Origin of the sequence: Actinophytocola xinjiangensis, from assembly GCF_001921215.1 — a bacterium.
GTDB lineage: Bacteria > Actinomycetota > Actinomycetes > Mycobacteriales > Pseudonocardiaceae > Actinophytocola > Actinophytocola xinjiangensis.
This window is the reverse complement of the sequence record NZ_MSIF01000022.1, coordinates 57,672-113,777: the sequence shown is the minus strand read 5'-3', so window position 1 is coordinate 113,777 and position 56,106 is coordinate 57,672. Positions and strand designations below refer to the sequence as shown.

54 protein-coding genes, 2 tRNA genes and 1 pseudogene (2 of these 57 running past the window's edge) are annotated in these 56,106 nt (G+C 71.5%); 36 read left to right on the top strand and 21 right to left on the bottom strand.

Annotated elements, in window-relative coordinates; translation table 11 throughout:
• A protein-coding gene (locus tag BLA60_RS32485; RefSeq protein WP_154814766.1) for a hypothetical protein crosses the window boundary here: on the top strand, positions 1-46 show its final stretch. The gene continues 242 nt to the left of window position 1, outside the view; 46 of the gene's 288 nt are visible here — the last part of the coding sequence; its start codon lies beyond the left edge, outside the window; its stop codon occupies positions 44-46.
• A 14-nt stretch (positions 47-60) separates the two neighbouring features.
• Here BLA60_RS32485 and BLA60_RS32480 read toward each other — a convergent pair whose 3' ends face one another.
• The 5 genes from BLA60_RS32480 to BLA60_RS32460 form a co-directional block, all read right to left on the bottom strand.
• The gene (locus BLA60_RS32480) at positions 61-2,070 is read right to left on the bottom strand and encodes a DUF7507 domain-containing protein (protein ID WP_154814765.1); all 2,010 of its coding nucleotides are present in this window, start codon (positions 2,068-2,070) and stop codon (positions 61-63) included.
• Positions 2,071-2,120: 50 nt separating this feature from the next.
• Complete coding sequence (locus tag BLA60_RS32475) at positions 2,121-3,341, bottom strand: GAF domain-containing sensor histidine kinase (RefSeq protein WP_075136901.1); 1,221 nt, start codon at positions 3,339-3,341, stop codon at positions 2,121-2,123.
• Between the two features lie 89 nt (positions 3,342-3,430).
• Positions 3,431-4,297, bottom strand: a complete 867-nt coding sequence (locus tag BLA60_RS32470; RefSeq protein ID WP_075136851.1) for an Fpg/Nei family DNA glycosylase — start codon at positions 4,295-4,297, stop codon at positions 3,431-3,433.
• A 27-nt stretch (positions 4,298-4,324) separates the two neighbouring features.
• Positions 4,325-4,759: a DUF983 domain-containing protein gene (locus BLA60_RS32465; RefSeq protein WP_075136850.1), complete on the bottom strand. Its 435-nt coding sequence runs from the start codon at positions 4,757-4,759 to the stop codon at positions 4,325-4,327.
• A gap of 75 nt (positions 4,760-4,834) precedes the next feature.
• Positions 4,835-6,340, bottom strand: a complete 1,506-nt coding sequence (locus BLA60_RS32460) for a sigma-70 family RNA polymerase sigma factor (protein ID WP_075136849.1) — start codon at positions 6,338-6,340, stop codon at positions 4,835-4,837.
• Between the two features lie 193 nt (positions 6,341-6,533).
• On the opposite strand from BLA60_RS32460, the gene BLA60_RS32455 reads away from it, so the two are divergent.
• Positions 6,534-6,609, top strand: a tRNA-Gly gene (locus BLA60_RS32455).
• 51 nt (positions 6,610-6,660) lie between these two features.
• On the opposite strand, the gene BLA60_RS32450 is transcribed toward BLA60_RS32455, so the two are convergent.
• The 6 genes and pseudogenes from BLA60_RS32450 to msrA form a co-directional block, all read right to left on the bottom strand.
• Positions 6,661-6,927: a type II toxin-antitoxin system RelE family toxin gene (locus BLA60_RS32450; RefSeq protein WP_075136848.1), complete on the bottom strand. Its 267-nt coding sequence runs from the start codon at positions 6,925-6,927 to the stop codon at positions 6,661-6,663.
• A 3-nt stretch (positions 6,928-6,930) separates the two neighbouring features.
• Positions 6,931-7,182 (bottom strand): type II toxin-antitoxin system Phd/YefM family antitoxin, encoded by a 252-nt coding sequence (locus BLA60_RS32445; protein ID WP_075136847.1) that lies wholly within the window; start codon positions 7,180-7,182, stop codon positions 6,931-6,933.
• Between the two features lie 51 nt (positions 7,183-7,233).
• Positions 7,234-7,335: pseudogene (locus BLA60_RS45840) on the bottom strand (peptide-methionine (S)-S-oxide reductase MsrA); the annotation flags it as partial.
• Between the two features lie 47 nt (positions 7,336-7,382).
• Positions 7,383-7,901 (bottom strand): type II toxin-antitoxin system RelE family toxin, encoded by a 519-nt coding sequence (locus tag BLA60_RS32440; RefSeq protein ID WP_075136846.1) that lies wholly within the window; start codon positions 7,899-7,901, stop codon positions 7,383-7,385.
• A gap of 4 nt (positions 7,902-7,905) precedes the next feature.
• Entirely contained in the window at positions 7,906-8,214 is a 309-nt protein-coding gene (locus BLA60_RS32435; RefSeq protein WP_075136845.1) for a prevent-host-death family protein, read from the bottom strand.
• 32 nt (positions 8,215-8,246) lie between these two features.
• The gene (gene msrA / locus BLA60_RS32430) at positions 8,247-8,921 is read right to left on the bottom strand and encodes a peptide-methionine (S)-S-oxide reductase MsrA (RefSeq protein WP_075136844.1); all 675 of its coding nucleotides are present in this window, start codon (positions 8,919-8,921) and stop codon (positions 8,247-8,249) included.
• Positions 8,922-8,994: 73 nt separating this feature from the next.
• On the opposite strand from msrA, the gene BLA60_RS32425 reads away from it, so the two are divergent.
• The 16 genes from BLA60_RS32425 to BLA60_RS44360 all read left to right on the top strand — a co-directional run bounded on the left by BLA60_RS32425 (position 8,995) and on the right by BLA60_RS44360 (position 28,034).
• Positions 8,995-9,297: a hypothetical protein gene (locus BLA60_RS32425; protein WP_075136843.1), complete on the top strand. Its 303-nt coding sequence runs from the start codon at positions 8,995-8,997 to the stop codon at positions 9,295-9,297.
• A gap of 90 nt (positions 9,298-9,387) precedes the next feature.
• A complete protein-coding gene (locus BLA60_RS32420; protein WP_075136842.1) occupies positions 9,388-11,127 on the top strand; it encodes a hypothetical protein in 1,740 nt (579 codons plus the stop codon).
• Positions 11,124-12,140, top strand: a complete 1,017-nt coding sequence (locus tag BLA60_RS32415) for a glycosyltransferase family 2 protein (RefSeq protein ID WP_075136841.1) — start codon at positions 11,124-11,126, stop codon at positions 12,138-12,140. The genes BLA60_RS32420 and BLA60_RS32415 overlap by 4 nt, the downstream gene beginning before the upstream one ends.
• The gene (locus BLA60_RS32410; RefSeq protein WP_075136840.1) at positions 12,137-12,841 is read left to right on the top strand and encodes a class I SAM-dependent methyltransferase; all 705 of its coding nucleotides are present in this window, start codon (positions 12,137-12,139) and stop codon (positions 12,839-12,841) included. The genes BLA60_RS32415 and BLA60_RS32410 overlap by 4 nt, the downstream gene beginning before the upstream one ends.
• Positions 12,834-13,796 (top strand): lysylphosphatidylglycerol synthase domain-containing protein, encoded by a 963-nt coding sequence (locus BLA60_RS32405; protein ID WP_075136839.1) that lies wholly within the window; start codon positions 12,834-12,836, stop codon positions 13,794-13,796. The genes BLA60_RS32410 and BLA60_RS32405 overlap by 8 nt, the downstream gene beginning before the upstream one ends.
• Before the next feature lie 97 nt (positions 13,797-13,893).
• Positions 13,894-14,238 (top strand): hypothetical protein, encoded by a 345-nt coding sequence (locus BLA60_RS32400; protein ID WP_075136838.1) that lies wholly within the window; start codon positions 13,894-13,896, stop codon positions 14,236-14,238.
• Complete coding sequence (locus BLA60_RS32395; RefSeq protein ID WP_075136837.1) at positions 14,238-14,843, top strand: DUF3558 domain-containing protein; 606 nt, start codon at positions 14,238-14,240, stop codon at positions 14,841-14,843. Before BLA60_RS32400 ends, BLA60_RS32395 begins: the two co-directional genes overlap by 1 nt.
• Positions 14,840-16,015, top strand: a complete 1,176-nt coding sequence (locus tag BLA60_RS44660; protein WP_170108426.1) for a PPE domain-containing protein — start codon at positions 14,840-14,842, stop codon at positions 16,013-16,015. Before BLA60_RS32395 ends, BLA60_RS44660 begins: the two co-directional genes overlap by 4 nt.
• Before the next feature lie 33 nt (positions 16,016-16,048).
• Entirely contained in the window at positions 16,049-16,786 is a 738-nt protein-coding gene (locus tag BLA60_RS32380; protein WP_075136835.1) for an ESX secretion-associated protein EspG, read from the top strand.
• A 10-nt stretch (positions 16,787-16,796) separates the two neighbouring features.
• Positions 16,797-18,116, top strand: a complete 1,320-nt coding sequence (locus tag BLA60_RS32375; RefSeq protein WP_245812288.1) for an alginate O-acetyltransferase AlgX-related protein — start codon at positions 16,797-16,799, stop codon at positions 18,114-18,116.
• Between the two features lie 17 nt (positions 18,117-18,133).
• Positions 18,134-19,264: an SHOCT domain-containing protein gene (locus BLA60_RS32370; protein WP_075136834.1), complete on the top strand. Its 1,131-nt coding sequence runs from the start codon at positions 18,134-18,136 to the stop codon at positions 19,262-19,264.
• Between the two features lie 94 nt (positions 19,265-19,358).
• A complete protein-coding gene (locus BLA60_RS32365) occupies positions 19,359-20,543 on the top strand; it encodes a hypothetical protein (protein ID WP_075136833.1) in 1,185 nt (394 codons plus the stop codon).
• The gene (locus BLA60_RS32360) at positions 20,536-24,285 is read left to right on the top strand and encodes an FkbM family methyltransferase (protein ID WP_075136832.1); all 3,750 of its coding nucleotides are present in this window, start codon (positions 20,536-20,538) and stop codon (positions 24,283-24,285) included. Before BLA60_RS32365 ends, BLA60_RS32360 begins: the two co-directional genes overlap by 8 nt.
• 60 nt (positions 24,286-24,345) lie before the next feature.
• Complete coding sequence (locus BLA60_RS32355; protein WP_075136831.1) at positions 24,346-25,575, top strand: acyltransferase family protein; 1,230 nt, start codon at positions 24,346-24,348, stop codon at positions 25,573-25,575.
• Between the two features lie 40 nt (positions 25,576-25,615).
• The gene (locus tag BLA60_RS46325; RefSeq protein ID WP_084735553.1) at positions 25,616-27,760 is read left to right on the top strand and encodes an acyltransferase family protein; all 2,145 of its coding nucleotides are present in this window, start codon (positions 25,616-25,618) and stop codon (positions 27,758-27,760) included.
• Positions 27,747-28,034, top strand: coding sequence for a hypothetical protein (locus BLA60_RS44360; protein WP_075136830.1), 288 nt, complete (start codon positions 27,747-27,749; stop codon positions 28,032-28,034). Before BLA60_RS46325 ends, BLA60_RS44360 begins: the two co-directional genes overlap by 14 nt.
• A 286-nt stretch (positions 28,035-28,320) precedes the next feature.
• On the opposite strand, the gene BLA60_RS32335 is transcribed toward BLA60_RS44360, so the two are convergent.
• Positions 28,321-29,265, bottom strand: coding sequence for an oxidoreductase (locus BLA60_RS32335; RefSeq protein ID WP_075136829.1), 945 nt, complete (start codon positions 29,263-29,265; stop codon positions 28,321-28,323).
• A 128-nt stretch (positions 29,266-29,393) separates the two neighbouring features.
• Here BLA60_RS32335 and BLA60_RS32330 point away from each other — a divergent pair, with 128 nt between their 5' ends.
• Genes BLA60_RS32330 through BLA60_RS32320 form a run of 3 tightly spaced genes read left to right on the top strand, consistent with a single transcriptional unit; the run spans position 29,394 to position 31,668 of the window.
• Positions 29,394-30,350, top strand: coding sequence for an aldo/keto reductase (locus tag BLA60_RS32330; protein ID WP_342744795.1), 957 nt, complete (start codon positions 29,394-29,396; stop codon positions 30,348-30,350).
• A gap of 13 nt (positions 30,351-30,363) precedes the next feature.
• Entirely contained in the window at positions 30,364-30,861 is a 498-nt protein-coding gene (locus tag BLA60_RS32325; RefSeq protein WP_075136827.1) for a GNAT family N-acetyltransferase, read from the top strand.
• Positions 30,862-30,909: 48 nt separating this feature from the next.
• On the top strand, positions 30,910-31,668 hold the full coding sequence (locus tag BLA60_RS32320) for an SDR family NAD(P)-dependent oxidoreductase (protein WP_075136826.1): 759 nt from the start codon (positions 30,910-30,912) through the stop codon (positions 31,666-31,668).
• Positions 31,669-31,675: 7 nt separating this feature from the next.
• Here BLA60_RS32320 and BLA60_RS32315 read toward each other — a convergent pair whose 3' ends face one another.
• Positions 31,676-33,313 carry a TM0106 family RecB-like putative nuclease gene (locus tag BLA60_RS32315; protein WP_075136825.1) on the bottom strand — a complete coding sequence of 546 codons (1,638 nt, stop codon included), beginning with the start codon at positions 33,311-33,313 and terminating at the stop codon, positions 31,676-31,678.
• 69 nt (positions 33,314-33,382) lie between these two features.
• Here BLA60_RS32315 and BLA60_RS32310 point away from each other — a divergent pair, with 69 nt between their 5' ends.
• Positions 33,383-33,859 carry a DUF6474 family protein gene (locus BLA60_RS32310; protein ID WP_075136824.1) on the top strand — a complete coding sequence of 159 codons (477 nt, stop codon included), beginning with the start codon at positions 33,383-33,385 and terminating at the stop codon, positions 33,857-33,859.
• Here the strand turns inward: BLA60_RS32310 and BLA60_RS32305 are convergent.
• A complete protein-coding gene (locus BLA60_RS32305; protein WP_211288919.1) occupies positions 33,836-36,625 on the bottom strand; it encodes an FAD-binding and (Fe-S)-binding domain-containing protein in 2,790 nt (929 codons plus the stop codon). The genes BLA60_RS32310 and BLA60_RS32305 overlap by 24 nt on opposite strands.
• 65 nt (positions 36,626-36,690) lie before the next feature.
• On the opposite strand from BLA60_RS32305, the gene BLA60_RS32300 reads away from it, so the two are divergent.
• The 4 genes from BLA60_RS32300 to BLA60_RS32285 all read left to right on the top strand — a co-directional run bounded on the left by BLA60_RS32300 (position 36,691) and on the right by BLA60_RS32285 (position 39,645).
• On the top strand, positions 36,691-37,257 hold the full coding sequence (locus BLA60_RS32300) for a hypothetical protein (RefSeq protein WP_084735550.1): 567 nt from the start codon (positions 36,691-36,693) through the stop codon (positions 37,255-37,257).
• 72 nt (positions 37,258-37,329) lie between these two features.
• Positions 37,330-38,091 carry a YcnI family copper-binding membrane protein gene (locus tag BLA60_RS32295; RefSeq protein ID WP_075136822.1) on the top strand — a complete coding sequence of 254 codons (762 nt, stop codon included), beginning with the start codon at positions 37,330-37,332 and terminating at the stop codon, positions 38,089-38,091.
• Complete coding sequence (locus BLA60_RS32290; protein WP_075136821.1) at positions 38,088-38,624, top strand: copper resistance CopC family protein; 537 nt, start codon at positions 38,088-38,090, stop codon at positions 38,622-38,624. Before BLA60_RS32295 ends, BLA60_RS32290 begins: the two co-directional genes overlap by 4 nt.
• Positions 38,625-38,637: 13 nt before the next feature.
• Positions 38,638-39,645, top strand: coding sequence for a copper resistance D family protein (locus tag BLA60_RS32285; RefSeq protein ID WP_075136820.1), 1,008 nt, complete (start codon positions 38,638-38,640; stop codon positions 39,643-39,645).
• Positions 39,646-39,794: 149 nt separating this feature from the next.
• Here BLA60_RS32285 and BLA60_RS32280 read toward each other — a convergent pair whose 3' ends face one another.
• The 3 genes from BLA60_RS32280 to BLA60_RS32270 form a co-directional block, all read right to left on the bottom strand.
• Positions 39,795-40,037: a hypothetical protein gene (locus BLA60_RS32280; protein WP_245812286.1), complete on the bottom strand. Its 243-nt coding sequence runs from the start codon at positions 40,035-40,037 to the stop codon at positions 39,795-39,797.
• Between the two features lie 276 nt (positions 40,038-40,313).
• Positions 40,314-41,234, bottom strand: coding sequence for a phosphotransferase family protein (locus BLA60_RS32275; protein ID WP_245812284.1), 921 nt, complete (start codon positions 41,232-41,234; stop codon positions 40,314-40,316).
• Between the two features lie 17 nt (positions 41,235-41,251).
• On the bottom strand, positions 41,252-42,631 hold the full coding sequence (locus BLA60_RS32270) for a helix-turn-helix domain-containing protein (RefSeq protein WP_075136818.1): 1,380 nt from the start codon (positions 42,629-42,631) through the stop codon (positions 41,252-41,254).
• Positions 42,632-42,847: 216 nt separating this feature from the next.
• On the opposite strand from BLA60_RS32270, the gene BLA60_RS32265 reads away from it, so the two are divergent.
• The 3 genes from BLA60_RS32265 (at position 42,848) to BLA60_RS32255 (ending at position 44,350) form a co-directional block, all read left to right on the top strand.
• Positions 42,848-43,117 (top strand): hypothetical protein, encoded by a 270-nt coding sequence (locus BLA60_RS32265; protein WP_075136817.1) that lies wholly within the window; start codon positions 42,848-42,850, stop codon positions 43,115-43,117.
• A gap of 14 nt (positions 43,118-43,131) precedes the next feature.
• Positions 43,132-43,497 (top strand): hypothetical protein, encoded by a 366-nt coding sequence (locus BLA60_RS32260; RefSeq protein WP_075136816.1) that lies wholly within the window; start codon positions 43,132-43,134, stop codon positions 43,495-43,497.
• A 310-nt stretch (positions 43,498-43,807) separates the two neighbouring features.
• A complete protein-coding gene (locus BLA60_RS32255) occupies positions 43,808-44,350 on the top strand; it encodes a TetR/AcrR family transcriptional regulator (protein WP_084735571.1) in 543 nt (180 codons plus the stop codon).
• Here the strand turns inward: BLA60_RS32255 and BLA60_RS32250 are convergent.
• Positions 44,347-45,573 (bottom strand): amino acid deaminase/aldolase, encoded by a 1,227-nt coding sequence (locus tag BLA60_RS32250; RefSeq protein ID WP_211288918.1) that lies wholly within the window; start codon positions 45,571-45,573, stop codon positions 44,347-44,349. The two genes, BLA60_RS32255 and BLA60_RS32250, sit on opposite strands and share 4 nt — an antisense overlap.
• Positions 45,574-45,601: 28 nt before the next feature.
• Here BLA60_RS32250 and BLA60_RS32245 point away from each other — a divergent pair, with 28 nt between their 5' ends.
• Positions 45,602-46,918, top strand: a complete 1,317-nt coding sequence (locus BLA60_RS32245) for a D-arabinono-1,4-lactone oxidase (RefSeq protein ID WP_075136814.1) — start codon at positions 45,602-45,604, stop codon at positions 46,916-46,918.
• On the opposite strand, the gene BLA60_RS32240 is transcribed toward BLA60_RS32245, so the two are convergent.
• The 3 genes from BLA60_RS32240 to BLA60_RS32230 all read right to left on the bottom strand — a co-directional run bounded on the left by BLA60_RS32240 (position 46,904) and on the right by BLA60_RS32230 (position 49,466).
• A complete protein-coding gene (locus BLA60_RS32240; protein WP_075136813.1) occupies positions 46,904-47,551 on the bottom strand; it encodes an SDR family oxidoreductase in 648 nt (215 codons plus the stop codon). The genes BLA60_RS32245 and BLA60_RS32240 overlap by 15 nt on opposite strands.
• Complete coding sequence (locus BLA60_RS32235) at positions 47,552-48,172, bottom strand: hypothetical protein (protein ID WP_084735548.1); 621 nt, start codon at positions 48,170-48,172, stop codon at positions 47,552-47,554.
• Positions 48,173-49,383: 1,211 nt separating this feature from the next.
• Positions 49,384-49,466: transfer RNA gene (locus BLA60_RS32230), tRNA-Leu, on the bottom strand.
• A gap of 127 nt (positions 49,467-49,593) precedes the next feature.
• Between BLA60_RS32230 and BLA60_RS32225 the strand changes: the two genes are divergently transcribed.
• The 6 genes from BLA60_RS32225 to BLA60_RS32200 all read left to right on the top strand — a co-directional run.
• Positions 49,594-50,766 carry an FHA domain-containing protein gene (locus BLA60_RS32225; protein WP_075136812.1) on the top strand — a complete coding sequence of 391 codons (1,173 nt, stop codon included), beginning with the start codon at positions 49,594-49,596 and terminating at the stop codon, positions 50,764-50,766.
• A gap of 81 nt (positions 50,767-50,847) precedes the next feature.
• Complete coding sequence (locus tag BLA60_RS32220; RefSeq protein WP_075136811.1) at positions 50,848-51,306, top strand: FHA domain-containing protein FhaB/FipA; 459 nt, start codon at positions 50,848-50,850, stop codon at positions 51,304-51,306.
• Complete coding sequence (locus BLA60_RS32215; protein ID WP_075136810.1) at positions 51,303-52,724, top strand: PP2C family protein-serine/threonine phosphatase; 1,422 nt, start codon at positions 51,303-51,305, stop codon at positions 52,722-52,724. Before BLA60_RS32220 ends, BLA60_RS32215 begins: the two co-directional genes overlap by 4 nt.
• Positions 52,724-54,169, top strand: coding sequence for an FtsW/RodA/SpoVE family cell cycle protein (locus tag BLA60_RS32210; protein ID WP_075136809.1), 1,446 nt, complete (start codon positions 52,724-52,726; stop codon positions 54,167-54,169). The genes BLA60_RS32215 and BLA60_RS32210 overlap by 1 nt, the downstream gene beginning before the upstream one ends.
• Positions 54,166-55,686, top strand: coding sequence for a peptidoglycan D,D-transpeptidase FtsI family protein (locus BLA60_RS32205; protein ID WP_075136808.1), 1,521 nt, complete (start codon positions 54,166-54,168; stop codon positions 55,684-55,686). Before BLA60_RS32210 ends, BLA60_RS32205 begins: the two co-directional genes overlap by 4 nt.
• Before the next feature lie 6 nt (positions 55,687-55,692).
• Positions 55,693-56,106, top strand: the 5' portion of a protein-coding gene (locus tag BLA60_RS32200; protein WP_075136807.1) for a serine/threonine-protein kinase. It continues 1,053 nt past the right edge of the window; only the first 414 of its 1,467 coding nucleotides appear in the window; it begins with the start codon at positions 55,693-55,695; the stop codon falls past the right edge of the window.

Here is a 56,106-nt window from a genome sequence, read left to right as displayed (position 1 = left end):
CGAACTGGTCGACGGCCGGGTCGCCTGGCGACGACCCGGCCGCTGAGGGACCAACGGGGTTCAGCGTCGCCGCGCCCTGGTCGTGACCACGGTGGTGAGCCCGGCGACCAGCAGCAGCAGGCCGGCGATGGCCAGGGTGCCGACCGACGCGCCGGTCTGCGCCAGCCCCGTGGGCTTGGGCCGCGGCGCCGGTGAGCTGCTCGTCGGGTGCGTGGTGCTCGGCGAGGTCGACGGTGAGGTGGTGGTCGTGGTGGTCGGCGAGGTGGTCGTGGTCGTCGGCGAGGTGGTCGTGGTCGTCGGCGGGGTCGGGCCGACGACCTCGATCGTCGCCTCCGCCTCGTCGGACCGCAGCGCGCCGCCGTTGCCCAGCGCCACCGCGCGGTTGGTCACCGTGCCGGCCTCGACGTCGCCCTCCTCGACCAGGTAGGTGGCCGTGCAGGTGGTGCTGTCGCCGTCAGTGCCGGCCGGGGTCAGCTCGGTCGACTCGCAGACCACGTCGGTCAGCCGGTCGTCGAGGATCTCCACGTCGGACACCGGCCCGTCACCCAGGTTGGTGACCGTGTACGTGTAGCTGGCCGTCTCGCCCGGCTCGTAGGGCCCGGCGTCGTCGACCTCCTTGGTCAGCGCCAGCCCGGTCTCCCCGCCGATCGGCACGGTCACCGTCGAGGGTGGCGAGTCGACCGGACCGTCCGGCCCGGTGCCGGTCGCGACGGCCACGTTGGTGACCTCGCCGTTGATCACGTCCTCCTCGGTGATCACGTAGGTGCCGGTGCAGACGGTGGTCTGGTTCGGTTCCAGGGTGGTCGCCGCGCAGGTGACGTCGGAGAGCTTCGAGTCGGTGACCGTCACGTCGGTCAACGGCGTGTTGCCCGAGTTGGTGACCGTGTACTGGTAGGTCACCTCGTCGCCGACGCCCAGCACCGCCGGCAGCGGCGGATCCACCCGCACCTGCTTGACCAGGTTCAACGCCGGCAGCGGGTCGATCGAGGTGACCCGCAGCTTGCGGATCAGGTGCACGTCGGTCCACAGCCCGGTCGACCCGCCGAAACCCAGCTTGTAGGTGTCGGGCACGGGCGTCGGCGCGTCGAAGGCGAGCACCCGCTGGGCGCCGTCGCCGTCGTTGAAGTCGACGTCCACGGTCACCTCCGGGTTCGGCGCCGGGGTGATCCGGACGGTGACCGTGCGCCGGGACGGCTCCAGCAGCTGGTCGGCGGTGGCCGGGGTCGGCGAGGCCGGCAACGTCGCCAGCGGCCCGCGCAGCAGACCCGGCAGGGTGCTCGGCCACGGCCCGGTCGTGGAGAAGTTCGAGGTGGTGGCGGTGAGGAAGCAGTAGCCGATGGTGCCGTTGCCCGGCCCGCGCACGGTCACCATGTTCGACCCCGGCGCCGGCACGTGGAAGGCGGTGCCGGCCGGCGAGCGCGTCTCACAGCCCTCCCCCCGGCGCTCCCAGTCACCGAAGTAGTTGCCCAGCACGTCCAGGCCGATGCCCAGGTACCCGTGGTTCACGCCCGGCAGGAACGGGTTGGTCGGGACGTCGTCGGGCTGCTTCTGCGCGTAGCCGAGGCTGCCGCCGAACGCGCCCGGCGCGTCGAGCTCCGCCGCGCCGTCGACCAGGAAGAACGAGATCCCGTCGGCACCGCCGGCGCCCCCGATCGGCGGCGCGGAGGTCGAGCCGTACTGCCACTGCTCGAAGGAGATCTCCACGCCCTGGCCAGACGGGATCGGGGTCCGGGACAGCACCGCGCCCGCCTGGTCGCGGGAGGCGTCGGTCAGCTGGAGGTAGCCCAGGTCGGCGGCGTCGGTCGGCGGCTGGGGCACCGGCGCGTCCGGCACCTCCGGACAGCCGCCGACCGGGTGCGACCCGGCCGGCGGCGGCGTCGCCGAGGCCGGGGCGCCGCTCAGACAGGCCGTGCCGACGGCGTCGAAGTCCGGGGCGGTCGCGCCGGTGAACGTCTCGTCGACCAGCACGTCGCCCGGCGGCTGTGCCTGCCCGGGCGGCGTCGTGACCAGGCCGGTCAGGCCGACCAGCGTCAACACTCCCAGTGCCAGCAACCGCCTCGGGGTTCTCATGTGATCGCACGCTAAGCGCGCTCACACCACCCGGCAGCCGGTGTCACCCGTCAGGGCAACACCTGGGAGGGGATCTCCGGCGACTCCCGCTGTTCCTCGTCGTCGTTGAGACCGAACTTGGGAAGATCGGGGCGCACCCCGGGGAAGTACTTGGGCACCCGCAGGATGACCTTCATACCGGCGCCCGGGGCGGTCTCGGCCATCAGCGCGTACTCGTCGCCGAACACCGACCGCATGCGCTGGTTGATGTTGCCGATGCCGACGTGCGAGCCGGTCTTGTGCGCGTCCCGCAGGTCGGCGAACAGCCGGTCGGCGTCCATGCCGACCCCGTCGTCCTCGACGCTGATCAGCGCCTCGTTGCCGTTGTCCTGGGCGACCACGGTGACCGTGCCGCCGCCCGGCTTGGGCGACAGGCCGTGCTGGACGGCGTTCTCCACCAGGGGTTGCAGGACCAGGAACGGCACCACGACCGACAGCACCTCGGGCGCGATCTTGATCCGGACGTTGAGCCGGTCGGCGTAGCGCTGGGCCTGGATCGTGAGGTACCGGTCGATGTTGCGCAGTTCCTCGGCCAGCGTCGTGAACTGGCCGGACGTGCGGAAGGAGTAGCGGGTGAAGTCGGCGAACTCCTGTAACAGGTCCCGCGCGCGCTCCGGGTCGGTGCGGATCAGCGACGAGATCGAGTTCAGCGCGTTGTAGAGGAAGTGCGGGGAGATCTGCGCGCGCAGCATCCGCACCTCGGCCTTGGCCAGCGCCTGCTTGGACTCGTCGAGCTTGGCCAGCTCCAGCTGGATGCTGACGAACTTCGCCACCTCGTCGGCCGCGCGGATCAGCCGTTTGGAGTTCACCCCGCCGACCACGATCAGCGTGCCCTCCACGTGCCCGTCGGGGATCAGCGGCACGATCACCGCCGTGCGCATCGGGCAGCGTCCCCGGTGGTCACAGGTCAGGTTGGTGTGGTGGATGTGCGCGCGCTGGCCGTTGCGGATGGCGACCTCGATGGCGTCGGTCAGGTCGTCGTAGTGCTCGTTGGCACCGCCGTCCCAGGACAGCAGGTTGCCGCCGGCGTCGGTGATCCCGATGGCCACGCACTTGAGCATCTCGACCAGGTGTTTCGCCGCCTGGTCAGCGGCCTCCTCGGTCAGCCCGCTGCGCATGGCCGGCGCGGCCTTGGACAGGCGTTGCACGGCGTCGAGCACCGCGTCGTCCACGGAACCCTCGGACTTGCGGCGTCGGATCAGCAGCGCGAACAAGCCGCCGACCACGAGCATGGCGAGCACACCCACCAGCGCTCGCTCGGTCAACAGGTCGGTCACCCGTCAATGCTCGACCGTCCGGGTGGCTGGTGGCAAGCCACCCCCTATTTGAGCAACCGGGACAACCGCCGGTCGGCGAGCGGTTTGCCCCCCGTCTGGCAGGTCGGACAGTACTGGAACGCCTTGTCGGCGAAGGAAACCTCACGCACGGTGTCGCCGCAGACCGGGCACGGCATGCCGGTGCGGTTGTGCACCCGCAGCCCGGATCGTTTCTCACCCTTCAGGGTGGCGGCGTGCTGACCGACCGAGCGGGTGACCGCGTCGGTGAGGATGGTGCGCAGCGCGCCGTAGAGGTCGTCGACGGCCTGCGTGGACAGCTTGCCGGCCGTGGCGTAGGGCGAGAGTTTGGCCAGGTGCAGGATCTCGTCGGAGTAGGCGTTGCCGACCCCGGACATGATCTTCTGCGTGGTCAGCACGGTCTTGAGCCGCTCGGAGCGGCCGGCGAGCACGGCGGCGAACTCGTCGCGGGTCATCGCCAGCGCGTCCGGTCCGAGCGCGGCGATGCCCGGCACCTGCGCCGGGTCGCGCACGATCCACACCGCCAGGCCCTTCTTCGTGCCGGCCTCGGTGAGGTCGAAGCCGGGGCCCTGGCCGGGCGGGCCGAGGTGCACCCGCAGCGCCAGCGGCCCCTTGCCGCCGGGCCTGGGCGGGGCGGCGGACATGGTGTCGGCCCAGCGCAGCCAGCCGGCCCTGGCCAGGTGAATCACCAGGTGCAGGCCGTCACAGTCCACGTCCAGGAACTTGCCGTGACGACCGGCGGCCGTCACCGTCCGACCGTGCAGTTCGGTCCACGGTGGGGTGACAGTCTTGAGCACGCTCAGCGACGCCACGTCCACCCTGGTGACGGTGCGTCCCACGCCGTGCTCACGGAGGTGCTGGGCGAGCGCTTCGACCTCGGGAAGTTCAGGCACGTCGCCAGTGTTGCCCGATTCCGCCGATCACGCCACGAGTTGCAGCGGGCCCTCGATCCCCGGCCGCGACTCGACGGCGATGTTCTTGGCGATCAGCTTCATCTGGGCGCGGACGTTGAACACGCCACGGACCTTGCCCTCCCACATCTCGGTCGGGTCGCCCTCGCCGTCGTCGCCGGTCTCGGCGACCACCCGCCACGGCCGCCGCAGCGCCCAGCGGGTCGGGAAGAACAGGAACGCCAGCAGGACCAACAGCCCCACCCACACCGGAACCACGAGCCCGTCCGGCGACCAGAACACCAGAACCGCACCCAGCGCGACGACCAGGAACAACAGCACGTAGGCAGAGGCGTTGCCGCCGGCCACGTCGTGCTCGAAGTCGTCGTCGTCCTCGGTACGCCACTCCAGCTGGCTGTGCACGGTCCAGACACGTCCGTCCGCGCCACGCACGATGCGCGTCATTGAGGCCTCCCGGCGCCGAGCCTGGTCGGGAACATCACGTCAATGATGACGCACGGGACCCGTGCCGCGCACCCGTCAGGGGCCGTCCGTTTCCGTGGGTGACGCGGTAGGTTCGACCGTTCTGGCCGTCTGCGCCTCACTGCTCGGGCTCGGTGCCGGCGCGGGCGTCTGGGTGTAGGTCACGGTGTCCACGGTCGTCCGGGTCTGGTCCAGCGAGTTCTTCTCGGTGATCGTGGTGGTCTCGCGCACGATCGTCAGCTCGCCGGCCAGCTCGGTGGTGCGTTCCACGGTCGTCGCCCGGTACACGATCGGCGCGTTCTCGTCGAACGTGCTGCGCGGCGCCGCCGCGATCGTCGTCCCGCCGTCCGGCGACGGAGGCTGCGAGGAGGTCGGCACGACCGGCTGCTCGGTCACCGGCCCCGGCTCGGAGGTGCGCTCGCGGGGGGTGCTGGTCGTCCTGGCGTGGGTGGTCAGCTCACCCTCGGCCGCACGCAGGGTCGAGGAGGTCGTGGTGGTGGCGCTGGACGTCTCGCCGATCCTCAGCTCCACGGCCCGCTTGCCGGCGAAGTCCACCGGCGTCTGGGCCCCGTCGCCGCCGATGACGCCGACGGTGCTCAGCCCGATGACCCCGATCGCCGCCGCCGAGCCGACCGCCAGACCCACCTGGGCCTTGGCCGTGGCCAACAGACCCTTGACCGCCAGCCCGACCCCGCCGGCCGACGACCCGATCCCGCCCGCGGCCGTCGCGGCCGTTGTCGCCGCCGTCTCCGTCGCCAGCTGGGCCGCGACCGCGCCGGTGGCGACCGTGACCGGCAGGGCCACGTAGGAGGCGTGCGCCCGCAGACCGGCACAGACGTCACGCAGCTCGGCGTACATGGCCGTACAGGAGGCGCAGGAGGCGAGGTGGGCGCGGATCCGCCGGTGCTCGATGCCGCTGGTGCTGCCGGCGGTGTAGGCGCCGAGCTTCTCCAGCACCGACCGGCACCCGGTGGCACTGCGCTCGGACGCGAGATGCGCCTGCAGGTAGGCCGCCCGCAGCCCCTGCCGCGCGCGGCGCGCGAGAGCGGCGGTGGCGTTGGGACTGAGCCCGAAGTTGATGGCCACGGCCGCCGGCCGCTCGCCCTCGACCTCCATCTTCCACAGCACCCGCCGCCACCGCTCCGGCAGACTCGTGAAGGCCCGCCGGATCAGGTTGCGCTCGGTGAACGCGCCCGTGGTGTCCGGGTCGGAGGGCGCGCGGTGGGTCAGTTCCTCGTCGCTGACCGGAACGTCACGCCGCCGCAGACTCCACTCCCACGCCACCCGCCGCGCGACGATCAGCAGGTACCCCCGGACGTTGTCCACCGGACCCGACCCACGTCGAATCGCTTGCAGGACACGGAAGAACGCCTCGGCGGTGAGATCGTCGGCCTCCGCCCGGTCGTTGACCAGACCGAGCCCGAGCCGGTGCACAGCGGCCGAGTGCCGGGAGAACAACTCCCCGAAAGCCGCGTCCTCACCTGCGCGAAGCCTGGCCAGGAGCGCACGATCCTCCGATGCCGAATCGTCCGCCCCAGACACTCTCGGAACCTCGCCGGTCATGGAACCCGGCACCTCCTCCCGGCCGCCACGGGAATTGGCTCAACATGCCACAGGAACGTTTGGTATGGACGGCAAACGTTAAGAACGGGAAAGTGATACCGACGAAGGTATTAGACTGTTCGGCTCAATGGAGTCGCGCAGGCGGTCCAGAAGACGGCGCCGTCGGTGCGTCGGATAGACTCCTCCCAGCAACGCGGACGTAGCGCAGCTGGTAGCGCATCACCTTGCCAAGGTGAGGGTCGCGGGTTCGAGTCCCGTCGTCCGCTCCATCACGAAGGCGGGCCAGATTCCTGGCCCGCCTTCGTGATGTCCTTCGAAGGTCACAGGTCGCGGTAGACCTCGCGGCGATGCGCGACGCGCACGACCGTCACCATCACGCGGTCGTCCTCGATCTGGTAGACGACGCGGCAATCACCAACCCGAAGTCGCATCACGCCGGCGGGCTGACCGACCAACGACCGTGACCCCGGGGGCCGCGGATCCAGGGCGAGCGCCGTCACCGCGCGCGCGACTCGACGCCGTGCCTGATGGTCCAGTTTGCGGAGTTCGCGAACAGCTGGCGCCGTCCACTCGATGGCGTACGGCACGAATCAGCGGATACCCAGCTCGGCGAGGACCTCACTGTGCGGCACGCGACGCTCCTCGGACGCCAGCGCCTCGCGCGCCGCCAGCAGATCGGCCGCGTCCTCCGCCGCCTCCAGGGCGCGAAGGTCCTCGATCGACACGACGGCCGCCACCGCACGACCGTGCCGCGTCAGGACCACCCGCTCGTGTGCGTGCTCGGCCTTCGCGACCACCTCACCCAGGTGGTCGCGCGCCTCACTGATGGGCAACTCAGTCATACCCAAATTGTACAAAACGTGGAGAAGGTCGCGCCACCAGCGACGCCCGGCTCAGGACTCCTTGGTGGCCAGGCCGATGGGGCAGCTCACGCCGGTGCCACCCAACCCGCGGTAGCCGTTCGGGTTCCTGGCGTCAGTCAGGTACTGCTGGTGGCAGCGGTTGAGCCGATCACACAGAAGGCCCGGTTGACTGGAGCGCATCACAGGCGCCCACTGGTGAAAGCAGTCCAAAGGTCAACAGCTTGTTCGAGATCGAGCGAGGCAACCTTCTCAGGCGAAACACCAGCCGTATGGGTGAGGCGCCGAGCGAGCCAGTCAGGAACCGGGTCTCCACGCGGAACCTCTTCGACGACGACATCGCCGGCCAACCGTCCGAGCTGCTCGATCACCGTCGCGAGCCGTTGCACCTCGGGGTTTCGCCCGACCGCATCCGCAACTCTCGTCGACGCCTCCGCGTACACCTCTGAGTCAGACCTGGCACCGACACACCAGACCTCGCAAACCTCAACCGCCCCGGCTTCCGTGATTCGGTAGACGATTCGCCAGTGGTTTCGCCCGACAACCAACTTTCGAAAGCCCGTGAGTTGCCCGCCAAGCGGATGACCCGCTTCCGGGTCGTCGAGCAGGATCAGAACCTTCTTGAGGACTTTGGGTACGACAGCGCGCCCCAGGCGACGCAGGTCGTCGATGGCCGCGTCGGTGAAGACAACCTCGGTCATCTACCTATTCGTCGTCCTCGATCGCGGCGAGCGACTCACGAGTATGCCCGAAGGCAGCGATGACCTCGTCCAGCGACGTGCGCCGCCCGGTATCGGTCACCGCTCGCGAGAGCACCAGCGCCAAGTCCCGTAGGTCGGCAGCGGCCTCCTCAAGCTCTGTGAGCCGACGAACCCCGATGACTGCCGCCACCGGTTGCTGACGCCGGGTCACCACAAGGTCAGCGCCACTCTCCGCATCAGCGACAAGCCCCGCGACACCACGCTTCGTCGCATCCGTGACACTGAGCTCGTGGGCGTCCTTCAAAACGACCATTCCTCAACTGTACAGAAACCTATACAGATTGGTCAATCGTCCGCGGATGTGGTGCTCAACCCCACGGGGCACGAGACCCCGGTCCCACCAAGGCCGCAGTAGCCGTTCGGGTTCTTGGCGTCACTCAGGTACTGCTGGTGGTAGTCCTCGGCGTAGTAGAAGTCGCGCAACTGGGCGATCTCGGTGGTGATCTCGCCGTGGCCGTCGCGGGTGAGGGCCTGCTGGTAGGCCGTGCGGGAGGCCTCGATCGCGGCGCGCTGCTCCTCGGACGTGTAGTACGCCGCCGAGCGGTACTGGGTGCCCAGGTCGTTGCCCTGGCGCATGCCCTGGGTCGGGTCGTGGCCCTCCCAGAAGACCTTCAGCACGCCGTCGTAGGTGATCCGGGCCGGGTCGAACACGACCAGGACGACCTCGGTGTGCGCGGTCCGACCCGAGCACACCTCCTCGTAGGTCGGGTTGGGGGTGTGGCCGCCGGCGTAGCCGACCGCCGTCGTGTACACGCCGGGGGTCTGCCAGAACAGGCGCTCGGCGCCCCAGAAACAGCCCAGGCCGAAGACCGCGGTCTCCAGACCCTCGGGGAACGGTGGGGCGATCGGACGGTCCGTGAACACCGCGTGCGCGGCGGGAACCGGCATCCGGTCCTCCCGACCGGGAAGCGACCGGGACCGGTCGACCATCGAAGACTTGTCAAACCCGAACAACGCCATACCTCCACTCTACGGAGACCTCGTGACCGGTCCACGCTCCGAGAACAACGCCGGCGCGTGGTAACAACTTCCCATGGGGTGGCAGGAGCGCTTCCGTGAGCTGGGCGAACAGCTCACGTCCGGACAGATCAGCACCGACGACTACCGTGCGCGTAGCGAGGCGTTACTCGCCGAGGCCGACCGGGAGGCGGCGGACACGACCCAGCCGACCAGGCAGCGCGACACCCAGCGGGAAACGGTGCACATCCCGCGCTCGGCGGCCTGGGAGGCACCCTCGGGCGAGATGACCCAGATCGTCGGCACCCGGGACGAGACGACGCTGGTCGGACGGCCGGTCGCGGACGCGTTGAACACAGAGAACGAACCGGACAAGTAGGCCGCGCGTCTGTCGCCAAAACGGCTTTGGAATGGTATTGACCGTCGCCGTTCGGCGGGACCAGACGAAACGCGCGGAGGGAAACCTGTCGTGACCAGCACGGTGTTGAGGAAGGACGCGGACGAGCCGCGCGGTGACGAGGAGGCCGAACAGCCCTCGACCGCGCCCGGGTGGCGCGCCCGGCTGACCGACACCAGAGTCGCCCGCCTGGTCGAGTTGCTCGCCCTGGTTCCGGCGCTCGCGATGGTCGTCGAGGTCTCCCGGGCGGGCAAGCTCCAGTGGCTCGACTACTGGTACGTCCTCATCCGGATCACCAACCCGGACGGCTCGTTCAAGCTCGGGGGCATCTTCACCCCGCAGAACGAGCACCCGCTGATGATCCCGTCGCTGCTCTACTGGCTCGACGCCAAGCTCGCCGACGGCGACAACCGGGTCCTCGGGTACCTGGTCATCGTCATCGCCGCCGCCACCGTCGCGCTGCTGCGGTCGGTGCTGCCCCGGTCGCTGCCGCCGCTGGTGCGGGCCGGGCTCGTCGTCGGCGCGTCCGCGCTGATCTTCAGCCTGCAGGGCATGCACATGTTCGTGCGCTCGATGAGCGGCTCCGCGTGGCTGACCGCCAACCTCATCGTCGTCATCTCGCTGATCCTCGCCAGCCGGGGCAAGTGGTGGGCGGCGTGGGGTGCCGGGCTGCTGGCCACCGCCAGCTACGGCACCGCGTTCGCGCTGTGGCCGGCGCTGGCCGTGCTGGCGGTGCTGCGCAAGGAACGCTGGGCCTACCGGATCGCCCCGCTGGGCATCGGGGTCGTGGTCGTCGGCATCTGGTACATCCTCAAGCCCAACACCTGGATCGGCGGGCAGCCGGCCAACGACCTCGGCTCGCTGCTGTTCACCTTCCTCACCGTCGTCGGCAAGATGTGGACCGCCGACAACGCCGGTTTCGCCGTCGTCGCCGGGGCGCTGACGCTGGTCCTCTACGTCGTGCTGATGAGCAACAAGGCCGCCCAGGACCGGGCGCTGCGGTTCTGGTGGGCGCTGGGCACCTACGGCATCCTCGCCTGCGGCATGATCGCCACCGCGCGCATCGACTTCGGCGCCGACTTCGGCCTGACCAGCCGGTACTCCTCGCTCGCGGTGATGGTCGCCATCCCGCTGCTCGTGCTGCTGGCCGCGGTCCTCTACAAGGGGGTGCGGCGCAACGGGCAGAAGATCGCCGTCACCGTCATCGGGATCGGCGTCGTCGGGTTCACCCTCGGCCTGCCGACCGCCGCCGACCTGCGCAACGCGATCAAGGAACACCCGCTGGAGGCCGTCGCCATCCGCGCCGGCTACGGCGACGCGCTTGGCCCGGTCCTGCCCAAGGAACACGAACTCGAACCCGACCTGCGGGTCCTGGAGCACTACCCGTTCAACGACTCGTTCTCCCTCGGCTGCGGCGGCCCGGAACTCGGCTCCACGATCGACCTGTCGCAGGCCACCGAACTGCCCCAACCCGGAACGCGCAGCCCGACCGAACGCGTCGGCATGCTCAACTCGGTCGACGACCGGGGCGAGGCCGACCTGATCACCGGCTGGGCCACCGGCGGCACCAACCGCAACGCCGACCACGTACTGTGCACGGTCGTCGTGGACGGCGACGACAAGGTCGTCGGCGGCGGCGTCAGCCAGCTGCCACGCGCCGACGTCACCAACAGGTACTGGGGTCTGCCGCCGGACGTAGGCTTCAAGGTGCTCGGCCCGGTCACCGACGACACACGAATCGTGATCATCTACGAGAGCGGCGACATGCGCTGGCTCCCGCCGACGGTCAGCGAAACCGGAGACGAACAGTGACTATCGAACAGGTACCCACCGTGGGGGTCAGCGTCCTGATCCCGGTGAAGGACGAAGAGGCGACGCTGGCCACGCTGATCGACGAGATCGGCACCGCGTTCGCCACGATGCCCGAGGTCGAGTACGAAGTGATCTTCGTCGACGACGGCAGCGTCGACCGCAGCTGGGACGTCATGTGCGAGCTGGCGCAGGCCAACAGCCGGGTGCGCGCGCTGCGGCTGCGGCGCAACTTCGGCAAGGCCGCGGCGCTGGCCGCCGCCGTCGACGAGGCGCGCGGCGACCGGATCGTCACCATGGACGCCGACCTGCAGGACGACCCGGCCGAGGTGCCGCGCCTGCTCGCCGAACTCGACGACGGCGCCGACCTGGTCAGCGGGCACAAGGCCGACCGCAAGGACCCGCTCGGCAAACGTCTGCCGTCCAAGTTCTTCAACATGATGACCGGCGTGATCACCGGTCTGAAGCTCAACGACCACAACTGCGGGCTCAAGGCCGCGCGCACCGAGGTCTACCGCCGGGTCCCGCTCTACGGCGAGCTGCACCGCTACATCCCGGCGCTGGCCCACCAGACCGGGTACAAGGTCCACGAGCTGGCCGTCCACCACCGCCCGCGCGAGCACGGCAAGTCCAAGTACGGCTTCGAACGCTACGTGCGCGGCGCGATCGACCTGCTCACGGTCATGACGATCACCAAGTACGGCCGCCGCCCCGCGCACCTGTTCGGCGGCCTGGGCCTGGCCTCGGGCATGCTCGGCTTCCTCGTGCTGGCCTACCTGACGATCGTGAAGATCTTCGGCGGCGAGGCCATCGGCGACCGGCCGCTGCTGATGCTGGGCATCCTGCTGGTCATCCTGGGCGTCCAGATGATCTCCATCGGGCTGATCGCCGAGATCGTGCTGCACCGAACGGCCAACCGCCGCGAGGCGACCGACCTGATCGCCGACCGGACCAGAACGCTGGAGCCGGCCGACCTGACGGAACCGACCGAGAAGACCTCGCTGGGGGCGAAATGAGTGGCATCCGGGGCGCGTACGTCACCGGGGTGAAGACCGTCCGCAAGGCCGCGGACAAGGCCGGTCTGCTGGAGCGCCTGGAGCGCAGCGACTCGCCGAAGGTCCGCCACCTGCGCACGCTGTTCTCCATCTTCGACGCCGGTGACATGGCCAAGATGGACCTCGCGTGGTGGAGCTACCCGGCCATGCGCCGCGTCGAGGCGTTCCTCGCCGACCGGCCCGGCGCGCGGATCTTCGAGTACGGCGCCGGCGCCAGCACCGTGTGGCTGGCCAAGCGCGCCGGCAAGGTCGACAGCGTCGAACACGACACCGAGTGGGTCGAGTTCGTCCGCGAGATGCTCGGCGACACCCCCGGGGTGGAACTGCACGCCGTCGCGCCGACCGCCGCCACCGAGGACACCGTCGTGCGCTCGGGCCGCGTCGGGCACACCGACCTCGACTTCGCCGACTACGTGTCCACCATCGACCAGGTCGGCGGCCCGTTCGACCTGATCGTGGTCGACGGCCGGGCCCGCGTCGACGCGTTCCGCCGGGCGATGGACCACCTGGCCGACGACGGTGTGGTGGTGTTCGACAACATCAAGCGCAAGCGGTACTGGGACGTCATCTCGGCGCTGCCCGGCCTGCGCATCGAGCTGCTCAAGGGCGGCACGCCGACCCTGCCCTACCCCACCACCACCGGGCTGATCTGGCGTGACTGACCAGGCGGGAGCCGACGAACTCCCCCCACCACCGAAACCGAGCCGGCGGGCGGACCTGCTGGCGATCGTGTTCGTGGTGGTGGCCGTCGGCCTCGCCGGCTGGGCACTGCGCGACCAGCTGCCCGACGTCGTCGACTCCCTCGGCGCGATCGACTGGTGGCGGCTGCCGCTGGCGCTGGCCGCGATCGTGCTCGGCCTGCTGGCGACCGCCGAGGTGTGGAAACACTGCCTCGCCGCGCTGGGCTCCCGGGTCACCTCCGGCGCGGCCCGGCAGATCTTTTTCCCCGCCCAGGTCGGCAAGTACCTGCCGGGGTCGATCTGGCCGTTCCTCGCGCAGGTGCGTTTCGCCCGCGAGCACGGCGTGCCCGGCGGGATGGCGCTGCTGGCCGGATCGGTGTTCCTGGTGGTGCACGCGGTGACCTCGGTGCTGGTCGGCGGGCTGCTGCTGATCAGCCAACCGGACCTGGTCGGCCGGTTCGGCTGGGCGTGGGTGTGTCTGCCGCTGGCGCTGGTGCTGCTGCACCCCAAGGTGATCAACCTGCTGGCCCGCAAGCTCGCCGGCCGCTCGGGCATCGAGCCGCCGGTGCTGCGCTGGCCGGACCTGGTGGCGCCGCTGGCGTGGATGTTCCCGGCGTGGATCGGCTACGGCGTCGGCGGCTACCTGCTGGCCGACCCGTTCACCGACTCGGTGGTGACGCTGGCGCTGGTGTGCACGGGGGCGTTCGCGCTCGGCTGGATCGTCGGGCTGGTGGTGTTCATCGCGCCCGCCGGTGTCGGGGCGCGCGAGGCCGTGCTGATCCTGGCGCTGACCCCCCTGCTCGGTGTCGCCGCCGCGACGACCGTGAGCCTGGTGTTGCGGGTGGCGCACACGGTGGCGGACATGCTGCTGGCATTACGGTACGGGCTGGTGCGGATGAAACGAGATCGTGTCCACTCCGCATCAACGGGTCAGTAAAGTGGTCAGTTCGAGCTAATTCCACGAACTCTGGTTACGCCAATTCCCGATCCCCAGTATTGTCCGCATCGTCGGAAACACCCTGGGGAGGGACGCCGTGACGAGCCCGTCCGGAAATTCTGATCAGCAAACACCCAGTGATTACTTCTTCGCCGATCTTGCCCACCTGGACACGATCATCGCCCGCTGGAACGACATTCAGGCCGAGATCAGGACCCACGGGTCGAACCTGGAGCAGGTGGCGCTGGTGGCGAACGCGCCGGCGGCCGACCGCCCCAGCTCCCTTCAGGCGCGGACCTTCGTGGACTCGATGGGCATCGCGGCGATGCACAACAGGACGCTGCTCGACCATGCGACGGCGCAGGTCGAGCGGCTGAGCGCCGCGCGCGCCACCTACGACGAGACCGAGGCGGGCAACACCATCCGGCTCACGGGTCGCTGATGCGCCGGGCGACGGTCGCGAACGTGCTCGTCGTCGCCGCGCTGGTGGTCGGGTGCACGTCCACCAGCGCCGGGGAACCCCTGCCAGGCGACACCCTGGTACCGGGTTCGACCGCACCGGACTCCCACGACGCGCCACGGGTGGACGAGCCGCTGGACGCGGCCCGCTACCTCAACGACCCCTGTGCGGTGCTCGGCCGCGAGCAGCTGGCCGGCTTCGGGGTCGTCGGCCCCGGCCAGGCCGACACCGGGAGCACGCTCGCCGACACGGTCGGGCCGCAGTGCTTCTGGCAGACCTCACCGGAGGAGAACAGCACGATCGGTGTCGGCTTCGTCGTCCGCGACCAGGTCGGACTCGCGACGCTGTACGCGTTGCGCGACGAGCAGGCGTACTTCGAGGAGACCACGGTCGGGGACTACCCCGCCGTCTTCCACAGCTATGCCGACCAGCGCGCCGACGGCATTTGCAACATCTCGGTGGGGATTTCGAACACGCTGTTCTTTCGGACTTCGGAGTACGGCGACACGGATGCGACACGGTCCTGCGCCAGAGCGAAAAATGTCGCCGAAGCCGTTGTCACGACATTGCGGAAGGGGGCCTCGTGACGATCCAGTACACCGGCCAGGAGATCTACGAGAATTTCCAGAAAGGGCCTGGCCCGGACGGGTTGAATGTCAGCGCCGACATAGTGCGCACGGTGGCGGAGGGCTATCGGGACCTGGCGTCCCGGACGCACGTGTTGGCGCGGGAGTTGGAGTCGGCGTGGCAGGGTGACGCCGCCGAGGCCGCCCAGCGGGCCACCCGGCCGGTGATCGCCGAGTACGAGTTCGCGGCGGGTGAGTTGGCGACCGCGGAGGATCTGGTGTCGCGGCAGGCGGAGTCGTTCGTCGAGGCGCGGAACCGGGTGGTGCCGGTACCGCCGGCGCCGACCGAGGTGCGGCCGTGGGTGCTGGACTCGCCGGACACGGCGCGGACGTTCCTGCGGGAGGTCACCGCGCATCTCACGGCGGCGCGGAACAACGTCGACGTGATGGTCGGGTACACCGGGGCCAGCGACCACAACACCGTGCACCTCCCCCGGTCCTACGGGACGTTGGCGACGGTCGACGTCCAGGTCGGTGCGGGCGGGTCGTCGGTGGAGGGCGGACCGCGTGGCACGGGGTCGCTCCGGGCCGGCGGTGACACGGGCGGCGAGGCGGGCGGCGAGACGGAGGCGACGGCGGAGGCGACGGCGGAGGCGACGGCGGAGGGCGGCGAGGCGGCGGGCACGGCGCGTCCGGGCGTGGGTCCTGACCCGGTGATTCCCGGCGCGGCGGATCCGGGTGGGGAGGAGTCGCGGCCGACCGAGATCGCCGGCTGGACGGGCGCGGCGGACAGGTCCGGCGCGACCAACGGGACAAGCGGAACGGGTGGGAGCAGGCCCGTGGACGGGACGAGTCCGATCGGCGGGCCCGGAACGGTCAGCGGTCCGGTCGGCAGGCCGGAAACGGCGGGCAGACCGGGCGGGGCCGGCGGGTTCCGCACGCCCGGCGCGGCGGTCCCCGGGCGGGGCGATGAGCAGCGGACCGCCGCCCGCGCCAGCCAGTGGGGTACCTCCCACCGCGCCGCCGCCGGGCCGCTCGGCGGGGTGCCCACCGGCGGGGCGCGGCGGGAGGAGGACGGACAGCGGCGGGCACCGGCCTACCTGGCCGAGCACGACCCCGAGGAGCTGTTCGGCTACGACGAGATCGTCTCGCCGGCCATCATCGGGCTGGTGGACCGACCGGCGGAGGCCTGAGCCGTGGTGTTGCCCGCGCCGGCGCGACTTCCCGTGCGTGTGCTGGCGGAACTGGTGGCCGGGCTGGGGCTCGGCGAGCCGCACCTGGGGCTGACGCCCGAACCGCTGTGGCGGGACCCGGCGGCGGCCGGCCGGTTCGGGCGGCTGGTCGAGCGGCACCTGACGCGGCTGGGCTGGCGGCGCCGCGACGGTGAGATCGACCGGGAGGTGGTGGCCGCGCTGGCCGTGGTGTGCCGGCCGGACGTCGGGTTCCACGGGTGGCTGACCCACGAGCACCGCACCACCTCGGTGCTGGCCGGGGCGATCGGGCGGGAGGCGGTGCTGGCGGTGCGCTCCGGGAACGACGTCACCGTGCGCAGCGTGCACCGCCAGCGGCTGGCCGAGCGGCTGGCCGCCCACCTGCCGGACGTGCCGGCCGGGGCCGGGCCGCCGCTGCGGGTGGACCTGGCGGAGCTGCGGGCCACCGATCCGTCGGGGGGACGGCCGACCGAGGGCGGTGCCGGGCTGCGCCGGGTGGGGCCGCAGGTGCGCCGGGCCGCGGCGCTGGTGGCCGCGCCGACCACGGGGGCCGGCGAGCTGTACCCGGTGGGCGGCCGGGCGCCGGTCAGCTACGTGGACTCCGCGCACGGCCGCTACCTGGTCGCCACCACCCGTGACGTGCTGGAGATCCGCCCGGCGACCCGCGCCGACGTGACCGCCGAATTACAGGTGCAACGATCCGCCGCCGCCACTGTCGGCAACCCGGGGACACCTCCCGAGGCCGACGGCTAACGTAGCCGCCGTGACCTTGGACGATCGGCGGCCGGTCGACGGGCTACCCCCGGTGCACGAGGCGTGGCTCCCGCGTGAGCACTCGCTGCACCGGCCCCGTCACGGTGGGCGGCAGCTGACCGCGCTGATCAGTGCCCTGGTCTTCTTCACCACGCCGACGTTCATGTGGCTGCTCGGGATGCGTCCCGCCGAGCTGGAGAACCACCAGCTGGCCTCCTTCCCCAGCGTCTGGGACGGCTGGGACTTCCTCACCGGCATGGACCCGTGGGCCACCGACAACCTCGTCTTCCGGGGCGGCGCGATCTCGGCCGCCGACTGGGTCAGCCGCACCTTCTTCGGTGAGCCGGCGCCGTTCGACCAGGGCACCTCCACCCCGTCGGGGCCGCTGCCCGGCAACCCCGGCGACGAGCGGACCACCGAACCGGACAACCCGGCCAACGAGCCGGACGCCGCCGGGTACCGCCGGGTCATCGAGGGCGACGACGGCTGGCTCTACCTCGGCCAGGACGTCATCGCCAAGTGTCAGCCGAGACGGCCGGTCGAGGAGACCATGGGCCAGCTGGTCAAGCTGCGTGCCGCGGTCGAGGCGTCCGGGCGGGAGTTCGTGCTGGTCGCCGTGCCGGACAAGACGACGATGATCCCCGAGAACCTGCCCGACTCCTACGCCGGCCGGGACTGCGCGGAGAAGGCCACCCCCGCCCTGTGGAGCCAGCTGGCCGCCACCGCCGACGCGCTGGACATGCGCCCGCCGCTGGCGGCCGCCGCCGAGGAGTACGACAAGCCCGTCTACTTCCCGCAGGACTCGCACTGGACCAACGAGGGCGCGCTGACGATGTTGGAGCAGATCGCCGAGGAACTCGAGCCGGGCGTCACCGACGACTGGGAGATCAGCAGGCGCGGCGAGCGGCAGTCCACCGCCGACCTGCCGCCGCTGATCGGCCAGGAGGGCAAGAACGACTCGACCAGCTACCGGCTGCGTCCCGACGGGCAGACCGACCGGACCGCCTCGGCCGTCAACGACCTGCGCGAACCGGTGCGACGGACCTCCGACCCGCTGGACGGGATGATCCAGCGCCCTACACTGCTGCTCGGTGACTCCTTCACCCTCCCGATCTCGTCCTACCTACCGGCCGCGTTCTCCGACGTCACCCAGCTGTACTACAGCACCGTCGAACCCGACCCCGGCCTGGTCGCACGGACGATGGGCGACAACGAGGTGGTCATCCTGGAGATCGTCGAGCGCAACATCGCCCGGGGCAGCCTCAACCTGCTCGAGGACTCCTTCATCGACCTCGTTCGCGAAGAACTGCAGAAACGCCCGATCCGCTAGTGGAGAGACCTGAACTGATGACGTGGCAGGACAGCCTTCGCCAGCTCGACGCGCGCCTGGCCAAGGGAGAGATCGGCGCCGCGGAGTACCGCAAGGCCCGCGACGAGATCCTCGCCGAGGCCTCCAGCGGCTCGCCCAACCCTGGCCGGGGCGCCCGCGAGGACCTGTGGGCGGCCGCCAACCCCGCCACCAACGGCGCCTCCGGAACGGCCGCCGCTGACACCGCCGCCGCCGCTGACGACGCGTCCGCGGCCGAGACCACGCTGGTCGTCACGGTCGACGCCACCGCGCAGGCCGCGCCGGAGCCGGAGGCCAACACCTCGGTGGTGACCAAGGAGGACGAGACCACCCAGGTGGTCTCCGCCGACCAGATCCCGCCGGCGCCACCGGTCCAGCAGGGCCCGCAGGGCCCACTGCCGCCGATGCCGGTCGGGCCGCCCGGGGTGCGCCCGACGCCCTACCGCGCCGCGCCCATCCAGGGCCAGGAGGTGTTCACCCAGAACAACTCCGGTGGCGGCTCGACCGCGCTGCGTTTCCTGGTGCCGCTGCTGGTGCTGGCGCTGGTCGGCGGTGGCGTGTGGTGGTTCGTGTTACGCGGTGACGAGGGGGGCGGCGACACCGCCGGGCCGCCGCCACAGACCACCACCGAGCAGCAACCGGCCACCACCGGCACCGACGAGATCGACGGCAAGATGCCGGAGCTGCCGGGCAGGGCCAACGAGAACAACGGCACGATGTCGCTGGACAAGGCCCGCGAGCTGAAGCTGTTCACCAAGCCCTACGGCGCGATGCTGGCCGACAACGGCTCCAGCGAGGTCGTCTACCGGGGCTCGGTGCGCCCCGGCTACGGCTACCTGGTGGTCGCCTCGCCGATCCCGCCGGCCAACGGCGCGGACGGGGTGGCGGTGCTGGCCCGCGAGCACCTGCAGCGCGCCGGTTTCACCCCCGCGCAGGAGGTCTCGCCGGACGACCCGCCGGTGATCACCCGCCAGGACGACCAGTTCCGCACGTTCATCGCCGTGTACAACTCCGGCGACGTGTGGGTCCAGCTCAACGTGTCCACCCAGCCGGACGGGAACGAGCAGCAGCTGCGGGACGAGTTCCAGAAGATCCTCACCGAGCTGACCGAGCGGCTTCCGGCCGACTGAAACCGACCGGCAGGTCCCATGCACAATATGCAGGTTCGGGGCGAGTGCAGATCTGACGCCGTGTCGGCGGCCGGTCATATGGAAGGGGGCCAGGGTGTCCTGGCAGGACGAACTCCGCAAGCTCGATGACGAGCTCGCCGCCGGGCGAATCTCGGCCGATGACTACCGGTCGCGGCGCGACCAGATCCTGTCCACCGCGGTCTCCCCCGGCGCGCAGCCGGGCGCCGGCCAGGACGCGGCCGCCGAGTCGACCACGATGATGCCGGCCGTGCAGCCGCCGCCGCAGCAGCAGGGTGGCGCGAACACGGGCGGTGACGACGCCGACCGGACCCAGGTCGTGTCCGGCCAGGACCTCGGCGACTCCGACCGTACCCAGGCCGTCGGCGGCTGGCGGGCCACCCCGCCGGAGGACCCCAACCGCACGCAGGTCGTGCCGGGGGTGCCGCCGCAGGCCCAGGGCTCCTACCCGCCCCGGCCGGCGCCCTCGCCGCCCGGCGGGTTCCCGCAGCCGCCGCCCAACCAGCCGCCGTGGGGCGCCGAGGAGGACCTGGCGCCGCCGTGGGCCGGGCAGGAGTTCCCGCCGCTGGCCGCCGCCGGCACCCCGGACTGGGCCAGACAGGGGCCCGAGGTCTTCGAGACCGAGAAGAAGTCGAGCACCGGCAAGGTGCTGGGCATCATCGGGATCGTCGTCGTGCTGATCGGTATCGCCGCCGGCGCCTACTTCATGTTCCGCCCGGACAACGAGACCGCCGACCCGCCCCCCGGCGGCGGCGGTGACGACCCGCAGCAGACGCAGAGCGCCCCGCCGACCTCCGAGGTCCCCGAGGGCCCGATCGTGGAGCTGCCGGGCGAGCAGCAGAACATGTCGCAGATCGACTCGTTCGAGAAGGTCAAGGGCATCGACTACCTGACCCCGCAGGAGATCGGGCTCTACGAGGCCGGCGGTCCTGGCGAGGCCGCGGTGGCCATCGCCAACGACAACGGCATCCGGGTCATCGTGCTGGTGGTCACCATGTCCGACGAGGCGGCCGCCGCCACGGCCCGCGACGAGCTCGGCGCCCTGCAGCTGCGGTTCAGCCTCAGCGAGCGGGAGGGCCCGGAGAACGTGCTCTCGGCCGCCAACCAGGAAGCGAGCAAGGGCCCGCTGCTGCGCTCGCACTACTCCTCGGGCAACCAGGTCATCCGGCTCCAGGCCCAGGGCGAGGACAAGGAAGGCACCAACGCGCTGTTCGACGAGGTGCTGGCCAGCCAGCTAGAGAAGTTGCCGGCGGATGGCTGATTTCGGGGCCGCCGGCATCTGCGCCGGGACGATCGTCGCGCGCAACTACGTGCCGGCGGCCAGGGTGTTGGCCGAGTCGTTCACCCGCCACCACCCGGACGCCGCGTTCGCGGTGCTGGTCATCGACGCCGACGCCGACGAGCTGGCCGACCTCACCGAGCGGGTGCCCGGCATCCGCTTCCTCGGCCCGGGCGACATCTCGCTGGACGCCGGCGAGTTCGGCCGGATGGCGCTGGCGTACTCGGTGACCGAGCTGAGCACCGCGGTGAAGCCGTGGCTGCTGCGCACGCTGCTCGACGCGCACGAGATCGCCATCTACCTCGACCCGGACATCGAGGTGTTCGGGTCGTTCGCCACCGAGGTCGGGGTGCTGGCCTCGGCGCACGAGATCGTGCTCACCCCGCACGTGCTGGAGCCGATGCCGCGCGACGGCCTGCGGCCCAGCGAGGCCGACATCATGGCGTCGGGCGTGTTCAACCTGGGCTTCGTCGGCATGTCGCGGGAGGCGACGCCGTTCCTGGACTTCTGGGCCGAGCGGCTGCGCCAGGACGCGATCTCCTCGGTCACCGAGCAGCTGTTCACCGACCAGCGCTGGGTGGACAACGTGCCGGCGCTGTTCGGCAACACCGTGGTCGGCGACCCGGGTTGGAACGTCGCCTACTGGAACGTCTACCAGCGTCCGCTGGTCCGCGCCGAGGACGGCACGGTGACCGCCGCCGGGCACCCGCTGCGGTTCGTGCACTACTCCGGCTACCGCCCGGAGAAGCCGTGGCTGGCCACCACCCACTACGCCGACAGGCCGCGGGTGCTGCTCTCCGAGTACCCGGTGTTCGCCGAGCTGGCGGCCGGCTACCGCGACCAGCTGTTCGCCGCCGGCTACCGCCAGGCGCTCGACGACATCCCCTACCGGTGGAACACCCTGCCCGACGGCACCGCGGTGTCGCCGTCGCTGCGCCGGGTGTACCGCTCGGCGTGGGTGGACTCCGAGCGCAAGGGCACCCCGGCGCCGCCCAACCCGTTCGGCGGTGACTCCGCGCGGGACCTGCTGGCCTGGGCCGTCGAGCCGGCGACCCCCGCCCAGGAGCGGGCCGGGCTCTCGCGCTGGGCCGAGGCGCTGTGGCACTCCCGCGAGGACCTGCGGCGGGTCTACCCCGACCCGCTGCACACCGACGCCGAGGGCTACCGCCACTGGTGCCTGACCTCGGGCGCCAACGAGCGTGAGCTGCCGGCCTCGGCGGTGGCCGACCGGCCGGCGCGCGAGCCGGTGCCGGTGGTCGAGGACCTGGGCGTGAACGTGCTGGGCTACCTGACCGCCGAGCTGGGGGTCGGTGAGCTGGGCCGGCTGCTGCACCGGGCCGTGGTCGACAGCGGGGTCCCGGTGGCCACCGCCGTCGAGGAGTTCACGGTGGTCAGCCGGACCGACCACCCGCTGCCGTCGGGCGCGGCGGCCGGCGACCCTCGGTACGGCGTGAGCGTGCTGGTGGTCAACGCCGACATGACGGCCGCGACCCTGCGGATGCACCCCGACCTCGATCGCGACCGGTACGTGGTCGGCGTGTGGTCCTGGGAACTGGACTCGTTCCCGCCGGCCATGCACCCGGCGTTCGGCCAGGTCGACGAGATCTGGACGATCAGCGAGTTCTGCGCGCGGGCCATCCGCGAGCACTCCCCGGTGCCGGTGCACACCTTCCCGGTGCCGGTGCGCGACCCGCTGGCCCCCGACGCGCCGGCCAGGACCGGCCGCCGCGACGGGCTCACCCGGTTCCTGTTCGTGTTCGACCACAACAGCATCTTCGAGCGCAAGAACCCGATCGCGGCGATCACCGCGTTCCGCGAGGCGTTCGGTGGCCGCGACGACGTGCGGCTGGTGCTCAAGACCATTAACGGCAAGCGGCACCCGGGCGACCGTGAGCGGCTGCGGATGGCCGCCGCCGGGGACGACCGGATCGAGCTGATCGAGGAGTACCTCAGCGCCGAGGAGGTCGCGAAGCTGTTCGAGTCGGCCGACTGCTACCTCTCGCCGCACCGCAGTGAGGGTTTCGGTCTGACGGTCGCCGAGGCGATGGCCCACGGCCTGCCGGTGATCGCCACCGACTACGGCGGCACGGCCGAGTTCCTCACCGCCGAGACCGGCTGGCCCATCCCGTACCAGCTGGTCAGGGTGGGTGCCGGCAACGAACCTTATCCACGTGACGCCCACTGGGCGCAGCCGGACACCGACGCCATGGCCGCCGCGCTGCGCGAGGTCGCCGACGACCCGGACGCCGCGGCGCGCCGGGGCGCGGCCGCCCGCCGGCACGTGCTGACCAGCCGGTCGATGGCCTCGGCCGCCGCCTGGGTGCGGACCGCCGTGGAGCGGGCGCACGGCGTCTGGCGCCACCGGCGGGCCGGCGGGGTCGCGCCGGACAGCCCGCTCACCCCGTTCCAGCACAGCCGTGAGGCGCTGCGCTGGCGGGCCGATCCGGCGGCGGCGAGCCGGGTGCCGATGGCGGCCGCGCTGCGCCGGGGCATCCTGCGGGTGCTCGACCACTACGACCACCACCAGCGGGCGGTGCTCACCGAGCTGATGGACGGCGTCGGCGCCACGTTCGCCCAGGTCGCCGCCGGTCAGGCGGACCTGCTGGCGAGGGTGGAGCGGCTGGAGCGGTCCCAGGCCACCGACCGGGCGGCCCAGCAGGCGGTCAACGCCGAGGTCGGCGAGTCGCTGCGGGAGTTCGCGCAGTTGTGGGAGCGGCCGACGCAGGCGCAGGTCGACCAGCGGATCGGCGACCAGGCCAACGAACTCGGGGGCCGGCTCGCCGAGCTGGAACACCGGATGATGAGCCTGTTCCACGAGCGGGCCGAGTGGATGGCGGTGGTCGAGGCGACCACGGCCGAGCTGACCGCCGAGCTGCCGCTGCTGCGCACGGGCCTGCTGCGCCACCACGACCTGGTCAGCCCGGCGCCGGCCGGCGCCAGCCAGACCGTGGTCACCGACGTCGGCCCGCTGCGGCTGCCGGCCGACGACACGGTGGTGCTGCCGTGGCTGCGCCGCTACGGCACGTGGGAGGCCGCCGAGTCGCGGCTGGTCGACGCGCTGCTGCCGCCCGGCGGGGTGTTCGTCGACATCGGCGCGCACGTCGGCTACTTCACCGTGCGGGCCCTGCGCCAGGTCGGGGCGGCCGGCCGGGTGTTCGCGGTCGAGCCGTGGGCGCCGGTGCGGGAACTGCTGGAGCTCAACGTGGCGGCCAACGTCGCGCCGGAGGTCGCCGCGCGGCTCACGGTCGTCGACGGCGCCGCCTGGGACGAGGACACCGCGCTGCGGCTGGCGTTGTCCGGCGAGGGCAACACCGGCGACAACCGGATCGACCCGACCGGCGCGCTGGAGGTGCCCGGCCTGCGCCTGGACGGGCTGGCCGGCTTCGGCGAGCGGCGGGTGGACGTGGTGAAGTGCGACGCGCAGGGCCGCGACCACCGCGCCTTGGCCGGGATGGCGACGGCGCTGCGTGATGGCCGCCCGCACGTGCTCACCGAGTTCGACCCGGACGACATCGAGCAGGCCGGCGCGCGGCCGGTCGACGTGCTGGCCGCCTACCGGGGGTGGGGCTTCCAGCTGGTGCCGGTCACCGAGGAGGTCGTCGAGGCCGCCGAGAACGGCAAGTTCCGCGCGGCGGACGTGGTTGACTCGGACGAGGCGCTGGTGGAGCTGGCCCGGGGCACGGCAGAGGGTTTTGTCACGCTTTGGCTACGGCCCTCAGTCTGATCGGGTAGCTTGTCGCGCGGGGTGACCGGCGTGATCAGCGGTCCGTGAGGGGAGGTCGGGATGAGCGAGCAGCTCACGTCCCGGCCGGTCGACCCGCCGACGATCCCCACCCTGCCGGTCGTCGGCCGGCCCCCACGCGCCGAACAGCCAGCACCGCCGCCCGCGCCGGCACCGCCGACGGTACCGGTCATGGCGCCGGTGCCGGCGCCGGCCGCGCCGCCGGCGCCCGGTCGCCGGCGCGGCCGGCTCAACGGCCTGGACCTGTTGCGCGCCATCGCGTCCTGCCTGGTCTTCTACACCCACATCTCGACCTGGTACCGGTACAAGGAAGAGCCGATGCCGATCAGCGAGGTCATCGACGACATGCTGGTCGGGCCGCTGCACCTGAACAAGGAGCTCGGCTTCCTCGGTGTCGCACTGTTCTTCCTGATCAGCGGGTTCGTCATGGCGCACGTGGCGACCAAGGAACGGGCCGGCGAGTTCGGCGTCAAACGCGCGCTGCGGATCCTGCCGTCACTGATCGTCGGCGTGGTCCTGGCGTGGTCGCTGGTCAACGCCGGCGCCTACTCCATCCCCGGCGGCGCGAAGTCGGTCGACCTCGGCGACATGTTCGCCAACATGTTCCTGCTGAACTTCTTCGTCGACGGCTTCGAGCCGCTGGTCGGGGTGGCGTGGACGCTGGTCACCCAACTGTCCGTGTACGCGATGATCGCCGGGCTGCTGTGGGCCTACCGGCGCACGCCGTGGCTGGCGGTGGCCATCCAGATCACCGTGTGCTCGGTGATCCTGTCGGTGGTGCCGAACTTCCAGGGCCTCGGCGCGGCGGCGGTCGGCAACATCGGCGCGTTCGGCACGGCGATCGTGCTCGGCCAGGTGATCTGGCTGGTGTGGATGAAGAAGACGCCGGTGTGGGCCGGCCTGCTGCTCGGACTGGCCTGCTGGCTGGTGTTCAACTGGGGCGACGTGCTCGGGTACGGCCGGTACGACGACGGGTACATGGTGTCGCTCACGCTCGCCACGCTGCTGGTGATCCTGGCGGTGGTGGCGAGTCATCGGATTCCCCGGTGGCGGGTGGTGACCTACCTGTCGTCCCGGAGCTACGTGGTGTACCTGGTGCACCAGACGATCGCGTTCAGTCTCCTGGCGTGGCTGTGGCGGGACCTGCCTTCCAGCGCCGCCGTCGGGATCTCGATCGTCGCCACGCTGCTGGTCGCCGAACTGGTGCACCGGGCCGTGGAGCAACCGTTCTCGAAACTGGCGACCTCCCTGACCCGGCGTGGATCCCGCTAGGGTGCCAGGTAGGTCAGGTTCCGACAGCCGGGGGCGGTACATGGGCAGGGACAATCCCGCCGACGACCAACTCGGTCCCGAGGTCGTGCCCGACAAGACCAGGACCGCGTTCCTGGACGTCGCCCGCGCGCTGGCGGCGATCCTGGTCGTGTACACGCACATCTACAACGTGTTCATCAACGAGCACAAGGGTGTGACCACACCGCCGACCGACGCGCTGGACAACGCGCTGGTCGTGCCGCTGCGCCTGGACGACCAGGGCATCGGCGCGATCTCGGTGCCGATCTTCTTCATCATCAGCGGTTTCGTGGTGACCCCGATCGCGCTGCGGATGGGCGCCAAGCGGTTCGGGATCAACCGGGGGCTGCGGATCTTCCCGCTGCTGCTGTTCGTGGTGGCGCTGGCCGCCGTGCTGATCGCGCTCGGCCAGGGGCTGCTCTCGACCAGGCCGCAGGAGGTGAACGTCTGGACGTTCCTGTCGAACGTGTCGCTGTGGAACTTCATCGACCGGCCGTTCGGCTCGTGGGTCGCGGTGGCCTGGACGCTGGCCGTCGAGGTGCTGTTCTACGCGATGCTGATCGCGGTCCTTCCGTTGCTGCGCAAGCGGGCGTGGCTGGCGATCGCCGTGCAGCTCGAGGTCGTGCTGGTCCTGCTGATCACCTACCGGGCCTTCGGCGACGAGTACCGCGCGCTGGTGATCAACATGGTGTACACGCTGATCCCGATCATGGGCCAGGCGGTGTGGGCGGCGTGGGCCAGGAAGATCCCGGCGTGGCTGGCCGGGGTGTTCGTGACGGTCGCGTGGCTGATGTTCGTGTGGGCCGGGCACCTCAACGTCGACCCGAACTACATTCCCCGGCCGTTCCCGATCGCCATCGCCATGATGCTGTTCCTGATCGGCCTGTTCGCCGAGCCGTACCTGCGGCAGCGGCGGTTCTGGACCGACCTGTCGGAACGCACGTACTCGATCTACCTGCTGCACGGCGTGGTGGCGTTCCCGCTGATGCACTGGCTGTTCAACAGCCTTCCGCTGTGGTTGACCGTGCTGATCGCGGTGGTCGCGACCGGGCTGGCCTCCGAGGTGTCGTACCGCTTCGTCGAGCGCCCGAGCCACAACCTCGCCCGACGCCTGTCCCGCCGCGCCAAACCGGAACCCGAACCGGAACCCGACGAGGACGACGACCGGTACGACGACCGGTACGAGAACGACGATGTCGACGACTACGACGATTACCCGGAGGACGAGGAGTCCCCCGAGGACGCCCCGACCGAGAAGACCCCGCCGGTTCCCCTGCCGCCGCAGCGGCGCCGGCCCGCGCCGTGGGACCGCGGCGAACCGCCGGCCCGGCGACCGGCCGGCCCCGGCGGGCAGCGGCCCGTCCCCCCCCCCCCCCCCCCCCCCCGCCCCCCCCCCCCCCCCCCCCCCCCCCCCCCCCCCCCCCCCCCCCCCCCCGGAAACCGGCCCCCCCCCCCCCCCCTCCCCCCCGCCGCCCGCCCCGCACCACGGAGCCAGACCCGATCCCGGTCCCCCCGGCGAACGCGAACCCCACCACCGCAACGGAAATCTGGCTCCCCGCCCGCCCCTTCCGCCCGGCCGCAACGGATCCCGCGAACCCCTCCGCGCCCGGGACGACGCTCCGGTCCAGGACAGTGGCGTACTTCCCGGTCGTGGCACCGAATCCCGGCCACCCGCCCGCGAGCCACGACGCCACGACGGCGTCCTGCCCACCCCGCCACCGAGGCCCCACAACGACCACCCCACCGGCGACGCCCGCTCCACCCGCGACAGCCACCCCGCCCGCGACAGCCAACCGCTCCGCGACGGTCAACGTGGCCGCGACAGCCAACCGCTTCGCGACGGCCAACCCGCCCGCAACGGCCAACCCGCCCGCAACGGCCGACCCGCCCCAGACAGCCACCCCGGCCACGGCAGCCAACCGCTTCGCGACGGTCAACCTGGCCGCGACGGTCAGCCCGGGCGCGACAGCCAACCGCTTCGCAACGGGCAGCCCGCCCGGGAGGTGCCACCGCGGCGGGCCGAGGAGGCCCGGCCCGCCGGTCTGCCGCGCCGCGAGCCCCGCAACGGGGTCCCGGTCAACGGCGCGCCGCCGGCCGGGGACCTCGACAAGCCCCGCAACGGCACCCTCGACCCGCCCCCACGCCGCCGGCCGGTGCCCGAGGGTGAGCCGGCCGGTGGACGCCGCCGGGCCGAGGACCGCCCGCACTGGCCCGAGCCAGAGCGTCCGGCCGCCCGCCCCTCCGGGGGACGCCGTCGGCTGGAGGACCGGGACGAGCCGCCCGCCCCCCACGGCGGCGGCCGGCGGCGCGCCGAGGACTTCCTCAACGGATCGGCCGGCGGACGCCGTCGCGCCCCCGAACGCGCCCCCGAACGCGCGGCCGTCCCGTGGCCCGACGACGGCGACGACCCGGACGGCGGCGGGCGTCACCGCACCACCTGAGCAGGCGTTACGCCTCTAACGAGTGATTCTGGCCGGCGTGGCCGTGTCGTTCACCGCACCCCCGGCCGCCCCGGGCCCACTATCTGACGGGTCACGCACCGACCGACCCCGGAGGACAGCATGTGGGTGCAGGTTCTGGCACTCGTGATCGTCTCGACCGTGTTCCTGGTGCGCCTGGTGGCCGCCCTGTGCGACCAGCCGTCCAAGACCTCGGCCTCCAAGCCGAGGAACTAGCCGAGGTACCGGCCGAGAACCCTCCCTGCGCCGGCGCGACGGCCGGGTACGCCTAGGGCGCCAGCGGGATCCGCACGCCGGTCAGCTCCTCGGACACCGCCCACAGGCGTTGGCCGAGCTCCCGGTCCCTGGCCGAGTCCAGCGGCTCGACCAGGGTCGGGAAGCCCTTGGACTCGCCGCGCCCGTCCGGCCCCCAGAACTGGCCGCCGCGCACGTCCGCCCCGGCCGCGGCGTACACCTGGGGCAGCGCCCCCATCGCCGCGTCCTGGGCCATCAGCCGGTTGGTGACCTTCAGCATCACCCTGGCCACCCCGCTCGGGCCGGCCGACTGGAGGTTGGTGGCCGCGTAGCCGGGGTGGGCCAGCACGCTCTTGATCGGCGATCCGGCCGCACGCAGCCGCCGGTGCAGCTCCAGCGCGAACACCACGTTCGCCAGCTTGGACTGCGAGTAGTACCCGCTGGGCGAGTAACCGTGCTCGCCGTGCAGGTTGTCGAAGTGGATCCGGCCCCGGCGGTGCAGGCCCGAGCTGACCGTGACCACCCTCGGGTCCTCGTCGGCGAGCGCGAGCTTGTCCAGCAGCAGGCCGGTCAACGCGAAGTGCGCCAGGTGGTTGACGCCGAACTGCTGCTCGAAGCCCTGGGCGGTGCGGCCGAGCGGCGGCATCATCACGCCCGCGTTGTTCACCAGCACGTCCAGTTCCTCGACGCCCTCGGCGAACCGGTGCACCGAGTCCAGGTCCGCGAGGTCCAGTTCGCGCAGTTCGATGGTGCCGGCCGGTTGTTCGGCCAGCAGTCGCTCCAGCGCGCGCTCACCGCGTTCCCGGTCGCGCGCTGTCATGATCACTTTGGCGCCGAGGCCGGCGAGGGCGCGGACGGTCTCCAGCCCCAGGCCGCTGTTCCCGCCGGTCACCACCACGGTTCTTCGTACCTGCCGGGAGATGTGCCCGGCCACCCATTCGGCAGCTGCGGGTTTCTCCCCGTCGATCGCACTGGTCATGGCACCAGCGTGCCGCACGCGCCGCCCGGCCACAGCACGGCGGGGCCGTGGGCGGGTCGGCCCAGTGGACACCCACCGTTCGGCTGATGGTTGCCGTCCAGTCGGCTCACTAGCCTGGCCCGGTGGACATGCGACACCTCGGGGAATCCGGTCTGGTCGTCAGTGCGGTCGGTCTCGGCTGCAACAACCTCGGCCGGCCGGGGACCGCGGCGGAGTCGCTGGCCGGCTCGCGCGCGCTGATCGGCGCCGCCATCGACGCCGGGATCACCATCTTCGACGTGGCCGACGTGTACGGCGCCCCGCGCGGGCGCAGCGAGGAGTTACTCGGCCAGGCGCTGTCCGGCCGCCGCGACAACGCGGTGATCGTCACCAAGTTCGGCGTCGACATGCAGGGCGCCAACGGCCCGGACTTCGGGGCGCGCGGCTCCCGGCGTTACGTGCGGCGCGCGGTCGAGGCGTCGCTGCGCCGGCTGGGCACCGACTGGATCGACCTGTACCAGCTGCACCGGGCCGACCCGCGCACGCCGATCGAGGAGACCCTCGGCGCGCTGGACGACCTGGTGCACGAGGGCCTGATCCGCTATGCGGGGGTGTGCAACCTGGCCGGCTGGCAGATCGCCGACACCGTGTGGCTGTCCAGGACGAGGAACGTGGTCGGACCGATCGCCGTGGAGAACCACTACTCGCTGCTGGAACGGGAGGCCGAGCGGGACGTCATCCCGGCCTGCCAGCGGTTCGGCGTGGGCCTGCTGCCCTACTTCCCGCTGGCCAACGGCCTGCTCACCGGCAAGTACCACCGCGACGCCGACCCGCCGCCCGGCGCCCGGCTCGCCGGCCGCTCGCGGTTGCTGGCCGAGGCGCCGTGGGACCGGATCGAGAAGCTGCGCGCCTACGCCGAGGAGCGCGGCGTCCCGATGACCAGCGTGGCGATCGGCTGGCTGGCCGCCCAGCGCCCGGTCGGCTCGGTGATCGCCGGCGCGACCACCCCCGAACAGGTCGTCGCGAACGCGGCCGCCGCCCAGTGGCACCCGGGGTCCGAGGACCTCAAGGCGCTCGACGAGATCTGTCCGCCCGGCCGCCGCTGACTAGGGTTGGCGGGTGGAAACCCTTCAGGGAGACCAGGTCACGCTCGTCCCGGTGGTCGCCGCGCACGTCGCGGACCTGCGGCGGATCGGCGAGACGGTGGCCGTGCGCGAACGCTGGGGCGAGTTCGGGCCGGAGTGGCCCTTCGACGACCCCGACCTGACCTGCTACAGCATCCTGCTCGACGGCGCGGTGCGCGGCCTGGTCCAGTACGGCGAGGAGGCCGACCCCGACTACCGGCACGCGGCGATCGACATCTTCGTCGACCCGGCGGTGCACGGGCGGGGCGTCGGCCGGGACGCGATCCGGACGCTGGCCAGGCACCTGTTGCACGACCTGGGCCACCACCGGCTGGTGATCGACCCGGCGGCCGACAACGTCGCGGCGATCCGCTGCTACGAGGCCGTCGGCTTCCGGCGGGTCGGGATCATGCGCGACTACGAGCGCGACGCGGACGGCTCGGGGTGGCACGACGGGCTGCTGCTCGACCTGCTCGCGGCCGACCTGCGCTGAACGCCCGTTAACCTTCTCCCCGGTGACCGGTACGAGGAAGGGACGGGCATGCGGATCAGGGACATCGCGGCGATCGTGACGGGCGGGGCCTCCGGCCTGGGCGGCGCGACCGCGCAAGCGCTTGCGAAGGGCGGGACGTCGGTGTTCGCCCTCGACCTGCCGGCGGCGATCGAGCAGGCGCCGGCGGTCGACGGGGTCACCTACCTCGCCGCCGACGTCACCGACACCGAGCAGGTCGAGGCGGCCGTGGCGACCGCCGCCGGCTCCGGGGTACCGCTGCGGGTGGTGGTGAACTGCGCGGGCATCGGCCCCTCGGCGCGGATCCTGTCCCGCAAGGGCCGCCACGACCTCGGGCTCTACCGCAAGGTCATCGAGGTCAACCTGGTCGGCACGTTCACCGTGCTCACCGTCGCCGCCGAGGCCATCGCCGCGACCGAGCCCGACGAGCACGGCCAGCGCGGCGTGGTGATCAACACCGCGTCGATCGCCGCGTTCGACGGCCAGATCGGGCAGGTGGCCTACACCTCGTCCAAGGCCGCCGTGGCCGGGCTGACCCTGCCGGCCGCGCGTGACCTGGCCTCGCACGGCATCCGGGTGATGACGATCGCGCCGGGCATCGTGGACACCCCGATGCTGGCGACGGTCAGCGAGGAGTTCCGGGAGACCCTGGCCGCCGGGGTGCCCTTCCCCAAGCGCCTGGCCGACCCGACCGAGTACGCCAAGCTGGCGCTGTCGATCATCGACCACGACTACCTCAACGGCGAGGTCATCCGGATGGACGGCGCCCTGCGGATGGCCCCCCGCTAGGTCACCGCTAGAGATCCCCCACGTACGGGATCTCGTTCACCGCCGGGGAGGACATCCACCCGCGCAGCGTCAGCGTGGCGTGCACGTCGTCCTCGTTGTACTCCAGCAGCCGGCGGCGCTGCCCCTGGTCGGGGGCGGCGCCGTCCATGCCGACCGCGTCGCGGTACCAGCGCATGGAGTTCTCGCCGCTGGCCTCGGCGTCACGCCAGGCGAACCCGGCGGCCGGGGCGATCGTCTTGAGGCCCTTGCCGCGCGAGCACAGGAAGTAGTCGCGCACCGAGCCGAACAGGTCGAACCAGGCGTCCGAGGAGATGAACGCCTGCACCTGCTCGGTGGTCGGGATGCCCGGCTTGCCGGCGAACCGCTTGGCCGACGCCAGCAGCCAGCGGTTCTCCGCCAGCTCGTTGTAGCAGTAGGCGCGGAACGTCAGCCCCCGCGCGCGGGCGCGGAGCCGGACCATCGTGAGCCACTGCCAGAACCCGGCGAACGAACGGGCCTCGTCGTCGGTGGGCAGCGGCTCCCAGGTGGCGAACGCGCGGTAGCCGTGCGGCTCGCCGACGTCCGCGCCGGACAGCCACACGCCCCACAGGTAGGCCCCGGAGTCACCGAAGCTCTCCATGTCGACGTCGACCTCGACGTCGGCGCGCGGAACCACCACCTCGGGCAGCCGGCGCACGACCGTCAGGTCGGCCAGCCACGCCTTGGCCAGGCCGACGGCGTCGGCCATCGGGATACCGGTCGGCGGCAGCGACTCGTCGTCCGGGTCGACCACGGCCAGGTCGTCGACCGTGCGCACGCCGGCCGCGCGCAGCGTCGTGGCCTCCTCACCGCGCACCACCAGGCTCACGTCGCGGGTCTGTTCCAGCTCCACCCGGCACACCGGCCACCACGGGCAGGAACGGCACTCGACGATCCGTGACGGCGCGGCCAGCGCCTCGCCGCCGGTGGCCGCGGCGTTGGCGATGGCCAGCCGGTCGGCGAAACGGGCGTCGTACTCGGCCAGCGCGCCCCGGCTGCCCGGCCAGGTCGGCGCGTTCAGGTCGTGCCAGACGACGACGTCGCCGTCCAGGCCGATGACCCCGCCCAGCGCCGAGCCGTCGGACCGCCCGCAGGCCTCCAGCAGCCGGTAGGCGTGCGCGAGGCGCAGCTGGTCACGCGGCTGGGGGCGCACCCGGCGGCGCTGGTCGACCGCGCGGGCGCCGGGCACCGGGTCGGCCAGCGGCGAGGTCCGCGCGCCGGAGCCGGGGTCGCTCACCTTGTGTCGCACGACGAGCACCGGAACGTAGCCGCCGGGGGTGGCGACCAGCAGGTCGATCTGGCCGCGCCGGTTGCCGGGCAGGTCGCGCGGCAGCTGGGCGGCCCAGACGAACCGGGCGCCGGCGGCCATCGCGTCCAGCGTGGCCTGCTCCCGGTCGGTGCCGCGCAGGTCGGGGCCGCGTTCGATCTCCACCCAGCCCTCGCCGACCAGGCCGGCGATCTCGTCGGCGATCGAGCGGCGGTGGGCGGTGGCGTCGGCCTTGCGCTGTTCACCGGTCGGGTCGGGGGGCGCGGTCGCCACCTGCGCCATCGCCGGATCGTGCTCGAGGTGCACCCGACGCCTGCAGCGGTTGACCACGCCCGCGTCGAGCAGCACCGAAGTTGTCACGTTTCAAAGTCTAGGCCGACGCACCGACAGAACGCGCCGGGCCGTCGCGGTCCCGGGTAGGTTCTCCCCATGGCACTCTGGAAGCGCAGTGCCCGGGAACCGGCACCGGGCGATCCCAAGGTCACACCGAAGAAGGCGAAGAACGCGCTCGGGGTAGCCAAGATCATCGGCCCGGCGGTGATCCCGGTGGTCGCGCCGATCGCGGTGCGGGCCTTCGGCGAGGCGCGCGAGCGGATCGACCGGCTGCGGGCCCGCCGGCTGGGCGTCCCGGTCGAGGAGATCGCCGCGTTCTCCGGGCGGGGCGGGGCGCTGCACGCCAGGATCACCGGCGCCGCCCGGTCCGTCGACGAGTTGCGCGACCGCGAGGGCGCCACCGGCGCCGACCGCGAGTTCGCCGACACCTCGCGGCGCACCCTCGAACAGCTGGCCGCCGTGGTGCGGGCGGCCGAGCGGATGCCGGCCGGCCGGCGCCGGGCCGCGCACCGCGCGGTCGGCACCGAGCTGGACGAGTTGGAGCAGCGGCTACTGGCCCGCCTGGGGATCTAGGACCTGCGCCAGGTGCACGGCCGCCCGGCCGGCGCCCTGGACGATCTGGGTCCGGCAGCTGAACCCGTCGGCCAGCACCAGCGTCTCCGGGCCGGCGGCGCGGACGGCGGGCAGCAGCGCACGCTCGGCCAGTGCCTGGGACACCTCGTAGTGGTCGCGTTCGAAGCCGAAGTTGCCGGCCAGGCCACAACATCCGGCCGGCAGCGACTCGATCCGCACACCCGCCCCGGTCAGCAGCCGGGTCTCGTCGGTGAAGCCGAGGGTGGCGTGCTGGTGGCAGTGGACCTGGACGATCGCCTCCCGGTCGACCGCCGGCGGAGTCCACTGTGGAGCGTGGGTCGCCAGCAGGCCGGCCAGGGTGTGGCTGTTGGCGGCGAGTTCGGCCGCGAGCGGATCACCGGTCAGGTCGGGGACCTCGCCGCGCAGGGCCGACAGGCAGCTCGGTTCGAGCGCGACGACCGGGGTGCCGGCGGCCAGTTCCGGCGCCAGCACCCGCAGGGTCCGGCGCATCACCCGGCGCGCCACCGACAGCTGACCGGTGGACACCCAGGTCAGCCCGCAGCACACCGAACCGTTGGGCAGCACGGGATCGAAGCCGGCCGCCCGCAGCACGCGCAGCGCGGCCAGCCCGACCTCGGGAGCGAAGAACTCGGTGAACGTGTCCGGCCACACCACCACCCGCCGCCCACCCGGCTGGCCACTGCCCCGCGCCAGCGTCGAGAACCGCCGCGCGGCCAGTTCGGGCAGCGCCCGCTGCGGCGCGATCCCACCGATCCGCCGCACCAGGCGGGAGAACCGGCGCGAGCGCATCCCCGCGTTCGCCACGCCGCTCACCGGTGAGCCCGCCCGCAGCCACAGCGGCAACCAGCCCAGCGAGTAGTGCGACGCCGGCCGCCGCCGGCCCCGGTAGTGGTGGTACAGGAACTCCGCCTTGTAGGTCGCCATGTCCACGTTCACCGGGCAGTCGCTCAGACATCCCTTGCAGGACAGGCACAGATCCAGCGCGTCGCGCACCTCGGTGGAGCGCCAGCCGTCGGTGATCACCTCGCCGGCCAGCATCTCGTACAGCAGCCGCGCGCGGCCCCGCGTCGAGTGCCGCTCCTCGCCGGTGACCTGGAAGCTCGGGCACATCACCGAGCCGGAGTGGTTGCGGCACTTGGCAACCCCGACACAGCGCCGGGCCGCGCGGGCGAAGTCGCCGCCGTCGTGCGGGTAGCCGAACGCGGTCGTCAGCGGAAGTTCCCTCACGGCGGCGAAGCGCAGGTTCTGGTCGATGGGGTACGGGTCGACGACCATGCCGGGGTTCATCCGTCCCAGCGGGTCCCAGACCTGCCTGAACCGCGCGAACAACGCGATCGCCGCCGGGGAGTACATGCGCGGCAACAACTCCGCGCGCACCTGGCCGTCGCCGTGCTCGCCCGACAGCGACCCGCCGTGCGCGGCGACCAGGTCCGCGCCTTCCTCGATGAACGCGCGGTAGGCGGCGACCCCGTCGGCGTGGGTGAGGTCCCAGTCGATCCGCACGTGCACACAGCCCTCGCCGAAGTGGCCGTAGGTCAGGCCGCGCAGGCCGTGCCGCTCCAGCAGCGCGCGGAACTCCCGCAGGTAGGCGCCAAGGCGCCGGGGCGGAACGGCGGTGTCCTCCCAGCCGGGCCACGCCTCGGAGCCATCAGCCATCCTGGTGGAGATCCCCGAGCCCTCCTCACGCAGCCGCCACAGCACCCGCTGGGCCGCCGGGTCGGCGTGCACCTGGTGCGGCACACCGAGTTCGGCGGCCAGCGCCGCGGCCTTCCCCGCCGCGTCACCGGGATCCCCACCGCCCAACTCGACGAACAGCCACGCGCCGCCGGCCGGCAGCACCGGCGGCGGATCGGGGTTGCGGTCGGCCCACAGCGCGACGATCCGCTCGTCGAGGCTCTCCACGGTCAGCGGGGAGTGCGCCAGGATCGCCGGCACCGCGTCGGCGGCGGCGACGTCGTCGGCGAAGCCGAGCACCGCCAGTGCCCTGGCCGGCGGCACCGGCACCAGGCGCACGGTCGCGCCGAGCACCACCACACAGGTGCCCTCGGTGCCCACCAGCGCCTTGGCCACGTTCCGGCCGTGCTCGGGCAGCAGGTGGTGCAGCGGGAAACCCGACACCTGGCGGCCGAGGCGACCGAACTCGGTGCGCAGCACCGCCAGGTCGGCGTCGGCCAGCGCGTGCAGCGCCGCGTCGATCTCGGGGTTGGCCAGGCCGGGGCCGACGGTCAGCCGCCGGCCGTCGTAGCAGAGCACGTCCAGCTCGACGACGTTGTCCAGCGTGGTGCCCCAGGCCACCGAGTGCGCGCCGCAGGAGTTGTTGCCGATCATGCCGCCGAGCGTGCAGCGGCTGTGCGTTGACGGGTCGGGGCCGAAGGTCAGCCCGTGCCCGGCGGCCGCGGCCCGCAGGTCGTCGAGCACCACGCCGGGGCCGACCCGCGCGGTCCTGGCGTCGGGGTCCAGCTCGTGGATCCGGTTCAGCCGGGTCAGGTCGAGCACCAGGCCGCCGCCGCAGGCGTTGCCGGCCAGGCTGGTGCCGCCGCCGCGCGGCACCAGCGGCACACCGAACTCCCTGGCCGCGGCGACCGCCGCGACCGCGTCGTCCTCGGTGTCGGGCACCACCACCGCGAGCGGCACCTGCCGGTAGTTGGAGGCGTCCATCGTGTACAGGGCTCTGTCGGCGGCGTCGAAGCCGACGTGGCCGTTGACGGTCTCGGACAGCCGCTGACGCAGGCCCTGGAGGTCCATACGGTCAACCATGCAGCACGGGACCGCTGGTCCGCCGGACGTACCTCGGCCTACTCTTGGTAGCCATGGGCAGACGGGCGACCCCCGGTCGGGGTGCGAGCCGTGGTGCGAGTCGTGGTGCGCACGGCGTACCCGGCTGGCTGCTCGCGTGCTGCGTCGCCGCCCTGACCATCGCCGCGCACGGCGCCGCCGGTGGCACGGTCGCCGACTCCTCGCTGACCGCGCTGCTCACCACCGTCCTGGCCTGGGGTGGCGCGTCGCTGGCCCGGCGCGGCGGGCTGCCGACGCTGGTCGGGGTGCTGGCCGTGACCCAGGCCGCCCAGCACGTGCTGCTCACCGAGATCGCCCACGTGCACCAGCCGGCGCCCACGGTCGACGGCTGGCTGATGTTCGGCGCGCACGCGGTGGCCACGGTCGCCTCGGCGGTCCTGCTGGTGCGGGCCGGCGGCGCGGTCGCCTCGGTCGCGGCGTCACTGCGCTGGCTGGTCGGCCGGCTCCAGCTGCTGGTGCCCGGCCCCTCGGCCGGCCCGGCCGGGGCCGTTCCCGCCCGGGTGCCCGCCCGGCCCGGGGTGCTGCTCGAGATCGTGTTGCGGCGGGTCAGCCCCCGCCGGGGACCGCCGGTTCTCTCCTGACGTACACGGTCCGACACCGGCTGCCACCACGGCAGACCGGCTTCCCCCACATTCAGGAGAGAACGCCTCATCATGTCCATCAACGGATATCAGCGCGCCGCCGTCCTGGCGGTGGCCACCGGCGCCGCCCTGCTGCTCGGCACCGGCGCCGCCTCGGCGCACGTCAGCGCCAAGATCCTCGGCGAGGCCGCCGAGCAGGGCAGCTACAGCAAGATCACCTTCCGGGTGCCGAACGAGGACGACGCCGCCGGCACCGTCAAGCTGGAGGTCAAGCTCCCCGCCGACGCGCCGATGAGCTCGGTGCGGCCCAAGCCGATCCCCGGCTGGACCGCCCAGGTCGTCAAGTCGACACTGGCCGAGCCGATCGACTCGCACGGCACCGAGATCACCGAGGCCGCCAGCTCGGTGACCTGGACGGCGAACCGGGGGACCCGGATCGCGCCCGGCGAGTTCGGCGAGTTCGAGCTGGCGGTCGGACCGCTGCCCGAGGTCGACCAGCTGGTGCTGCCGGCGATCCAGACCTACGAGGGCGGCAAGGTCGTCGCGTGGGACGAGGAGACCCCCGAGGGCGGCGAGGAGCCCGAGCGCCCGGCGCCGGTGATCGCGCTGTCCCCGGCCAGTGAGGACGGCGGCCACGACGCGGCCCCGGCCGCCAACGAGCAGCCGGCCGACGGCGAAGTCGCCGACACCACCGACACGGCGGCCGCCGCCGACGGGTCCGACGACACCGCCCGCTGGCTGGGCGGCGCCGGCCTGGTGGTCGGCGCGCTTGGCCTCGGTTTCGGGGTCGGCGCCACCCTGCGGGCGCGGCGCTCCGGCGGCGACCAGTCGTGAGGCGGGCGGCAGTCGTCGTCGTGGTGGCGATGCTGGCCCTGGCCGGCTTCGCCACCCCGGCGCTCGCGCACAACCAGCTGGTCGCCAGCAACCCGGCGGACAAGGCCACGGTCCAGACCAGCCCGGCCACCGTCGCGCTGACCTTCGACCAGCCGGTGCAGAACGGTGAGGGCCTCAACAGCATCGCCATCACCGGCCCGGAGGGCACCACCTGGACGGTCGGCGCGCCCGAGGTTGCCAGCAACGTGGTGTCGGCGCCGGTCGACGCGCTCGGCCCGGCCGGCGAGTACACGATCGGCTACCGGATCCTGTCGGCCGACGGCCACCCGGTGCGCGGCGAGCTGACGTTCACCCTGGCCACGGCCGGCGACGGCACCCCGGCACCGGCGTCGACCGCCGGTGGCGAGGCGTCCGACGGGTCGGACACCGACGGCGGCGGGCTGCCGGTCTGGGTGTGGATCCTCGGCGCGGTGGTCGTGCTCGGCGCGGGGCTGACCGTGGCGTTGCGCATCGGCGGCAAGCCGACCCGATGAGCACGACGGCCTGATGGCGCCCTCGCGGACCACCGCGTCCGTCCGGCCGGCCGCCGCCCTCGTGGCGGCGGCCGTCACCGGCACGCTGATCGGCCTGGCGGTCACCGCCGCCGTGCCGATCGCCGGCGTGGCGGAACCGGACGCGGTGGTCCGCTTCGGGCTTCCGGTGGTGCGGGTACTGCTCACCGTGTCCGCCGTGGCCACGGTGGGTCTGAGCCTGCTGCCGATCCTGGTCGGCTACGACCGGCCGGCGCGGGCCGAGCCGGTGCTGGCCGTCGCGCGGCGGCTGGCGGCGGCGAGTTCGCTGGTGTGGGCGGTGTGCGCGCTGGTGACGCTGGTGTTGCAGACCGAGGAGGTCCGGCCGGGCAACGGGGTGTCGCCCTCGGCGGTGATCGCCTACGTCGAGGAGGTCGGCGCCGGCAAGGCGCTGGTGTTCGTGGCGGGTCTGGCGCTGGTGTCCTTCGCCCTCGGGCTGGGCGCGATCCGCGCCGGCGAGGGGGTCCCGGCCGAGCTGCGGGCCGCGGTGGCGATGTTCGGGCTGCTGCCGCTGCCGGTGACCGGGCACGCGACGAACTTCCGCTGGCACGACTTCACCATGGTCTCCCTCGAACTGCACGTGCTCGGCGCGGCCGCGTGGACCGGCGGGCTGGGCGCGCTGGTGGTGCTGGTGGCGGCGAACCGCTCGCTGCTGGCGACGGCGCTGCCCCGGTTCTCCCGGCTGGCGACCGTGTGTCTGGCGGTGGTGGCGGTGACCGGCCTGTTCAACGGGTTCGTCGAGCTCGACGGGCCGAGCGGGCTGGTGGACACGCTGTTCGGTACCGGCTACGGCGCGCTGGTCCTGCTCAAGCTGAGCTGTCTGTGTCTGCTGGCCGCCGCCGGGGCGAACATCCGCTGGCGGCTGCTGCCGGCGATCGTGCGCCAGCGGCCGACGGCGCTGGTCACCTGGGCCGGCCTGGAGCTGGCGGTGATGGGGCTGGCGATCGGGTTCGCCGTCGTGCTCTCCCGCGCCCCGGTGAGCTGACCGGCCGCACGGACCACGGGGGTGTTCAGGTTGCATTTCTGTCCACACGAAACGACGAATGGACCGCCTGGGCCGTTCACCGCGCGCACTACCGGGGGACGGTCGACGGACCTCCGGTCAACCACCGCGCAGACCCCAACGGCGAGTGGTCAGTCCTGTTCGGTGAACTGCGTGGAGGACAGGCTTGACCGCCGCCGGATGACCGCGATGCGGGACACCGCACCGGATCCGCGCTCGGCCAGCTCCTCCCGGGAGATCCAGCCGGCGGCGTGGTGGCGGTAGGCCTGGGAGAGCATCACCAGCTCGGCGAGGAAGTCGGCGGCCCGGCGTCTGCTGGCCTCGGGAAGTCGGGCCACCAGCGGCAGCTGGGCGGCCACCACCTGGTCCAGCATCCGAGCCGACGCCAACGCCCGACGCGCACGTCGTCGCGGCACCATCACTACCCTGCGCCTAGCCACCAGGATGGCCACCTCGTTCGGGGAGGAAATTGGGCTAGCTCGACGGAGCGTAGCGCGTTTGGGCGGACAGCCCCCTGCTGCCTGTCACCCGGATGGTCAATTCCCCGTCGACGACCCCGACGACCTGCACAGATGAACCGAGGGCGCGGCACGCCCTACCGAAGTCTCGCCGGCTTGTTGCGGAGCGTTACGGCCATTCACCCGATTGGCTTACGTATAACGGGCCCACCGCGCGGAGGTGTCACCTCTGCGTACGTCTGTCAGCCGGCGGAACAGCTCCGGCCTGACCTCGGGCCGGCTGGACAGGATCGGCAGCACGCTGGTGATCAGCTTCAGCTCCCGCACCTCACGCAACACCCCGAACAGCGGCGACCGGGTCACGTCCAGGCCGTAGGTCCGGACGAACTCCCGGTACCGGCCGGCCGGCTCACCGAAACGCACCACCCCGACCGCCAACGGCGTCAGGTCCCACTCCGGCGGCCCGATACTGGCCGAGTCGAAGTCGCACAGCACCGGCCCGGCCGAGGTCGGGATCAGGTTGCCCAGATGCGCGTCACCGTGCAGCAACACCCGGGGCCGGTCGAACTCCACGTCCGCCAGCCGCCGGCTCACCTCGTCGCATCGATTCAGCAGAAAGGCCAGGTCGGCGCCGGCCAACCCGTCGGCCTCCCCGATGCGCCGGCGCACGTCGTCCAACGGCTCCCACACCGGCAGCCGGAACGCCGGCTCCGGCAGCTCGTGCAGTCGCCGCAACAGTTTCGCCAGGTCGCGGCCCCGCTGGCGGCGCCCGCCGGCCGAAGCCGTCTCCCACACCGTGGCCAGGTACCGCCCGGCGCGCACCGGCTGCACGATCCCCGACAGCAACCGCACCGCCGGGACCTCGTGCTCGGCCAGCCAGGTGGCCACCCGGACCACCTTGTCCGCCCGGTGCGCCAGCGCGTTGGACGCGACGATCCGCACCACCACCTGCTGGCCGGCCAGCTGGAACACCGCGTTGTTGGTGCACCGCAGCAGCCGCGCGCCGGTCGGGTCCAGCCCGGCGGCCGCGCACACCGCGGCGAGCGCCTCGGCCAGGCTGGCCTGGGAGAACTGACCACCGCGCGGGGCCATGTCCATGGACGTCGCGGTCATCGTGGCGCCTGCCCGCCTCAGGAGGCGTCAGCCTCGTGGAGCCTGCTGATCGTCTCGGACAGTTCGCGGGCGTCGGTGTAGTTGCGGCGCTTGTCCGCCTCGGCCTTCAACGGCAGCAGCCGGTCCCGCACCCGCCGCGACTTGAGGTGTTGAGCCAGGTCAACGGCCTGGTGGCCGATCTTGGCGCCGTGGTCGATGTCGCCGTCGAGCAGGTGGTTGGTGGCCAGGAAGCTCAGGTTGAACGCCTTGCTGCGGGCCATCTCGTCGCCGTAGGAGCCGATCGCCCGGTGCAGCGCGGGAATCGCGTACTTGGTGTGCCGGGAGTCGACCTGCTGGGCCAGCACGGTGTGCACCGTGCCGATCATCGCGTAGACGTCGTCCTCGTTGAAGAACTTGACCCAGTCCTCGGCCTCACCGGCGTTCGCCCTGGCGAACTCGTCGCGGGTGCGGCCGATGAGCTTCATCGTCTGGTCCTCGTGGCCCATCATCGCGTAGGCCCAGGCCTGGTTCGCGCAGATCACCGCCACCGCCAGCTCCGAGCCGGACTCCTGGGCGGCGATCTGCCCGAGCTGGAACATCTTCAGCGCGTCGTCCGGGGCCTCCTTGTGCAGGTAGACCCGGCCCATCCGGTACAGGATGTTGGCCACCAGCTGGTTGGAGTCCCCGGCCTTGGCCAGTTCCAGCGCGCGGCCGAAGTGGTTGCGCGCCGAGTCGATCAGCCCGATGTCGAACGAGGTCCAGCCCGCCAGGTTGTGCAGGTCGGCCAACGCGACGTGCAGCCGCTGTTTGACCACCTCGGACCCGGACGCGCTGAGCATCTGCTGTCCCCAGGACAACTGGGCGACCACGGCGTCGCGGCAGAAACCGCCGCCGTACTGGTAGTCCAGCGAGCGAAGCGCCCTGGTGGCGGCCTCGACCTGACGGACGTCGGTCATCCCGATCCGACCAGGAGCGGGTGTCAACACCGGGTTGGACACCCATGTCCCTGAGTCAGCGCCGAGCACGTGCGCACCGACCGCCACCGCGGCGGCGTGCGCAAGAAACTTCCGACGCTTCACGATCTCCGGCTCCTCAGCGTCCGGGGCTTCGCGCGTCACGGCCACTCTGGCGGCCGTGACTTCGTCGTACGCGAGGCCCATGTATCCCCGTGGGACACCCAGGCCGTCGGCGATCCGGACAAGGACGTCATAGGCCATGACCTGACGACCCTTGAGGATCTCCGACACCTCGGACTGTGACTGACCGGTCATCGCCGCGATCTGGCGTTGTGACACGCCTTTGCGTCGCAGCAGCTTGTAGATCGTGCTGACCTCCCGGGCGGCGAGCGCGCCCCGCATCTCCTGGTCGTCCCACACATCTCGTGTAACGGAGGAACCCTGAGATCCGATGGAGTTCATTCCGCCCCCTCACAGTCCGCTGGGCGTCAGCAGCAATGTATGCGCACTTCACAAGCCGCGAGAAGTCCGGATCGGCGAACCTGATCGGTCCGACCGAACTTCGACGACCGCTTACCGTGGGACGGCCGCCGATCGGCGCTGTGACGCACCAATCCCGGTTCTCAGGCATCAATGTAGTTCCTTGTAAGCGTACGAGCACGGAGGGATTCCGAGACGGTGGAACTGGTCAAGACCCCGAACCCGGTCCAGGCGACCCAAGCGCGCCAGGAGCACCTCGGGGACCTGCACGGTTCCGCGCTCGGCCGCCAGGTGTGGCGGATCAACTGCGGTGACGTGGTCAACCGCGAGCGTTGCCTGACCGTGCTCGTCGAACGCAATCGGGTGGTCCTCGTCGGACCGCCGGGCGAAACCGCTGTCCTGACGACCGGCCAACTCGGCCAGTTGCGGGTCGCGCTTCGTGAGGCCGCCGAACAGGCGGAAAGGTAACGGTGACTCCTCCGATGGACGAGATACTGGGGCAGGTACTGCGCAACGCGGTGTGGGAGCGGCTGGACATGCTCTCCGAGCTCGCCAACCGCGCCGACGCGCCGTCCCTGCTGTCGGTGGCCCGCTCCGAACTCCCCAGGCTGACCGAGGGCTGGCGCGCGATGCTCGCCGCCCACGAACCGGACGAGAAGGGCAACTGCCCGGTGTGCTCGACCCGGTGGCGTCAGCAGAAGGCCCCGTGCTCGGTGTGGCAGGCCGCCTACGAGCACCTGGTGGCCGGGGGTCTGGCGCCGAGCCCGTCCAACGCGCGTCGGCCGCTGGCCGAGAAGAAGGCCAAGCGCCCGAACTCGGCGACCGGCCGGCTGGCGAACGCCAGGTGAGGCCGACCCGGTAACCACAGACTCCGCGAACCGGTGCTGTTGTACTCCCCCTCCCCCGACCAGCATCGGTTCGCGGCTCCATTTCGGCGACGGCCCCCGCTCAGTTCCGGAGCGGGGGCCGTGGCATGTACGCGCTTCCACGCCGACAGTCGTTTCCGATGTTCGTTTCCGCTGGTCAAAGAAATGTGGATGAGCCGGCCGTTCTTGGGCACCATGGAGGAAGCCCAGGGTCCAAGGAGAACACGTGGCATCCTCTGTGACGTTGCGAAAGCAACCAGTGCAGCAGCGGAGTGCGAAACGGGTCGAACAGATGCTCGAGGCCTGTGCCGCACTCATCGACGAACTCGGCTACGACGGCGTCACCACCACCCTGATCGCGGAACGGGCCGGGGTGGCCGTGGGTTCGCTGTACCAGTTCTTCCCCGACAAGCGCGCCGTCGTCCAGGCGCTGACCAAGCGCAACCTCGACCACTTCACCGCCGAGATCGACCGCCGGCTTGACTGGGAACACCTCGCGAACTGGTGGGACGGCGTCGACGAGATCATCGACATCTACGTGGAGATGTACCGCACCGTCCCCGGCTTCGCCCGCGTCCGCTTCGGTGACGTCATCGACCTGCGGTTCATCGAGGACGAACGGGACAACAACACGGTCATCGCGGAGAAACTCGCCGGCCTGATCGCCGCCAAGACCAACATGCCGGCACAGAGCCTGTTCCGGCAGATCACCGTGGCCAACGAGATCGGCGACTCGATCCTGGCGCTCGCCTTCCGCCGCCGGCTGTTCGACGAGCAGGAGATGGTCGAGGAGGCCAAGCGGGTGGTGCGCGCGTACCTGGCGCGGGAGCTCTAGCCGAAGCAGCGCCCCTCGCCCCGGTAGGTCGGCACGGTCGCGGCGATCCGGTCGCCGTCGAGCAGGTGGTACTCGGTGAACCGCTCGGCGAGTTCGCCGGCCTTGGTGTGCCGCAACCACACCCGGTCGCCCACCCGCAGGTCCCGCGCCGCCCGGCCGGTGACCGGCGTCTGCACCTCACCGGCGCCCTCCAGCGGCAGCAGCGTGAGCCCCTCCGGCAGGTACGGGCTGGGCAACCGGTCCTTGCCGGCCACCCCGGAGGCGATGTAGCCGCCGCCGAACAGCGTGGCGATCGTGCGCGCCGGGCGGCGCACCACCGGCAGCGCGAACAGCACGGCCGGCGCCGGGCTGAACCGGCGGTAGTTGTCGAACAGCGTCGGCCCGACCAGGCCGGAGCCGGCCGCCACCTCGGTGACCGACGGGTCGGCGCCGGTGGTCTCGATGCTGCCGGTGCCGCCGCCGTTGACGAACTCCAGGTCCGCCACCTGCCGCACCGCCCGCACCGCGGCCGCCCGGCGGGCCGCCAGCTCGGTCGCCGAACGGTCCTGCATGAACCGCAGCAGCGCGCCGAGCACCGGCCTGCCGCGCGGCGAGTCACCGAGGCCGGCGATCTGCCCCTCGTAGCCCATCAGCCCGACCAGCTCGAACCCCGGCCGCGCGGTGACCGCGTCGGCCAGCGCGCCGGCCTGCCGGGCGCTGAACAGCGGCGAGCGGCGGGTGCCGACGTGCACCAGGTCCCGGCCGAACAGCGGCCGCCAGGACACGTCCAGCTCCAGGCACACCCGCACGTCGGGGTGCCCGGAGCCGAGCGCGGCGTCGACCAGGTTCAGGTGGTCGACCGAGTCCACGATGATCGAGATCCGCGACCGGGCGTGCCGGTCGCCGGCCAGGTCACGCAACGCGGCGTGGTCGGTGGTCGGGTAGGCGACCAGGATGTCGGTGGTCGCCAGGTCGGTGCCGGCCCACTCGCGGGCCAGCCACAGCGCCTCGGGCAGTGAGTAGGACATGACGCCGGCGAACCCCGGCCGGCGCAGCACCCGCTCCAGCAGCGCCCGGCAGCGCACCGACTTGCTGGCCACCCGGATCGGCCGGCCGGCGGCACGACGCACCAGGTCGTCGGCGTTGTGGTCGAATGCGTCCAGGTCGACGACCGCGAGCGGCGGGTCGAGGTGTTTGGTCGCTCTGTTCAGCCGCTCGGGGTCGAGGCTCGTCTGGTCCGGCACGGGCCAACGGTACGACTCGGGAGGAACAATGGCAGCCCCATCCACCGCCTGGCGCAACTGGGCCGGCACCGAGGCCGCCGTCGCGACCAGCGTCGCCCGCCCCACGAGCCTGGACGAACTGACCTCGGTGGTCGCCGGGGCCGGCCGGGCGGGCCGCACGGTCCGCGCCAGGGGCAGCGGCCACTCGTTCACCGCCGTCGGCGCCGCCCACGACCTCGCCCTCGACCTGTCCGCCTGGACCGGCGTGACCGACGCCGACCCCGCCACCGGTCTGGTCACCGTGCGCGCCGGCACGACGTTGCGCGCGCTCAACGCCGAGCTGGACCGCCTCGGCCTGGCGATGACCAACCTCGGCGACATCGACGCGCAGACCGTCGCCGGCGCGATCGCCACCGGCACGCACGGCACCGGCGCCCGGTTCGGCGGCATCGCCACCCAGGTCGCGGCGCTGGAGCTGGTGCTGGCCGACGGGTCGGTGGTGCGCTGCTCGGCCGGCGAGCGGCCGGAGCTGTTCGCGGCGGCCAGGGTCGGGCTGGGCGCGCTGGGCGTGGTCACCACCGTGACGTTGCACACGGAGCCGTCGTTCGTGCTGGCCGCGACCGAACGCCCGGAGCCGCTGACCGAGGTGCTGGCGGCGTTGGAGGACAACTGCGCGGCCAACGACCACTTCGAGTTCTACTGGTTCCCCTACGCGGCGAACGCGCTGACCAAGCGGAACAACCGGCTGCCGGCCGGGGCGGTGCCCGCGCCGCTGTCGCCGGCCCGCCAGTTCGTGGAGTACCGGCTGGTGGAGAACACCGCGTTCGGCGCGCTGTGCCGGATCGGCCGGGCGGTCCCGGCGCTGGTGCCGGCGCTCAACCGGTTCTCGGCGTCGGTGCTGTCTCAGCGCTCGTACTCCGACGTCTCGCACCGGGTGTTCGCCACCAACCGGGACGTGCGGTTCGTCGAGTCGGAGTACGCGATCCCCCGGGGGGCGCTGCCCGAGGTGCTGGGTGAGCTGCGGGAGCGGGTGCCCCGGCTGGCGAACCCGGTGATGTTCCCGGTGGAGGTTCGGGTGGCGGCGGCCGACGACATCTGGCTGTCGACCGCCTACGAGCGCGACTCGGCCTACATCGCGGTGCACCAGTTCGTCGGCATGCCCTACCGGGAGTACTTCGACCTGTTCGAGTCGGTGGCCGGCGCGGCGGGCGGTCGCCCGCACTGGGGGAAGATGCACTCGCTGGACGCGGCGGTGCTGCGCACCCGGTACCCGAGGTTCGACGATTTCGTTGCGCTGCGGGCGGAACTGGACCCGGCCGGCACGTTCACCAACCCGTATCTGGAGCGGGTCCTAGGAAAGGTCTAGCTGGTCGATCGGCGTCGGCCCGCCGACGAGTTCGTAGGTCCGTCCGACGCTGCCGGGCGCGTCCAGCAGGGCGACGATCACGGCGGCGACGTCGTCGCGGCTGACCGAGCCCGGCGGCACGCTCACCCCGAGGGTGACCCGCCCGGTGGCGGGGTCGTCGGTGAGCCGCCCCGGCCGCAGGATCGTCCAGTCCAGCGGGCGTCCCCGCAGGTCGTGCTCGGCGTCGTCCTTGGCCTTGAGGTAGGCGGCGAACACCGGATCGATCGACGGGTCCTGGGCCCGGTTCAGCCCCATGGCGCTGATCTGGACGAACCGCGCAACCCCCGCGTCCTGCGCCGCCTGCGCGCAGACCGCCGAGGCGGCCCGGTCCACGGTGTCCTTGCGGGCCACTCCGCTGCCCGGCCCGGCGCCGGCCGCGAACACCACCGCGTCGGCCCCCCGCACATCACCGGCGAGATCCCCTGGCGTCGCGAACTCCAGGTCACGCAGAACGCCCTGCCCGCCGGCGGCCCGCACGTCGTCGATGTGGTCGGGATTTCGCACGATCCCGACCACGGTGTGGCCGCGCGCGGCGAGCCGGGAGGTGAGCAGCAGGGCGATCTTCCCGTGCCCACCGGCGATCATGATCCGCATTCAGGCCACGGTACAGAGAATCTGTTCGTAGGCCAGTTCGGTGAGCCACCGTTGGGTGCCGTCGACCGGTGCCGCGGCCCGTTCGGACCGCCCTGGCAGGTCGAGGTCGACCGACGGTCCCGGCTCGGCGCTGACCACGCCCACCCCGTAGGCCCTGGCCCGGGGCAGACAGTTGACGACGTAGTCGTTGGTGAGCACGACCGACATCGGCAGCACCATCGCCGAGTCGCACCACCGCAGGAACGGCACCGCGTTGACCAGCCCGGTCCGCCAGTGCCGCGCGACGGCAAGCGCTCCCACGATGCGCACCGCCGGTTCGGGGACCCGCCCGGAGAACTCCGGCCAGGCCCAGGTGGAGACGGTGGCCCGATCGACCTCCGGCCCCTGCCCAAGACAGATACGTTCGGCATGCGCGTCCGGCATGAGCTGCGCCACCAGGCAGACCCGGCGGCCGAGCAGCTTCATCTCCGGCAACACAACCCCCTGCCAACCGAGCTGTCGTGCCGCAGCCGCGGCCAGCTCGTCGACCGATGCGGGCAGCTCGACGGGTGGGACAAGAGGAGACGGCACCGCCGTCAGGTTGTCCACTGCCGCCGCCGCGCGCCCTGGAATGCCCGTCACGAACTCAGCCCTCTCGATTACCGTCGCGCCATCGGCTTCGCCATCCCCTGCCAAGCGCGGCGTTTTTTGGTACATGTCTGGCCTACCAGTTGCTGCACGTGCAGACGCAGACGAAGCACCACCCCCTGCGACCGACGGCAGACCCCCGTCGATAACCGGTCGACGACCGGCATCCGGACTTCAGCCCCACAGTGCCGCCGTCTGGGTGAGTCCAGCCCACACTCACGGTGTCCCGAGTTCGTTGTTCTGCCGGGTTCGGGGTGGGCGGAGGGACCTGCTGGGGCTGTGGGCTTTGGCGGGATCGCTTCGGTTTGTGGGGTGTCTCGGTGAGGGGTTCGGTTGTGGGCTTGGCGGCGGGGTGAGTTCGGGTCGTGGGATGTCTCGGTGAGGAGTTCGGTTGTGGGCTTGGCGGCGGGGTGGGTTCGGGTCGTGGGATGTCTCGGTGAGGGGTTCGGTCGTGGGCTTGGGGGTGGGGGGTGGGTTCGGGTCTGGTGGCGGATTTTACGGGCGGCCCCTCACCTTGAGTTTTAACCTCGTGGTGTCCCGGTAGGGGGTGCTTGACCTGTGTTGTGGCTGGTCATCGAGTTGGTGGGGGGTGTGGTGGCCGTTGGCGGGTAATTAACGTGCGCCCACGGATGTGGGGTCTGTCCGGCGGGCGCACGTTTATTCGGTCTTGGGGGTCGGTGGCCCTCAGCAGGGGTAGCACGCGGGGGCGGACAGGGCAAACACGTGTCTGATCAGCACGAACACCGGCCAGGCAGTAGCGCGAGGGCAGTGTGGATCCGCGAGCAGGCCGGCTGAGGCACCGGCACCGGGGAAACCGGAGGTTAAAACTCAAGCTCACGCCTCAAGAGGCCCTGAACTGGGCAAAGTCTGGGTTCGTGTTCACCTGTGGGCCTCTTGACCCGTGAGCCTCCGCCGCCCTGGGGACAGGCGTAAGGGGCAGGGCTGCGCCCTGCCCCTTGGTAGTGGCCCGCCACCAGCCCCGAACCCAGCCGTGATCAACGTTCCGGTGGTGGTTCGTCTTTCCTAGCCTCCGCCAACGCCAACGCCCAAAGTCAACTTGGTCCGGGTGTCAACGTGGCGGCTGGGTTCAGGGGAACGGCTGGTTCAGGAAGAAACCGCACCGTGGGGGTTTGGGGGGCTCGGCCCCCCAACACAATGACGATCCCCCACCGCCGGGAGGAGGCGCAAAGCGCCAACGAACAAGGTGGGCGAGGGGGGAGTTGAACCCCCACGTCCTTTCGGACACACGGACCTGAACCGTGCGCGTCTGCCATTCCGCCACTCGCCCGAGTGGAACGGGGGGAAGCCTACACGGTTGCTGGCGGGGTTTGCAGGCGGGTTTGCACATCGCACTGTCCTACGGCGTGGACACGGATACGATCGGACGAGGAGCACGCGTGTGGAAGGAGGTACCTGTGGGGATCGGGCAGCGGCTCAACCGCAAGTTGGAGAACCTCGTGGGGAACTCGTTCGCGCGTGTGTTCGGTGGCAACGTGGTGCCCCAGGAGGTGGCGCAGGCGCTGCTGCGTGAAGGTGAGGCCAACGTCCGCGAGCTGGCTGGTGGCCGGTTGCTCGCCCCGAACCACTACGTGGTGACTCTCGGTGCCAACGACCACGAGAACTTCGCCGGGGACGAGGACCGCACGACAGCGCTGCTGGCGGACTGTGTGGAGGAGTATCTCTCCGAGCACCACTGGGACACCTATGGTGACGTCGTAGTCTCCCTGGAGCGCTCCGACGCGCTGCACACCGGACAGTTTCGAATACGCTCGGCCGTCGACCCGGATGTCAAGGCTTCCGCCAGGGCTCCCGGGGCTCGGTCAGCACCACCCCGCAACGCAGGAGACCGATCCATGAGCCAGCCTCCCGGCTACGGCCAGCCGCCTGAGGGCGACCCGTACGGTCAGCAGTACGGCTACGGCCAGCAGCAGCAGCAAGGTTACGAACAGGGCTACAACCAGCAGGGTTACGGCCAGCAGCAGGGCTACGACCAGGGCTACAACCAGCAGGGTTACGGCGGCCAGCAGCAGGGCGGCTATGACCAGGGGTACGGCCAGCAGCAGGGCTACGACCAGGGTTACGGCCAGCAGCAGGGCTACGGCCAGCAGGGCTATGACCAGGGGTACGGCCAGCAGCAGGGCTACGACCAGGGCTATGGCCAGCAGCAGGGCTACGGCCAGCAGGGCGGCTATGACCAGGGCTACGGCCAGCAGGGTGGTTACGGTCAGCAGCAGGGCGGTGGCGATCCGTACGCGCAGCAGGGTTATGCCCCGCCGGCGGTGCAGACGGGCCCCCGGCAGCTGAACGCGAGCCTGCAGCTGGATGACGGGTCGAACCGCACCTATTCGCTCAAGCAGGGCGGCAATGTCGTCGGCCGTGGGCAGGACGCCGACTTCCGTCTGCCGGACACCGGTGTCTCCAGGCGGCACCTGGAGATCACGTGGGACGGCCAGAGTGCGACACTGGCCGACCTGGGCTCCACCAACGGGACGACGGTGAACGGCACCCCGGTCCAGACCTGGCAGCTCGCCGACGGCGATGTGATCCGTATCGGGCACTCGTCGCTGGTGTTCCGCACCCAGGGCTGATCAGCAGCACCGGAGCCCGACCGCAGGCAAACCGCCGCGCGGTTCTCACCCATCTCTTCACGGCGGGAGCGTTCGCAGCAGGTGCCAGAGCTGGTTGTGCAGCTGACCAGAGCAGGGTTTCTCGCCCTGCTCTGGTTGTTCGTGCTGGCCGCTTTACGGGTCGTTCGCTCCGACCTGTACGCGGCGGCCGGTCTTCGTGTTTCGGTCCCGGGGTTCCGCAAGTCGGCGGAGAAGAAATCCCGGGGCAAGGCGCCCCGGCAGCTGGTCGTGACGCATGGGGCGCTGGCCGGTACCAGGATTTCCCTGGACGGCCGGCCGATCATGATCGGCCGCGCGGACGACTCGACGTTGGTGCTGGACGACGACTTCGCGTCGACCCGGCACGCCCGGATCTCGCTGCGGGGTACCGACTGGTACGTCGAAGATCTGGGCTCGACGAACGGCACCTTCCTCGACCGGGCTAAGGTCACGGCACCCCTCCGGGTGCCTCTTGGCGTCCCGATCCGAATCGGCAAGACGGTGATCGAGCTACGGTCATGACCCTCGTCCTTCGCTATGCGGCCCGCAGCGACCGAGGCCTGGTCCGCTCCAACAACCAGGACTCCGTGTACGCCGGCCCACGCCTGCTCTCGCTCGCTGACGGTATGGGCGGTCACGCCGCGGGCGAGGTGGCCAGCAAGGTCGTCATCGCGGCGTTGGCGCCGCTGGACGACGACGAACCGGGCGAGGACCTCCTCGGCCAGCTCAGGGAGGCCACCGCGGCCGGCAACGGTGCCATCGCGGAGCTGGTGGCCAGTGATCCCGAGCTGGACGGCATGGGCACCACGCTCACCGCGATCCTGTTCGCCGGTACCCGCATCGGTCTGGTGCACATCGGTGACTCGCGGGCCTATCTGCAGCGCAACGGCCAGTTCGCGCAGATCACCCATGACGACACGTTCGTCCAGTCGTTGATCGACGAGGGCCGGATCACCGAGGACGAGGCGGCGACCCATCCGCAGCGTTCGCTGTTGCTCAAGGCGCTCACCGGCCACGAGGTGGAGCCGAACCTGACGATCCGGGAGGCCCGCGCGGGCGACCGGTACCTGCTGTGTTCGGACGGCCTGTCGGGTGTGGTGACGCACGAGACGCTGGCCGAGACGATCAAGATCCCGGACGCGCAGGCCTGCGCCGACCGGATGATCGAGCTGGCGCTCAAGGGCGGCGGTCCGGACAACGTCACGGTCATCGTGGCGGACGTGGTGGACATCGACTTCGGTGAGGACGCGCCGATCGTGGGCGGGGCGGCCGGCAACGGGCAGGACGCCCAGCCGCAGCCGGACTCGCCGGCCTCGCGCGCGGGGGCGTTGACGGCGCCGAGGATGGAGCCGGTCCGGCCGGAGCCGGTGAAGCCGCCGCCGGACCCGAAGGTCAAGCGGCGCAAGCGGATCAGGCTCTTAGTGATTCTCTTCCTGGTCCTGGTGGTGCTCGCCGGGGGTGCGTTGGCCACCTGGGTGGTGGTCAACAAGCAGTACTTCGTCGGTGAGTCCGACGACGGCGAGATCGCGATCTTCCAGGGTGTGCGCGGCAACATCTTCGGTGTCTCGCTCAACACCGAGGTGCAGGGCTCCTGTGACCCCGAGGTGTCGACCTGCGACAAGTTCTACGTCGACGACCTGCGGCAGCTGGGTCGGGACGCGGTCCGTTCGGGCACCGAGAGCTTCGACAACATCCCGGACGCCCGGCAGTTCATCCAGGACCTGCGGACGAAGTACCCGCTGCCGGTGTGTGAGTCGTTGAGCGATCCGCAGGAGACGGGCCGCGCCGAGCAGCCTGGCACGTCCCAGCCGCGGACGACGACGCCGCCGCCCAGCGGTGGTGCCGCACCGCCGTCGGGGACCTCGACGCCGCCGGCGGCCGACGCGCCGGAGCCCGGGGTCAACTGCCGCGAGCCGCGCGGGGACGAGGGCGGTGGCTGATGACGCAGCCGGGGCCAGCGGTTCCGTTGGCACAGGGAAGCGAGCCGCCAGGCAGTTCGACTCCGACCCGGCGCGGTACCGAACTGGCGATGCTCGCGTTCGCGGCTGGCCTGGTGACCGGCGCGTTGATGCTGGTCGAGGTGAACCAGGAGCAGCAGCTCACGATGCGCCTGGTCTACTACGGCCTCGCCTACCTGGTGCTCTTCGCCGGCGCGCACGTCGCCGTCCGTAAGTGGGCCCCGTACGCCGACCCGTTGATCCTGCCGTGTGTGGCGCTGCTCAACGGCATCGGCCTGGTCATGATCTACCGGATCGACCTGGCGCTGGCCGAACGCTACGAGGACCGTTGGGCGGACGCGGCGCCCAAGCAGGTGCTGTGGACGGCGATCGCGCTGGCCATGTTCGTCATGGTGTTGAAGTTCCTGCCCGATCACCGCACGCTGTCCCGCTACGCCTACATGTTCGGCCTCGCCGGCCTGATCCTGCTCGCGTTGCCCGGCATGTTGCCGGCAAGTCTGTCCGAGGTCAATGGGGCGAAGATCTGGCTGCGGCTGGGCATCTTCTCCATCCAGCCGGGTGAGTTCGCGAAGATCCTGCTGATGGTGTTCTTCGCCGCGTTCCTGGTCTCCAAGCGGGACCTGTTCACGGTGGCGGGGCGCCGGGTGCTGGGGATCGACCTGCCGCGCGCCAGGGACATGGGGCCGATCCTGTTCGCCTGGGGCATCTGCGTGGCGATCATGGTGTTCGAGAAGGACCTCGGTACCGCGCTGCTGTTCTTCGGTGTGGTGCTCGCGTTGCTGTACGTGGCGACCGAGCGGTTCATCTGGGTGGGCGTGGGCCTTGTCCTGTTCGCCGGCGGCAGCTTCGTCGCCTATCAGCTGTTCAGCCACGTGCAGGGCCGGGTGGAGAGCTGGCTGGACCCGTTCGGGAACTACACCGAGGGCGGCTTCCAGCTGGCCCAGGCGCTGTTCGGGTTCGGCACCGGCGGGATGTTCGGCACGGGCCTCGGCTCGGGGCGCCCGGAGATGCTGCTGTTCCAGGCCAACTCGGACTTCATCACCGCGGCGATCGGCGAGGAGCTGGGCTTCATCGGGCTGACCGCGTTGCTGCTGGTGTACATGCTGCTGGCGATGCGCGGGCTGCGCAGCGCGGTCGCGGTGCGCGACAGCTTCGGCAAGCTGCTCGGTGGCGGCCTGTCGTTCACCCTGACGATGCAGATCTTCCTGGTCATCGGCGGCGTGACCACGCTCATCCCGCTGACCGGTATCACCGCGCCGTTCCTGTCGGCCGGTGGCTCGTCGCTGCTGGCCAACTACGTGCTGGTGGCGTTGTTGCTGCGGATCTCCGACGCCGCCCGCCGCCCGCAGGCCGCCGCCAAACCCAAGCCGGTCGCGCAGGCACCGATCGCGGAGGCGCACACGGTGATGGTGGAGAGACCGTCATGAACACTCCCCTTCGCCGGGTCGGCCTGGTCATGCTGGGCATGATCGTGCTGCTGCTGGCCAACACGACCTACATCCAGCTGGTCGACGCCGACGACTACCGCAACGACGCCCGCAACCAGCGGGTTCTCTACGAGGAGTACGCGCGTCAGCGTGGCCGCATCCTCACCGCCGACGAGAAGATCATCGCCAACGTCGAGGCGACCAACGACGACCTCCGTTTCCAGCGGACCTACGCCAACGGCCCGCTGTACGCGCCGATCACCGGGTTCTACTCGGTCCGCTACGGCGCCACCGGCCTGGAGCGTTCGGAGGACGAGATCCTCAACGGCTCCGACGACCGGCTGTTCGTCCGCCGCCTGTCCGACCTGGTCACCGGCCGGGACCCGCGCGGCGGCAACATCGTCACCACGATCGACTCCAAGGTGCAGGCCGCCGCCTACGAGGCGATGACGCGCAACGGGTTCAAGGGCGCGGTGGTCGCGCTGAACCCGAAGGACGGCCAGATCCTGGCGATGGTGTCCACCCCGTCCTACGACCCGAGCGGGCTGGCCAGCCACAGCCCGGAGGTCCAGGAGGAGACGTTCACGAAGTACAGCGACGCCAACGATCCGGCCAAGCCGATGCTGAACCGGGCGATCTCGGAGAACTACACGCCGGGGTCGACGTTCAAGCTGATCACCGCGGCCGCCGGGCTGGAGGACGGCCGGGACAAGAACACCCAGCTGATGGCCTCGCCGGGCATCGACGTGATCAACGGTGAGCCGTGTGACCCGTCCGACGGCAGCACCCGGTGCATGAGCAACTACAACGACAACACGTGCGGCAGTGGGCAGACCGCGTCCATGGAGACCGCGTTGGAGCTGTCGTGCAACACCGCGTTCGCCCAGCTCGCGGGGGAGCTCGGTGAGGACAAGATCGTCGAGCAGGCGGCCCGGTTCGGGGTCGGCGAGACCGACCTGAAGATCCCGATGTCGGTCGTCCCGTCCTGTCTGGGGCCGGTGGCCAGCGGGAACTGCATGACGATCGAGGACAAGGCGTCGCTGTACCAGAGCGGCATCGGTCAGAAGGACGTGCGGATCACCGCGCTGGAGAACGCCGTGATCGCCGGCACCATCGGCAACGGCGGCGTGCGGATGCGCCCGCAGCTGGTCCAGCAGGTGCTCGCCCCCGACCTCGAGGTGATCACCGAGTACTCGGCCGAGGAGATGGGCGACGCGATGTCCTCGGGCAACGCCGAGGCGTTGCGGGACATGATGATCCTCTCGGAGAACCACACCGGCGGCGACGGCAAGCGCGAGGACGTCGAGGTGGCCTCCAAGACCGGTACCGCCGAGACCGGCGCCAACCCGAAGGACACCCCGCCGTTCGCCTGGTATGTGGCCTTCGCCCCAGCGAACAACCCGCAGATCGCGGTCGCCGTGGTGGTAGAAAGCACTGATGTCGCGGCGACCGGTGGCAAGCTGTCCGCAGCCATCGGCAGGGCAACCATCGACGCGGCGCTGGCCAGGGGGAACTGAACGCAGATGCTCACCTCAGGCCAGCTTCTCGCCGAGCGGTACCGGCTTTCCCGCCGGATCGCGGTCGGCGGCATGGGCGAGGTCTGGGAGGCGGCCGACACCCGGCTGGACCGCCGGGTCGCGGTCAAGGTGCTCAAGCCGGAGCTGTGCGGGGACGCCGAGTTCCTGCACCGGTTCCGCACCGAGGCCCGCACGACGGCCTCGCTCAACCATCCCGGCATCGCCGCGGTGCACGACTACGGCGAGACCGCGGCCATCGTCGACGGCCCCAAGGACACCGCCTACCTGGTGATGGAGCTGGTCGAGGGCGACCCGCTGGCGGCGATCCTGGCCAAGGAGCGGCGGATCAGCGCCGACCGCACGCTCGACATCCTGGAGCAGGCCGGGCACGCGTTGCAGGCCGCCCACGAACGCGGCTAC

Excerpts from the sequence above, each read along its gene's own strand:
- BLA60_RS32480 (WP_154814765.1), bottom strand. The coding sequence starts at position 2,070 with ATGAGAACCCCGAGGCGGTTGCTGGCACTGGGAGTGTTGACGCTGGTC.
- BLA60_RS32475 (WP_075136901.1), bottom strand. The coding sequence starts at position 3,341 with ATGCTCGTGGTCGGCGGCTTGTTCGCGCTGCTGATCCGACGCCGCAAG.
- BLA60_RS32465 (WP_075136850.1), bottom strand. The coding sequence starts at position 4,759 with ATGACGCGCATCGTGCGTGGCGCGGACGGACGTGTCTGGACCGTGCAC.
- BLA60_RS32460 (WP_075136849.1), bottom strand. The coding sequence starts at position 6,340 with ATGACCGGCGAGGTTCCGAGAGTGTCTGGGGCGGACGATTCGGCATCG.
- BLA60_RS32445 (WP_075136847.1), bottom strand. The coding sequence starts at position 7,182 with ATGACTGAGTTGCCCATCAGTGAGGCGCGCGACCACCTGGGTGAGGTG.
- BLA60_RS32440 (WP_075136846.1), bottom strand. The coding sequence starts at position 7,901 with ATGACCGAGGTTGTCTTCACCGACGCGGCCATCGACGACCTGCGTCGC.
- BLA60_RS32435 (WP_075136845.1), bottom strand. The coding sequence starts at position 8,214 with ATGGTCGTTTTGAAGGACGCCCACGAGCTCAGTGTCACGGATGCGACG.
- msrA (WP_075136844.1), bottom strand. The coding sequence starts at position 8,921 with ATGGCGTTGTTCGGGTTTGACAAGTCTTCGATGGTCGACCGGTCCCGG.
- BLA60_RS32425 (WP_075136843.1), top strand. The coding sequence starts at position 8,995 with ATGGGGTGGCAGGAGCGCTTCCGTGAGCTGGGCGAACAGCTCACGTCC.
- BLA60_RS32410 (WP_075136840.1), top strand. The coding sequence starts at position 12,137 with ATGAGTGGCATCCGGGGCGCGTACGTCACCGGGGTGAAGACCGTCCGC.
- BLA60_RS32395 (WP_075136837.1), top strand. The coding sequence starts at position 14,238 with ATGCGCCGGGCGACGGTCGCGAACGTGCTCGTCGTCGCCGCGCTGGTG.
- BLA60_RS32370 (WP_075136834.1), top strand. The coding sequence starts at position 18,134 with ATGACGTGGCAGGACAGCCTTCGCCAGCTCGACGCGCGCCTGGCCAAG.
- BLA60_RS32360 (WP_075136832.1), top strand. The coding sequence starts at position 20,536 with ATGGCTGATTTCGGGGCCGCCGGCATCTGCGCCGGGACGATCGTCGCG.
- BLA60_RS32355 (WP_075136831.1), top strand. The coding sequence starts at position 24,346 with ATGAGCGAGCAGCTCACGTCCCGGCCGGTCGACCCGCCGACGATCCCC.
- BLA60_RS46325 (WP_084735553.1), top strand. The coding sequence starts at position 25,616 with ATGGGCAGGGACAATCCCGCCGACGACCAACTCGGTCCCGAGGTCGTG.
- BLA60_RS32335 (WP_075136829.1), bottom strand. The coding sequence starts at position 29,265 with ATGACCAGTGCGATCGACGGGGAGAAACCCGCAGCTGCCGAATGGGTG.
- BLA60_RS32330 (WP_342744795.1), top strand. The coding sequence starts at position 29,394 with ATGCGACACCTCGGGGAATCCGGTCTGGTCGTCAGTGCGGTCGGTCTC.
- BLA60_RS32320 (WP_075136826.1), top strand. The coding sequence starts at position 30,910 with ATGCGGATCAGGGACATCGCGGCGATCGTGACGGGCGGGGCCTCCGGC.
- BLA60_RS32310 (WP_075136824.1), top strand. The coding sequence starts at position 33,383 with ATGGCACTCTGGAAGCGCAGTGCCCGGGAACCGGCACCGGGCGATCCC.
- BLA60_RS32305 (WP_211288919.1), bottom strand. The coding sequence starts at position 36,625 with ATGGACCTCCAGGGCCTGCGTCAGCGGCTGTCCGAGACCGTCAACGGC.
- BLA60_RS32300 (WP_084735550.1), top strand. The coding sequence starts at position 36,691 with ATGGGCAGACGGGCGACCCCCGGTCGGGGTGCGAGCCGTGGTGCGAGT.
- BLA60_RS32295 (WP_075136822.1), top strand. The coding sequence starts at position 37,330 with ATGTCCATCAACGGATATCAGCGCGCCGCCGTCCTGGCGGTGGCCACC.
- BLA60_RS32285 (WP_075136820.1), top strand. The coding sequence starts at position 38,638 with ATGGCGCCCTCGCGGACCACCGCGTCCGTCCGGCCGGCCGCCGCCCTC.
- BLA60_RS32280 (WP_245812286.1), bottom strand. The coding sequence starts at position 40,037 with ATGCTGGACCAGGTGGTGGCCGCCCAGCTGCCGCTGGTGGCCCGACTT.
- BLA60_RS32275 (WP_245812284.1), bottom strand. The coding sequence starts at position 41,234 with ATGACCGCGACGTCCATGGACATGGCCCCGCGCGGTGGTCAGTTCTCC.
- BLA60_RS32270 (WP_075136818.1), bottom strand. The coding sequence starts at position 42,631 with ATGAACTCCATCGGATCTCAGGGTTCCTCCGTTACACGAGATGTGTGG.
- BLA60_RS32260 (WP_075136816.1), top strand. The coding sequence starts at position 43,132 with ATGGACGAGATACTGGGGCAGGTACTGCGCAACGCGGTGTGGGAGCGG.
- BLA60_RS32255 (WP_084735571.1), top strand. The coding sequence starts at position 43,808 with ATGCTCGAGGCCTGTGCCGCACTCATCGACGAACTCGGCTACGACGGC.
- BLA60_RS32245 (WP_075136814.1), top strand. The coding sequence starts at position 45,602 with ATGGCAGCCCCATCCACCGCCTGGCGCAACTGGGCCGGCACCGAGGCC.
- BLA60_RS32240 (WP_075136813.1), bottom strand. The coding sequence starts at position 47,551 with ATGCGGATCATGATCGCCGGTGGGCACGGGAAGATCGCCCTGCTGCTC.
- BLA60_RS32215 (WP_075136810.1), top strand. The coding sequence starts at position 51,303 with ATGACCCTCGTCCTTCGCTATGCGGCCCGCAGCGACCGAGGCCTGGTC.
- BLA60_RS32210 (WP_075136809.1), top strand. The coding sequence starts at position 52,724 with ATGACGCAGCCGGGGCCAGCGGTTCCGTTGGCACAGGGAAGCGAGCCG.
- BLA60_RS32205 (WP_075136808.1), top strand. The coding sequence starts at position 54,166 with ATGAACACTCCCCTTCGCCGGGTCGGCCTGGTCATGCTGGGCATGATC.